A 57,111-nucleotide genomic window follows, 5' to 3' on the forward strand; every position below is an offset into this window, starting at 1 on the left:
GAATGAGCAGGCTAAGCAGCCGCACGAGATAGGCCGCATCGGCGGCGCCGAGCAGCGCCGCGATCGGTTCGGCCCACAGAAAAATGCCGAACGCCATCAGGCAGGAAATTGCCAGATTCGCCCAAAAAACGGAGTGAATCGTCTCCCTGTTTTCATCGGGTTGGATGATCAGCGCGGACGCCAGACCGGCACCACCGATCATCGCCAGAAACTGCACGACGGTGAGCGCAACCGCCACCGCGCCGAACTCTTCGGGGGTGAGGATTCGTGCCAAAATCGGCACGGTGACAAACTTCAGCCCGAATGTGCTTGTCTTGGATAGGACGCTCCAGCCGACGTTTCGCGTGACCGATTTGGCGTTGATGACGGTGGGCATATTGACATCCTAAGCGCGCTGAACAAAGCGAAAATCGTTTTAGGATCAACGCTGTAGGTAAGGCCGCACCCCATTGGGAGAAGACCAGGCACACCTCTTTTTAGGAAAACCGCAAGGGCGAAAAGATGGCGAAGCTGACTGTTGCAATCCCATACTACCAAAAGGAACCCGGCATTCTGAGGCGCGCGCTCGCCTCCGTCTTTGCCCAGACCTTCACCGATTTCGACATCGTTATCGTCGATGATCAGTCACCCTATCCGATCGACGACGAGCTTGCGCCGCTGCCTGCCGAGCAACGATCCCGCATCAGGGTTATCCGTCAGGACAATGCCGGCCCGGGCGGAGCGCGCAACACGGCGCTCGACAATGTCAGTGCAGCCACCGAGTTCGTCGCCTTCCTCGATTCCGACGACGTCTGGACCCCCGATCACCTGCGCAATGCCTTTGAAGGCATGACGCGCTTCGGCGCCGACTGCTACTGGGCCTCGATCACCGGCGGCGACGCGTTCTACTACCATTTTGGTGTCGCCGATCTCGAAAAAACGGAGCGCGTCGACCGCCTGCAGGAGACACCGCTCCTGGTCGAGATTCCCGAGCTTTCCCGCGTCATGCTGAAGAACTGGAGCTTCCTGCACCTCTCCTGCATGGTCATTGGCAGAAAGCTTTTCGAGGCAATCCGTTTTGATCCCAAGCTGCTGCTTGCGGCCGAGGACGTGCTGTTCTTTTGCGACTGCGTGCTCGCGGCTGAACGCGTCATCTTGTGCGACGCGCCAGGTGCGGTTCGCGGCGAGGGCATCAACATCTTCCACGGTATCGACAACGATTCCCCGCAATTCCTGAAGCAGCAGTTCAACACCTGGGTGGCGCTCGATACGCTGGAGGGACGTTTTGCCCGTCGCTCGCCCGAGGCGACCTCGATCCGCGCCTACAAGGGCACGGCCCGGCGGCAGGCGCTGTGGAGCCAGGCACGGCTCGTCAAGCGGCGCAAGGTGCCGCAGCTCAACCTGCTTGCCAAATGGGTCTGGCGCGATCCGGTGCTGCTGCGCAGCGCGTTCGAGCTCGCCGCCGGCAAGTTTTCCCGCTGAGCGCCGGTACCCGCTCGCGCCTTTCCCCAAGACACAGGAGACCTGAATGAAGCCCTACTATTGGGAATCGCAGCACGGCAATTTCGGCGACGACCTCAACCTCTGGCTCTGGGATTTCCTGCTACCGGGCTTTCGCGACGTTCATCCTGACACGTTGCTGGTCGGCGTGGGGACCGTGCTCAACGAGGTGCTCCTGCCGGAAGAGGGGCGCAAGTTGGTGCTGGGAAGTGGCTTCGGCTATGGAGCGCTGCCGGACATGAGCGACACTGCTACATGGGATATCCGCTGCGTCCGCGGGCCGCTGACCGCGCAAAAGATCGGCATCGATGAAAAACTCGGGATCATCGACCCGGCGGTGATGGTGGCCGATATGCCGGAGTTCCGCCATCTCCCAAAGGCACATCGAAAGAGCTTCGTGCCGCATTGGGAATCGACGATTGCCGGTTTGTGGCCGGAAGTCTGCGCCACGGTCGGTGTCAACTACATCGACCCGCGCGGGGACGCGAAGGAGGTGATCGCCGAAATCGCCCGGTCGGAGATGATTATCGCCGAGTCCATGCATGGGGCCATTCTCGCCGACGCGTTCCGTGTCCCCTGGGTCGCGGTGTCCACCTCGCCCAACATCAATAGCTTCAAATGGAACGACTGGACGGATACTGTCGGCGTCACATACCGGCCGTGCCACGTTCCCGTTTCCAGCCGGGCGGAGGCGATCATCAAGGGCACCCGTTTCTGGGGCGTCGAGTTCGAGCCGCAGCGGGGCGACGTCGACGAGCCACAGGGGGCGGCGCAAGGAGAACTCCTCGTCCGGGAGAGGTCTCCTCGCCGTAAAACGTTGCGGTCGGCCGCCAAGCAGATGCTTGCCGCACCATCGGCACTGGCGCTCTGGCAGGCAGGCCGCACCGAGCCGCAGTTGAGTGCTGACGGTGCGCTCAGCGAGCGCAAGGAGCGCTTTCTCACGACCCTCGACGGCGTTCGCCGCGATTACTTCTGATACGCGGCCTGGCCCTATCGCCCGCGCGGCGATGCGGCGAGCAGGTAGCGGATCGAGCCGATGCCACCGAGAACTTCGGGCGCCTCGACGGGGTGGCGAAAGCGTGCGGTCTTGTCGGACAGGATGCCGCCGGCGATGGCGGGAAATGCGATGGGATGCGTCACCGCGTAGGAGGCGGCCCGTGCAATGCCGAACTTCCTCTTCAGATCGAGGAAGTGCCGCAGTTCATAGCGCGCCCGGATATGGCGTTCGTGCTTGCGGATCAATGCCCGTTCCTTCGGCGGCAGTCCCGGTTCGGCAAGCATCGCACGATCGGCTTCGTAGAGCTGCTTAAGGTCCTCCGTCCGGTGGCTGCCGCTCAACGAATTACCGCGCACGACCGCCCCATAACCGCAACTGTGGATGACTTTGTAACGCGCGCCCTTCGCGAGAGCCCGGGCATAGAGATCATAGTCTTCGCCGAGCCTTAGCTGTTCCTTGTAGCGCAGTTCGTGCCGGTCAAGAAAATCGCGTCGGATCAGCGGCTTGAGAAAGCCGATCTCGCCCCGGCGAACACCAGGGCGGGAAATGTTGCCTTCGACGAATGTGCTCAGATCGATATGGTACGGCTCCGGCTCGAATTCGGGGATCTTTAGATGGACATCCGCTGCCCGGGCCTCGTCGACAAAGGCGATGTTGTCGGCGACGAAGTCCCAGCCGTCTTGTGCAAGCAGGCGCGCATATCGTCCTGGAAGCAGGAAGTCGTCGGCGTCGAGAACGCTGAGGATCGGTGACTGCGAGAGCCTGATCGCGTGGTTTCGCGCCGCGGCCGGTCCGCGATTTTCATCAAAGCGAAGGACACGCAAGCGGCTGCTGGAATCGTCCGCGGCAAGCGCCGCCCCGCGTGTGTCGTCCGTCGATCCATCGTCGACAACGACGACTTCGCTCGTTTCCGGCTCTCTCAACGCTGATGAAATGGCTCGCCCGATGGTAGAGGCGGCATTTTTGGCAGCGATGATGACACATATTCCATTACTCATCGTCCAATCGGTCTCCGTTGCAAGATGCGCGTGAAACGCGGGTATAGGTCGCGGGGCGAAGCGACACGGCTGGACCATGAAAAATGATAATGTCCCATTCGGGGCACGCAGGGGATGACCGCCACCGACAGGATCAAAAACCACGTTGAACGGTGTTAGAAGTTGGAGCCCCCGGGACCGTTCAGCCTGGTGACCGGCAGGCTGGAGGCCGGTTTTTCGTCCGCACCCATTGAGGGGGAGGCTGCATTATCGACCTTGCGTTTGCGATCGCGCGCTTCCTTCCAGACGAGAAAGAGCATGCCAGCGAAATACCCAACCTGTAACAGAACCGCGCAGATCAGCGTCTGAATGAGAGAACCGGAAAGAGAGCCTGTCAGCCCGTACGTTGCGAGCCCAAAGACCAGCAATGCGACGATCATACTCATGAAAACGCGCGGACCATACATAGCGCTAACTCGGATCCGCAAATGCAGTTGGAAATGTCATGTCGAGGCGACCTCCTCCGGAACCCCTTGGGAAAGCGTGTCGAGTATATTCGCCGGGCATCGCAGGTTCAATCTTTGGCTGCGCGCCCTTATCAGTCAGGATGGAAATGCGGGCAATTCAAGAGGTTGTGATCACCCTGGCAGACGTCGCACGCTTTCCCACGAATCGATCCTTGGGCAAATCGCTTCAGCATTCCGCCGTTTTGCAGCCACATTACATCAACAGCGCGATTGCAGGAACGCGGATGCAGCCCACGATATGTACTGACAGATGCCTCGCGATCACCTTTTGTTACAAGGTTGTGCTGCCGCGCCCTCAGTCGCATGTGCAATGCAGCGTCATGCTGCAGTGCGGAAATTCATCTCCATTCTAATCTAGATCCAAAAGTGTCAGCTCATTTCAAGTTGTGGACGGTGCGAAGTAAATAAAAAACGCTGAATATGTTCATAACAGCGAATTCAAAAAATTGGAAACGTCCAAAATTTCGAAAATTTCCCCAGAAATGAGTAAGCATAATACACGACATTACGCAGGCGCAGAGAAGAGAGTTTGGATGTTAATATATTGCAGCCTTCTTAAATGAGCGCGGTCCCCAAGCCTTTGGGAAAATTCTCGCTCGAAATCAAATTCTGACCATACGCTGCGTTATGGATAGCGCTGCGTCCCAAGCGGACACGACCAATCGCCAAACCGGAACGGAGCCCACTCTATGAAGTCCGCGACACGATCGGCCAGTTCGACGTTCCTCAATACCGGCACGACCAGTGCCCCGCCTCTTGGCGGATTTGCCAAGCGCAGCTTTGACATACTGGCCGCCGCGGTAGCGCTCGTCTTTCTGAGCCCGATCTTCCTGCTTATCGCCACGCTCGTCAAAGCGTCTGATGGCGGCACTGTGTTCTACGGACACCGCCGCATAGGCCACAACGGGCGCAGCTTCCGCTGCCTGAAATTCCGAACCATGCGAGTAGACGGCGACCGTGTCCTCCAGAAACACCTGAAGTCAAACCCCGAAGCCTACGAGGAGTGGCGCGCAACGCGCAAGCTCAAGGACGATCCGAGGGTGACTGTCGTCGGCACCGTACTGCGCAAACTCAGCCTTGATGAGTTGCCGCAACTCTACAACATTCTCCGCGGAGAGATGAGTATCGTCGGGCCGCGCCCCGTCGTAGAGGACGAGCTCGAGCTTTACGAGGCGGCCGCCGCCTACTACCTGCGAACCCGCCCGGGCCTGACCGGTCTATGGCAGGTCAGCGGACGCAACGACGTTTCCTATGCCGCCCGCATTGCATTCGACACCCAGTATGTGAGGACCTGGTCGCTCGCCAACGACGTCATCATCGTTGCCAGGACGATCCCTGCGGTCTGCCTCTCCCGCGGCAGCTACTGATTGGCTGGCCCCAAGCGGTCGGAATGCGCGCCAGTAGCCATGACAGATTGAACGGACACATTCATGAAGACTGTTATTGCGGCAGCGATGCCGCGACGAAACCGTATTCGCATCTCGGCCGCCTCTATGGCCCTCGGCCTTGCTTTGGGATTGTTGCAGGGTGGTCCAGCGCGGGCCGATGATTACCGGCTCGACGTTCTCGACAAGCTGCGCGTCCGCGTTGTCGAGTGGCAGACCGCCGAGGGCGCAGTACGCGATTGGTCTGCGCTCAGTGGCGACTATGCCGTCGGTGCGTCCGGGCAGATATCCCTCCCGCTCGTCGGGGAGCTTCCGGTCGCCGGCAAGACCACGGCGGAAGTGGCGGCGGAAATCGGCGAACGAATGCAGAAGCTCTTCGCGTTGCGCGATCTGCCGTCGGCTTCGGTCGAGTTGGCGCAGTACCGGCCGATCTATGTCGCCGGTGAGGTGCAGTCACCGGGCGAATATCCTTTTGCTCCCAGCATGACGGTACTCAAGGCCATCAGCCTCGGTGGCGGCCTGCGTCGGGGCGAGGCGGGGCAGCGCTTTGCCCGTGACTTCATTCGGGCAGACGGGGATTCGTCGGTGCTAGTGGCGGAGCGCAACCGGCTCCTGGTTCGCCGCGCAAGGCTGCAGGCCGAAATCGCTAACCGTGAGAAGATCAATCCCCCCGCCGAACTGAAGGATGCGCCAGACCTGGCTCTCCTCGTGGAGAGCGAAACGGCGCTGATGGAATCCCGCGACCGCAAGCAGAAGGTGCAACTTGCGGCGCTGGCAGATCTGAAGACGCTCCTGCAGAACGAGATTGATGCCCTCGCCAAGAAGTCGGAGACGCAGGCACGCCAGCTCTCCCTCGTCGAGGACGATCTCAAGAAGGTCGACAGTCTCGCGGAAAAGGGGCTGACGATCAGTTCGCGGAAGCTATCGCTCGAGCAGAGGGTTGCCGACGTGCAGGCATCGCTGCTCGACATCGACACGGCTTCGCTGAAAGCCAAGCAGGACGCCAGCAAGGCAAGCCAGGACGAGACCAATCTGAAGAACGATTGGGATGCCGCGCTCGCGCAGGAGCTGCAGAACACCGAGCGCGAACTGGAGGCGGTGACCCTGAAGCTTGCAACCAGCCAGAAGCTGGTTTCGGAAGCCCTGCTGCAGTCGGCGGAAGCGGCCGCGATGAAGGAAGACGGCTCCGGCGCGGACATCGCCTATGTGATCATGCGGGAGAAGGACGGCCGCGCGACCGAAGTCCCGGCTACCGAGACGACCGCGGTGCTTCCTGGCGACGTGATCAAGGTCCAGCTGAACATGGCCATGCGATGAGGGGCGTGTGAGGATCTCCAAAGCCAGCCTGGTGACGCCGGGAGAAAACCAGGCCTACGGCATCGTTGCGGTCGGACTGTCCCTGTTCGTATTCGCCTACTCGTCGCTGTTCGGCCAGGTATCCATCCTCGCCTATTACGGGCTGTGGCTACCGCTGGTATTGGTCGACTACCGCGCCGTGCTCGGCAATTACACGCGCTACCTGTGGATTTTCGCGTTCGCGATCTTCGCTTTCCTCTCGATGTTCTGGTCGGCAGCGCCCTCGCAGTCGCTGCGCACCGGCATCCAGTACCTGTCGCACGTCGTCTGCGCGCTGATCGCCATGCGTACCATCGACATTACGACGCTTGCGCGCGGTGTGTTGGTCGGAATTGGTGCCGTGCTTCTCTATTCCTTCGCCTTTGGCGTGTACCATGCCGACCCGCTCGATGGCACGGTGAGCTTCGTCGGCGCCTTCGCCTCGAAGAATCAGCTCGGCTTCTATGCCTCGCTCGGCGTCTATTTTGCGGTTGCGACGATCGCGATCCTCGGTGAGCGTCGTCTGTGGATTTCGGTGGGTGCAGCCGTCGGCCTGCTTTCGGCCTATGCTCTGGTCCTATCGCAATCGGCGACCTCCGTTCTGACGACGGTCGCGATCGTCGGCTGTTGTCTCGGCCTGAGCGTTTTGAGGTGGCTTACGCCGAAGAGCCGCAAATCGCTGTTTGTCGGTGGAGCCATCGTGCTCGCGGTCGGTGCTGCGGCCTTCATCTCGGCCGGTGGCTATGGTCTCGTGCTGGGGGCATTCGGCAAGGACGCGACACTGACCGGTAGAACCTATCTCTGGCAACAGGGCATCGAAGCGGCCGCGGCGAACCCATGGTTCGGTGTCGGCTACCAGGCCTATTGGGTTCAGGGTTTCTCGGAAGCGGAACGGTTGTGGGAGGAGTTCTACATCGGCACCCGATCCGGCTTCCACTTCCACAACACCTTCATCGAGTCCGTGGTCGAGACCGGTGTCATCGGCCTGCTGCTCTTGTGTATGGTGCTGGTCGTCTCGATCGCCGGACATCTCGGTCGCTTTCTATCGACCGACCGTCATCCGGAGGCGGCGCTGCTTCTGGGCGTGACGTTGCTGTTGGCGATGCGCGCCTTCGTCGAAATCGACATCATGACGCCGTACCATGTCGGTTCGTTCCTTCTCTATGTTGCTGCCGGCAAGCTGACCATTCGCCAGCCCCGCGAAATGGCGGGGCTCGCACCGTGGCCGGTCGTTCCGCGACTACCCGTCGCGTCTCTGATCAGCGGCACCGGCCAATGAGGACACTGTACGGCATCCAGTATCTGCGGGCGGTTGCGGCAATCGCTGTCGTGCTGTTCCACGCAGCGGAGAAAACCGGGGGCACGTTTGCGATCGGAGCGGCAGGGGTCGACGTGTTCTTCGTCATCAGCGGCTTCATCATGTGGGTGATCAGCGAGGGCAAAAATGTCAGCCCCGGCCGCTTCCTCGCCGATCGCGTGGCCCGCATCGTTCCGGTCTACTGGATTGCGACAGCTGTCATGATCTTCGGCGCGCTTGCCGGACTGTTTCCGAACCTCACGTTGTCCGCCGCCCACGTACTGGCGTCGCTGTTCTTCATCCCCGCTCCTTCGCCGAGTAGCGGGGAGATCTGGCCCGTCCTGGTCCAGGGCTGGACGCTGAATTTCGAGATGTTCTTTTACGTGGCCTTCGCGCTGGCACTCTTTCTGCCCAGAAGCCGGCAATTGCCGGTGTTGGGGGGAGTGTTTGCAATCCTGGCGGTCGCCGGGACCTGGCTGGAGACGGACGATCCGCTGCTTTCGTTCTATACGCAGCCGATCATTCTTGAATTTGTTGCGGGCATGCTTCTTGGACAGATGTGGTTGAAGGGGCGCATGCCGCGACCCGGCACCGGTATCGCGTTGGTCGTGTTAGCCGTTGTGGGTTTCGCCGCCATCGAGCTTTTCCGGCTGCCGTTCGACGAGCGGAGCTGTGGCCCGCTTGCCGTCGCTCTCGTCCTCGGTGTCCTGGCCTTGGAAGCGCACGGCTTCTTTCGGCAACTAGCCGTTCCGGCGTTTCTCGGAGATGCGTCCTATTCCATCTACTTGTGGCACACCTTTGCGATTTCAGTCGTCGCAAAAGTGGCGCTCCGTTTGGCTCTCGACCCGCTAATTGCAACGCTTCTGGCCTGTTTTGCGGGTGTGGCGGTAGGGCTGGCAGCGTACCTCATGATCGAGCGACCGGTGCTCGCAGCACGGCGATCCGTGGTAGCAAACCGGAGACTAGCGAGCAATGGCCAAACCGGTTGATCGCCTGTGGCATGTGATCACTGCGGTGCGACGTCGATTGACATTCGATTCCAGAGGTTTTTCGAACGCTTGCGCCCAGATTGATTGGGGAGAGGACGGGTGTGTTTCGCTGCTGAAGGTGAGGGGCTTTGCAACCATAATGACAACGATGAACTCCCGTCCGACTTTATTCACTCCATCCGCAATGTGAGCGAGGAGAAACCGCCTGCGGGGTAGATGGCCCGGACTGGTTCTTCTCCAGGCTTTCTGGCGATGTTCTCGATGCCCTCGAGCAGTTCTTCCAGGATGACACGCAGTTCCATTCTGGCCAGCGCTGCACCGGGGCAGACATGGATGCCAGCGCCATAAAGCAGGTTCTGCGACGGATCGCGATTGAGGCGGAATTCCGTGGCAGCGTCGAAGGCGGCCTCGTCGCGGTTGGCCGAAGCCCACATCAGCGTGATTCGATCACCCGCGGCGATCTTTCGTCCGCCGATTTCCACCGCCTTGGTGGCCATGCGACGGTTGGAAATCAGCGGCGCGTCCAGGCGCAGGATCTCGTCGATGGCCATCGGCAAGAGCGCCTTGTTGACGCGAAGTTCCTTCTGGACTTCGGGACGTTCCGCCAGGAAGTGGGCGATGATGCCTGTGCAGGCTGCGATTGTCCCGAGCTCGCCGACAGTCCAGTTGCGTAACATGCTGACGATTTCATCGTGGCCGAGCGGCCGACCGTTGATGGTTTGCCGGATCAAGCTGGTGGTGATGTCGTCCGGAGCGTGCGGACCGAGGTTCTCCCGCTCCTCCAGCTGGCGCCGGATATAGCCGTCGAACTCGAGCGCAATGGCCGCCATCGCCTCGACGTCGCGGGCAAGCGTCGCCTTCTGGTTCTTGCGAATCCACTGGCGGAGCGGATCGTGCAGCGATGCGGGCCAGCCCAGGAAGGCGCACTGGATGCGGACGGCATAGGGCTCGGCAAATTCCGTGATGAACTCTGTCGATGCGGCTTTCGGAAGGCTGGCGACCAGTTCGCGCGCGATCGAGCGACATTCCGGCTCAAAGGCGTCGACACGGGCGTCCGTGAAATAGGTCTCAATCATCCGACGGTACGCAGTGTGTTGCGGCGGATCCATACCGTTGGGTACGGAAGGATGCCTCGACACGGCATTGCTGAATGTCTCGTGATTCATCAACGCATTGAACACGTCTTCGTGCTTGAACAGCGACCAGCCGAGATAGTCGCTGTGGGCGACGGGACAGGTTTCGCGCATATGGTCGTAGGCGCGCAATTGGTCACTGAGCACCGTTCCGCTGCGGGGATCCCAATCGGCCGCGGGGCTGCTCGACAGGCCGCTGATGTCGTTTTCGTTGCCGGTCATTGATTTCATGTGTGTGTAGCCTGCTCCTGCCGATTTGATGGTATCTGTGGGTAAGTCGAACGGCCGGTTCTTTGCTGTCGCGCAAAGAGTGGGATGCAAATCGGCCACGATGATTGAATTCGGCGTGCGGCGTGTGGGCGTTGATGGTGTTTGGTCGCAGCTGTCGGGTAGCAACGCTCAATGAGGGGTAGCGGATGGTCCATTTTTTGATTGCCGAGGTGAGGATCGGAAAGAAGAAACCCTTCGGGCCTGACGGAGCGCTTTCCGCCATGGACAAGCAGCCGGTGCGGGGCCCGGTCCAGGCGACTGTGGGCGGACTGATCGGTGACGAGCAGGCCGACACCCGTCATCACGGTGGTGTCGACAAGGCCGTTCATGCCTATAGCGCCTTTCACTACGCAGCCTGGGCGGCGAGCCTGCCCGAGGCGGCAAGCCGTTTCCGGCCAGGCGGCTTCGGCGAGAATTTGGTGGTCGATGGCGCGACTGAAGCCGATCTGTGTCTGGGGGACCGTTGGCGGGCAGGGGAGGTCCTGCTGGAGGTGTCGCAAGGACGCCAACCATGCTGGAAGCTGAATGTCCGTTTCGGTGTTCCCGACATGGCGCGGCGCGTGCAGGCATCGGGATGGACCGGCTGGTATTTCCGAGTTGTGGAACCCGGCCAGATCGCAGCGGGAACCAAGTCTCTTCTTGAGGCCCGTCCGCATCCCGATTGGCCGCTCACGAGGGTGACGGATCTGCTCTACCGCAACAAGCTGGACCGGGAGGCGCTTACGGCCTTTGCGTCGCTGCCGTGTCTGCCGGAAGGTTGGCGCCGGCTCGCCGAGCGCCGGCTCGAAAGCGGCCGGGTGGAAGACTGGGGCGCCCGTCTAGGAGCGTCGGGATGAGACCTGCCAGGCGGAATGCGGCGCGCGACAATTGGCAAATCTTGCTTTGAACAGTCCAGATGGTCTTATGCCAAACGGCCACGGGCAAGGCGGCGTCGCGATGTGGCGAGCCTGCTACGTCGGAACGCTGCACAGCTTCTGTATCCAGAATGCCGACATATCGGACCGGGATGCGGCCTCCTTCGCGTTCGAGAGCCAAAAGGATGCAGGTCGAGATTCCTAAAAAAATGGGGCTATTTACTTTAAATTCATCGAGTAGATTCAAAGCATAGTAGCACTTCTCGGAAGTGCGAAAAGTCAAAAGCGGCGGCACCAATTGCGACGAACTATCAAGTTTCAAGATCGCAAATGAGCGGTACCGGTCCAATTCGCGGGGCTCGGTCTCTTCGTGGGGCTGCCGAAAGGTACTGCGGTTGGTGTTATCACCGCAATGACAAGAATAAGCAAAGCTCATGGGTCGACAGTGATTTCAAGCTCAGAAAAGAAACCCGCTCTTCTATGGGGCCTATATTCGCCGCTCTTCTGGCTGACACTCGTTCTTGCGCTTCTGTCATTGCTTTTGAGTATGCCGCTCGTCGTTCCCATCGGACCGATGTACTGGGACACGTATATCTATCTCGATGCCGCACACCGGATCTCGACCGGACAGATACCCAGCGTCGATTTTTCGACTCCCGTCGGGCCGCTGGGCTACTATCTCTTCGCTTGGGGGCTCGACCTGTTCCCGAAAGCCCAACCGCTCCTTCTGGCCCAATGGTCGATCCTTTTGGTCGCCGCTCCGCTCATGGCCATAGTTCTCACCGAGATCTCCAGTCGAAGCCGACCCCTCGCATTTGCACTGCTGGTGCCGTTTCTGATTTTTGCAGTGTCACCGGCCAATGCCCAGTTTTACCACGCCTTTGCGGGTCTGGACGGGTTCGGGATCTACAACAGGCAGGGCGTCATTCTTCTCTACCTGCTGACAAGCGGGCTCCTCTTCCTTCGCGACGGTCGCAAGTTGGCCGTCTTCTGCGCCGCCGCGATGCTGGCATTGTTCCTGACAAAGATCACCGGCTTTCTTGTGGGCGGCCTGTTCGGTCTGCTCGCGCTGCTGGCCGGGCGCATCTCGTGGACCAACCTCTTCCTCGCTGCAGCGGTATTTCTCGCATCTGTCGTGGTTATCGAGGCGGGAAGCGGATTGATTTCGGCTTATCTGGCCGACATCGTGCAGCTTGCGAGCATGAATCAAGAGGCGCTCCTGCCGCGCTTCAAGACCGTGGTTTCGGCAAAGCTAGACGTTTTATTGCCCGCCGCCATGCTGTCCGCCATCCTTTGCTGGATCGATTGGACCCGGCCGGACCGCTCTATTCGCTTCTTCGATCGGAGCTTCTCGTGGTTTTCGGTGGCTGTCGTCGGCGGGATCGTCTACGAGACACAGAACACGGGTAGTCAGGAGTTCATCTTCCTGTGGCCGGTCCTTCTCATGATTTTTGCCCGCGTCGAGTTGCTGGATAGCCGGGCCCGCCTGGCTTTCGTGACGCTGGCAGCATTCTGTGTCATTCCCACTTTCGCCACGGTGGCGCACAAGACACTGCGCGCCGTCGCCGTGTTGCCAACCCACGCGCGGATGCACCTGCCGGCCGTGAAGAACCTGCAGCAGGTGTCGCAGCGGCAGGAGATCATCGACCGTGCGACCTATCTGGAAACCCATTACCAGAATTATGCTTCCGCCTATGCGGATCTGTCCGATCACGGGCAGCTGCCGAGCTGGCAGTATTACTCGGAACTCGACTTCCAGCTCTACTGGATCATCTCGGCCAATAGTCTAGTGGAATCGCTGAAGACGTTCGAGGTGCAAAACAATGTCTGGCTTGATAGCCTGATGAACCTCGACTTCACTAATCCGTTCCCCTGGCTGCTCGATCGCGATGCGACGAAGCACATCCAGATCGGTGCAGATCCCGATCGAACTGTCCCGCCCCTGAACGAGGAAGCCATCCGGTCGATCGCGGAGACCGCAGCCGTATTGCGGCCGAAATGTCCGCTGACGACAGGACGCCGCCTCCTGTTTGCACACTACGAAGAAGCCCTCAAGGGCCGGACGCTCGTGGAGGTTCACCCCTGCTGGGACCTGCTCTTGCGCCCAGATATCCTTGCCAAAAAACAAAATAAGGCCAGGCCATGATCCTGGCCCCATTGAAGGGCTTACGTCGGCCGCTTCACTTCACCTGGGCGGCGATGAAGTCTTTCACGATCCGGATGATGCCGCGGGACATGACTTCGTCGAGGGCTTTGATGAAGTCGTCCACGTGGCTGCGTTCGCAGATCAGCGGCGGCTCGAGGCGAATGACGTTGCGGTTGTATTCGGTGAAGGCCACGAGCACCCCGTGGTCGCGCAGCAGATGGCTGCCGATAAAGCCGGGAAGCGATCCCTTCAGCTTGTCATCCAGCATGGCGATGACGGGGCGCAGCACCATTGGCATGGTCTGCGAGAAGTCGTGGAACTCCAGCCCGACCATCATGCCCTTGCCGCGAACGTCCTTCAGCAGGGACGGGTAACGAGCCTGCAACTCTCGCAGACGCTCCAGGAGGTACTCGCCCACTTCCGCAGCATTGTCGATCAGCTGCTCGTCATAAAGGACGTTGAGCGCTTCGATCGAGGTGATGCAGGCTTCACCGATGCCGCCGAAAGTCGCCATGGCATGGATCATCGCGGTTTTCGGCGTGCCGTAGGCCTTCATGTAGACGGCGCGCTTGGCAATCATGGCGCCCATGGCCGCCTTGCCGCCGCCGAGCGACTTGGCGAGCGCCGTCACATCCGGCACGACCCCATAGTGCTCGAAGGCATAGAATTTGCCGGTACGGCCGACGCCGCACTGGACTTCATCGGCGACCCACAGAATGCCATACTTGTCGCATAATTCGCGTAGGCGCTGCCAGAAGCTCGCATCGGCCTGGATGATGCCACCGCCACCCTGCACTGTTTCGAGCACGATCACGCCGATTTCGGGGTCAGTACGAAAAGCGGTCTCGACCGCCTCGATATCGCCGAACGGTACCCGCACGGTGTTGTCGACCAGCTTGAACTCGCCGCGATAGAGCGAGCCGTCGGTGATTGACAGGACACCCTTGGTCTTTCCATGGAAAGAGTTCTCGGCATAGACGATCTTCGGGCGCTTCGGACCGGCAGCCCGTTCGGCAATCTTGATCGCCGCTTCCATGGCTTCGGAGCCGGAAGAGCCGAGGAAGACCATGTCGAGCTCGCCCGGCGAGCAGGCTGCAAGATTGTAAGCCAGTGCACTGGCATATTGCGACATGAAGGCGATCGCGATTTCCTGGCGATGCTCATCCTGGAACTTGCGTCGTGCATTGAGGATGCGCGGATGGTTGTGACCCAGCGCCAACGAACCAAACCCGCCGAAGAAATCGAGGATCTTCCGATCGTTCTGGTCGTAATAATACATGCCCTCCGCCCGCTCGATCTTCACTTTGTGGAAGCCCAGGAGCTTCATGAAGTGGAGCTGGCCGGGGTTGAGGTGGCGGATAAAAAGATCCGTCATGCGCGAGACGTCGAGTGCCTTTGCTTCCTCGACAGAGAGAAGTGCCGGCTTGGGCGTCGATGCGACGGCCTGCTCTGTGGCAACGTCGTCATGGCGGTTATTCAGGTTGACTACAGTGGCCATGGTTTCCCCCTCAGGCTGCCTTGGGCTGGGTGACTTTGCTTTCCGCACCGCCGGCGAGGTCCTTGCGGTATTCGGAATAGGCGGCAATCAACATGTCTTCGTCACGGTACTGTGGAACCCAACCCAGCTCACGCTCGCCCTTGGACACGTCCAGAACGCACATCTCGTCGGCGATCAGGTACTGTTCGGGATCCATCAGCGGCATGTTGACCAGATCAAGCAGATCGAGCGTCCGCTTGACGGCCCAGGCCGGCGTAGGCAGCAGGATCGATTTCGATCCGGCATGCTTCACCAGGTCGCCCAGGAGCTTGCGGACGGGCGGGGGATTGAGCGAGCCGAGGTTGTAGACCTCGTTCGGGACGCCGGCCTTGAAGGCCGCGTGCGCCGCGGATGCGCAATCGAACACCGAGATGAACTGGTATGGGTTCTTGCCGGAGCCGATCATCGGGACTGGCAGATTGTTGTCGATCAGCTTGAAGAGTTTTGAAAGGATGCCCAGACGTCCCGGCCCGATGATCAGGCGCGGACGGAACAGCGTGATGTTCATGCCGCGCTGACGCCAATCGGCTGCCAGTTCCTCTGTCTTCAGCTTGGAGAGCCCGTATTCCCCGAGAGGTGCGCAAGGATGGTCCTCCGTCTGCGGCCAGGTGTAGGTGTGTCCATAGACCATGTCTGTGGTGAAATGGACCAGCGACGTCGCGCCTGCTTCATCCATCGCCCTGATAATGTTCTCGGTGCCGTAGTAGTTGACCGGAAAAAAGAAATCGTGGCGCTTGGCCCTGACCTGAATGGGCGAGAGCATCTTGGCCGACAGATTGTAGACCATGTCATCGGCGCGGATGCCCAGCTTGCGGATCGCCTGGGGATCGGTGACATCGGTATGCTCGAATCGGGCGTCGCGGTAGTGCGCCATTTCGCTCTTCACGATGTCGGCGACGATCACCTCGTGGCCGTCCGCCAGCAACCTCGGCGCCAGATAGCGCCCGACGAAACCGTCTCCACCAAAGATAATATGTCTCATTTTCTATTCCTGTCTCTATCGCGTCTGTCTGCAATTGCTTCGTACTTTGTGGCGTCAGGTCTTGATGTGATCGCGGGAGGCCACAGTCGTTTCTGCTTCGGTCGACGTCCCGCCGCTCTGGGCTATCAGCACCGTGCCGATGCAAATGAAGGCGATACCGGCGATCTTCAGCGCACCCAGTTCCTCCTTGAAGAGCAGCCAGGCGCAGAAAGCGACAGCCACATAAGCAAGGCTGAGGAATGGGTACGCGAAGGAAAGATCGACCTTGGACAACACATAAAGGTGCGAGGCCATTGAAATGACGAAGGTGAACAGACCTGCAAAAACCCAGGGGTTGAAGACGATCTGGAAGATCTTCGCAATCGGTGAACCCGACGAGAAGTTGATCGGGCCGAGCGTGATCATTCCGTATTTCAGCAGCAGTTGCGCGGCGGCGTTCGTCATCACGGTAAAAAGGATAAAGGGAATATACTTCATATGTTCCTCACGTCATTTCACGGGCGCGCTCATCGGAAAGGGCAGTACGTCGCCAGAAATCCGAGCAGAAGTTCTGATCCCGGAGCCCTTCCAACTGGGGCCATTCCGAAAAACCGGCCCGGAAGGCTGCGGCGCTCATCCGCTGGTCCTTGTAAGGGTTCATCCGGCCGCCAGCTTCCACGGTCATGCGGTCCAACGTCTCAAGGAGTGCCAGGGTACGGGGACCGCGATTGGGAAAATCCATCGTCAGCGTGTAACCGGGCCGCGGGAAGGAAAGCAGGCCGGGTGAACGCACAGCGCCAAACCGCTTCAGCACGGTCAGGAAGGATGCATGACCGGCCGTGCGGCTTGCCGTGAGCATGTCCGGAATGACCGAACGGGCCGCCTCGAATGGGATGACGCTCTGATGCTGGTAGAGTCCGGCCGGTCCATAGAGCTTGTTCCAATCTTTGACGCCATCCAGCGGGTAAAAGAAGGCGCCGTAGTCGGTCAGATGCGTGCCCCTATGTCGGCTCTTGGCACGGAAATAGGCGCTGTTGAACAAGGTGAGGCTCAACCGGTTCAATGCGGAAAAAGGCAGATCAAACGGAACGCCCAGCCGCGCGCGTTTGGTGCCGCTCCGGAAATTGCCGTTGTCGGCATGGTTGCCGGTAATCAGCACGCCCCGCCCGGCCGCACTGCCGGAGGCGAGTTGATCGACCCAGGCGACTGCATATTCGTTTTCGGCGTCGGCAGCCTCAGCCAGGTCGAAATAGCCATCGAGGTTGGCGAAGCGTGTTATCCGCTCTTGAATGTCGAGCGATCCGACGCGCATCAGCTTCAGTCGTGCACTCAAGATCAGGCCCGTGAGCCCCAGCCCACCAATCGTCGCGGCGAACAGTTCGCGGTTCTCTTCTGGCGTGCAGTGGTAGCGGACGCCATCGGAGCGCAGGAGTTCGAAGCTCTCGACATGGCAACCGAATGTTCCACGCAGGTGGTGGTTCTTGCCATGGACGTCATTGGCGATCGCACCACCCAAGGTCACAAAACGCGTGCCGGGCGTTACAGGCAGGAAATAACCGAATGGCGCGGCGTGCGTAACGATCTCCTCGAGGCTGGTGCCGGCTTCCGCATCGATAACACCCGTCTCCGGATCGAAAAGGCAAATGGCCTTCCTGGGGCGCATCTGAACGAGCGATCCTGCGTCGTTGTGACAGCTGTCGCCATAGGACCGGCCGTTACCAAAAGCCAGCAGGCTGGGTAAAGTCGCAGAACCTCGGAGCAAGTCGCGCATCGCCAGCTCGGCAGGCATTGCCTGCCTCTCGCGACGAACCACTCGCCCGAAATTGTCAAATGACGCGCACATCAGAGGATCGTCGCCACAAGGACAAGCAGGGCGCCGAGGCCGATGAACAGCTGGCTACGCCAGTCTGTCGCCATGAATACGACGGGGTCATCGACCATCTCGCGGCGGTGTGCGAGGATCCATACCCGCATGTTGATATAGAGGACGATAGGCACGAGTGGCCATATCAGCCATGGCTCGGAATAGAGGCCCTTGATCTCGCTCGATTGGATATAGAGTGACAGAACAAGGCTGGCAGCGAACGCCGAGGCCACACCGCTTTGCCCCACAACTTGGATATCTTCCGGACGATAGCCGCGCCCTGCAATCCGGTCACCTTCGTCGGCTGTAGAAAACTGCAGCTCGACGTAACGCTTCACAAAGGCCAGTGAGAGGAAGAAGAAGAGCGCGAAGGCCATCAACCAGAACGACAATGGCAGCGAAGCGGCCGCCTTCCCGCCGAGGAGCCTGAGACCATACAAGCCGGCAAGGCAGATGACGTCGAGCAGCAGCATACGTTTGATCACCAGCGAATAGGCCGTCGTCGTCACCAGATAGATCGCGATCACCGCGGCAAACATCGGCGGCAAGAAGAAGCAGATCGCAGCCGCGCCCAGAAGCAGAAGCGCAGAAACTGATAACCCAAAAGGAATGCTCAGCTGGCCGCTTGCGAACGGGCGATTGCGCTTGGTGGGATGCTGGCGATCAAGCGGCAAATCGATGATATCGTTGAGGATATAGATGGCCGAAGCAGAGATAGAGAAGGCCACGAACGCGATGAATGAGGCAAGGAAGGTTTGCGGGTCAAGAATGTTATGGGCAAGCACCGCGGGGGCGAAGACCAGGAGGTTCTTCAGCCACTGATGGACGCGCAACATCTTGATATACGTTTTGAGCCCGGTGGGCTTGGCATCGAACCGCTGGCAACCGTGGGTCCTTTGATAGCGGTGGGCCCTTGTGTCCGGGGCCACTACAATCGAGTTGCGTGCTGCCTCGAAGACAGCAACATCCGCATGGTCGTTGCCGGCATAGTCGAAGCCCTTCGGGCCATAGCGATTGGACAGTAGCGAAGCCTTGCGCTGTGCCGCGAGATTGTTGGACGGACTTGTGGAGTGGACGGCGCTAAAAATTCCGAGCTGCGTGGCCACCGCTTTCGCAAAAGGTTCGGCTGCCGCTGTCGCCAGGACCAACTCGCGACCAGAGGCGTGCTGACCATACAGGAAGGCCAGAAAATCCTGGCGGTAGGGCAGGTGGGCTGCGTCGAGCGTGACGCGGCGCGCGATTTCCGACTTCAGATGCGCCTTGCCGGACAAGAGCCAGATCGGCAATAGAAAGAGGAAAAGAGGGTTCTTTCTCAGAAGGAGAAACACGCTTTCCCAAAGAAGATCGGTTGACACGAGCGTCCCATCCAAGTCGACCGCCAGCGGTATTTCCTTGCTATGTTGTGCTCGCACATTCATTTCGATACTCATCCCCATAGGCGAGGGTATCGCCTGTTGTTTCGCCCATGCCGGCAACGCCGGAAAGCGGTCTGCCGCCCCTTTGCGTGGTCGCTTCTTGTGCCGGCGCGCTTCGGGCATCTCTCCCTGCCTCGAAACGGTTCACCTCACCGCGCATCGACGGCACGTCCCACGTTTGCCGACGGGAGTCCGCGCCTTGCCTCCGAACTTTGCGGGGAAATTAGACTTTCAGCTCGCAATCCCAGGTTAATGGATCGGCTTTTCAAGTTGCGTTGGATCAGTTTTCAAAGGTCTGTTTGAAAATAAGGTTTAGAAATTCTTCCGTTTCGCCCCTAACGATGAGTTACATCGGGCCGTAACGGTTGTTTCTGGTCTTCATGGGGAAGCGCGACCGCCGAACATGGCACCACAAGCCGCATGTTCTTTTTGGTGGCAGAGGCCCTTGGAGCCAAGGCGTCTGATGCACAGCAGAGCGGCACAACCGTGACGTGCCGCACGCTGTCGCAATGGGAGGAAGGTGTTGGGAACGTGACGAGCAGGTGTCAGCCATTCACAACTTGATGCCGTGGTCAGCAATGAAGTCGATCATCGCGCGGTCCTCGACCTCGGACTGCTCGATGTTGCGGACTATGATACTGATCTTTTCAGCAAACCGCTCGGCAGAGGCGGCATAGTTGGAGCCACGTGCCAACTTCGCCGCCATCTCCTCGGCAGATTTGCTGTAGTAATGATTGAGCTGAAGATAGGCGTTGGAATAGAACTGCGGGTCCTTGCGACCGTTTCGACTGGTTCGATAGCCGGCATCATTCATGGTCAGATCACCGAACTGGCGCGTCTTGAACTGATGGATCGTCACTTCCACGACTTCGCAGGGATCCACGATGCACTTGAAGTTGGTGGAGTGTTCCTGGCGACTGAGGGGTTCGGCACTTCGCTTCGTGTAATTGTGCACGACAGGTCCCACGGGTCTGGACTTGTGCCCGCTGGTCCCGAACATGTGCCAGGGTAGCGAGACGTTCGGAAAATCGCCGGTCGCGACCAACGCCTCTTCAATGGTTGTGCCTGTTCGCGGCAGAAGGAACTCATCGGCGTCTATGAATGCCATCCGGCGAAAGCGCCCGCCGAAGTTGAGGATGGCGTGTGCGAAGGCCAGCACCTGTCCGTCGATCAACTGATCAGTCTTGGTCGACAGAACCCGGCCAGCCCAGGGTACTATGGTGAGCTCCCCAGGTTCCAGAACCTCACGAAGCACGTCGCAGGAATCGTCGGTCGATCCATTGTCGTAGATGATGAAATGGCCAACGCCGACCGCCTTGTGAAATCGCGCCCACTCCCCAATGTAGCGACCTTCGTCCTTGACGCAGGCCGTAATTGCGACCCCATTCCGCGCGGGTTCGGGTTTAGGCGGAGTGATGGACAGGGTTTTGATTCCGCTCCGATGTTTGCCAAACCAGCGCATTCCGCCTCCATAGAAGCCGCAGTTCGCGGCACAGCAACACGCCCAAGCGAGGCTATATTGACAAGGCAAGGTGGCAATTTCAATATGCCTAATACCTGAATCGCCTTGTGATTGCAAAAAGATGGAAGGTGTCGGCATGCGAGATGACGTTGTGCGAATTTTTGTCGGCTTCGATTCCAAGGAGGTCGTCGCCTATCACGTTCTTTGCCAAAGCATAGTTGAGCACTCCAGCCTACCGGTGGTGTTCTCGCCAATCGTTTTGAACAATCTCGGCGATCTCTTTACCCGCGAGCGCAATCCGCTGCAGTCGACCGAATTTTCCTTTTCCCGCTTCCTCGTGCCCTATCTGAGCAACTATGAAGGCTGGAGCATCTTCATGGACTGCGACATGCTCGCGCGCGCCGACATCGCCAAACTCTGGTCACTTCGCGACGACAGATTTGCTGCGATGTGCGTGAAGCACGACTATGTCCCGAAGGTCGAGACGAAGTTTCTCGGCCAGACACAGACGAAGTACGAGAAGAAGAACTGGTCGAGCATGATCCTGTTCAACAACGCCCGGTGCAAGGCGCTTACCAGAGATTATGTCAACACGGCCACCGGGCTTCAGTTGCACCAGTTCAAGTGGCTCGAGAGCGAGCAGCAGATCGGTAATATCCCGGTGGTGTGGAACTACCTGGTCAACGAATACGACTATCGCGCGGACGCCAAGCTGGTGCATTTCACGGATGGCGGCCCCTACTTCAACGAGTATCGCAACGACGACTATGCCGAGGAATGGTTCGCGATGCGCGATCGCGTCGTCTCGGTGCAGCAGAAGTAGCCGGGCGGCTTCATGGGAACGCCCCGCAACGCCGCGGACGCTGGCTTACCTCCGCCGGGATCGACCTCGGGACTGACGCGACCGGAAGATTGGCGCCAGATTTTCTCCGCGTACTCCCATATTGTTCTTGTAGCCAACAGCACCGCGGTGGATGTCGGGGCACTCCGTGCCCTTTACCCAGCAACGACCCTGTATGTTTTCTTCAACCGGGTTATCAAGGTATTGGATCGTCCCTTCGAGGGACACGCGCTGCTTGTCTGTAGGGGACAGCCCAACGGTGCTAACATTGTCTACCGCGGCGAGGTCGGGGAGATCCTTTCCTATTTCGAGAAGGCGACATTTCTCGGCATTATGAACATCAGGCTCAATGTGGAAGAGAGGCTCAACTCTGCGGCGGACTTCAAGAATGCGCCGACCGGCCATCTCGACTTCGTGGGCCACTTCGACGATTTCTACACTGCAGGAAAAACGCCGACGAGCGGCTTTGCGATCGCCCTGTGGCTAAGCGAACTGGGGCTTCAGTCAAAGATCACCCTGGCGGGCTTTTCCGCCAGGCGGACCGAGAAGTGGCGGGTTGTGTCGGCCCACGATTGGAGCTTCGAGCAGGTTTTCATCCGTCTGTTCGCAAGGCTCGGCAAAATCGATATCCAAGGTGGCGTGGGGGCCAATGCCTATGCTGCGCTGACGAAGCGTTTTCCTGAGATACCGCCGGCAGAGATTGCACTCGCTGCCTCGGAAGTGTTGTCGGAGCGGCTTTCCAACACCGACGCCGAGGTCGACAAACTCATATCGTTGACGAACTTCATTCGTGCGGCTGACGAACTATTGAGGCGGCTCAAGCCCTCCATCCTGAAGCGGCAGCGGCCCGGTAGCAGCTAAGCTCAAATCGGGCGGCAGACGATGCCCCGTCTAGTCGACAGCCGCCGCGCGGGAGATGATCTGGCGAGTAAGCTTGACATCACCCGTTGGTGATCCCTATCCGCTGGTTGGCTTGGCGGCGCCTTCCTCGACCCTCGCCTCCCACCTTCTGATGAGTGCGCTGCATCGCCTATCAACTTGCCGCGGTCGAAGCCTCGATGATGGGGTCAGAAAATTTCAAAGTCCGAAATGACGATGAAACGCACATCTGCGCCGTCAGCATGTTCATGCCGCTTCGATATCTGTGCGTGAGAAATCATCGCCCTTGAACAACAACGGCTCGTCGCGTGTCTTGGCCAAGGCATATGAGAAGCAGTCACCGTAGTTCAGGCCTGCTGGATGGCGTCCTTTGCCGAAGTTGCGCCATGCGCGTCGCGCGATCGCTATTTGATCGGTGTCTACGGCCACGATTTCGACGCCGGCCTTGTGAAGCCACAGATCCAATTCCGCAGACCCCGCTTCACCCAGTCGCGCCTCGATCACCATGGCCAGTTCGAGGACCGAGGCCGCTGACATGAAGCGCCGTGGGGCATCGACAATCTTTGTCTCGAAAATTTCCGCTTCCGGTTCGTTGAGGGCGATCGCAACGATCGCTGATGTGTCGATGACCATCAGCCGGGAAGCCCATTTTCGTCATAGCCCACAATCTCGTCGGCCGAGCGGTTGTCGAGGATTGGCAATTTTGCCCAGCGCTTGCGGCTCGCGGCGAGTTCCTCCAGCAGCACGGTACGATTTCCGGCATTGGCGAGGCGCCGCAGTCGCTCTTCGAGCGCGCGGCGGGTGGCCATGGTGATGGTCTCGCCCGTTTTCTCAGCCAGCGCCTTTGCCAAACGTTCGGTCTCCGAATCCTTGATACTGAGTGCCATCGTTGGTTCCTTGGTTCCTGTTGTTCTATATTCTACCTAGGTGAGGGGAGGGATGGCAAGAGACTGCCCGGGCGCCGCCATCTGCGCCCGTCAATCCACCGGGTGACAAATCTGTCCCGCAGAAGTCGAGGCGGAACTTGTGCTTCTTCACCTTGTCACTATAGCGCAGCTTCCGCAATCAGACGGCGGTACCTGCTGCGAAAGGTGAAAGCAGGCCGGTAGAGCCAACGACGAATGCGACCAATGCTACGCTATCGCCCGACTGGTGGTAGTAGCCAAAAAAGGCCGACAAAGTTTTCCGACTTTGCCGACCTCTTTAGTACACGAGAGCCACATCTAGTGGTTCAAGTGCAGTGTTCTCCGCCTCTGGCGGGCGTCATGATTTCAGGCGATCGATTGTCCCCGGTATCGGCAGACAACGGATCGACTGCACTCAAGTCAGACTTTGCCTACAGCATCCAGGAACTTTCTCTCATCGATCTCGATGAGGATTCGCTTCCCGTGTTCTGCGACGTCTTTAAGTAGCGGCTTCAACGAGGTTGGGTGATCGAGAACCACGGTTTCCCATCCGTATGCCCGCGCAATCGCCTGGAAATCGGGCGTATAGATGTCGACCCCTTGAGGCTCGACGCCCAAGGCCTTCATGTGCGTCTTGATCTCGCCGTAGCCAGAATTGTTCCACAGGAGAATGGCCAGAGGCGTATCGGCATCGATTGCCGCGCCGAGTTCGGCCAAGGTGAATTGAATTCCGCCATCGCCGATGACACAGACGACCGGTCGGTCCGGTACGCCCAAGGCGGCGCCAATCGCGGCCGGAAGGGCGTAGCCGAGGGTGCCGTAGCCGGTGGAGGCGCAGAACCAGGAGCGAGGACGGGCAGCACCATATGCGAGACAGCCGGCATAGGCGGGCTGGGTGGAATCACCGACCACCACCGCATCCGGCAGGCACTCCCGTACCGTGTCAAGAAGCTGCAAACCGGCTGACATCACCGGATCCAGTCCACGCCGCACTTCCGTCCGCGCCAGATCCGCCCGCTCGGCCCCGTTGCGATTGCCGGCGGGTAGAATGACGGCGCTGAGTGCACTGAGTGCCGAGGCTGCATCGCTGATCAGCGTCAAATCTGCTCGGGCGCCACGCACCGCTTGCTCGGGGTCAATCTCGATGCGAACCAACCGACCATTTATCGCCGGCCGACCTGTTCCATACGGGTCGAAATCTGTCGGCCCCAATTCAGTGCCCACGGCCAGGACGAAGTCCGATTCGGCGATCAGTTCGGCGCAGCCCTTGAGACTCGGCGTGCAGGGAACGGCTAACGGATGGCCAGCGGGCAAAATCCCGCGACCGTTGACGGTCATGACGACAGGGGCGTCAAGCGCTTCTGCGATCGACCGCAGCTCCGAAGCAGCATCGGCTGCCCCGCCGCCAGCGAGGATGATGGGCTTGGCGCAGTCTGCGGCAAGCGTTCTTATCTGCGCGATCGCCGCGGCGTTGGGGCCGGGCTTAAAGGGAGCCGGCGCGCGCTTCTTAATGGGAAGGCGACTTGCATCTTGAGCCATCAGGTCCAGCGGAATCTCGATATGGACCGGCCGCGGTCTGGCGGATGCGAAAATCGCGAAGGCGCGGGCAAGCACGCCTTCGAGTTCTTCCAGCTTCACAATGGTGTGGCTGAACGCTGTGATTTGGCTCATGAGTTGCCGTTGATCGGGGAGCTCATGCAGAAAGCCGTCGCCGGAGTTCATAGCGCCCAGCGCGTTAACGCCGGAGATCACCAGCATGGGCACGGAATCGGCGTAGGCCTGGCCTACGGCCGTTGCGACATTGGTCAGCCCAGGTCCGGTGATGATGAAGCAGACGCCGGGCTTTCCGGATGCACGTGCGTACCCGTCCGCCATGAAGCCCGCACCCTGCTCGTGGCGTGGGGTGATGTGCCGAATGCCGCTTCCCGGAAGGCCGCGATAAAGTTCAATCGTATGAACTCCGGGAATGCCGAAAACCGTATCGACATCATATGTACGTAAGAGTTCAACCAGATAGGTTCCAAACGTCTTCATTCTTGCTCTCATTACCGAAAATTACGCTGTTCGAGGCCCATGCACTCCGATGGGCGCTTCGAGCGAGCTAGTTGCCAAAGCCGACGATGCCCTTTGTCTCCAGGAACTCCTCGATTCCGAAGGCTCCATACTCACGGCCGTTGCCTGACTGCTTGTAGCCACCAAACGGAGCATGGAGGTCCCAGTCGGGGTAATTGATGTTGATCGTGCCGGCACGCAATTGCCGGGCCACGCGGCGCGCCTGCTCGATATCTCCTGATTGCACGTAGGCGGCGAGGCCGTAGGGCGTGTCGTTGGCGATGCGGATCGCCTCCGCTTCGTCGGCATATGGGATGATAACGAGAACCGGGCCGAATATTTCTTCCCTGGAAACGGTCATGTCCGGTTTCACGCCGCCGAAAACCGTTGGCCTGACATAGTACCCGCGATTTAGGCCGGCAGGCCGACCCAGACCGCCTGCTACGAGCACCGCGCCTTCTGAGCAGCCAGCCTCGATCAACCGCTGGATCTTGTCATATTGCGCCCGGCTCACGACCGGACCGAGCACCGTGCCCGCTTCCTTCGGATCGCCGACAGTGCTTTCTTCTGCAACGGCCTTCGCGATCTCCAGAGCTTCCTCGTGGCGATCAAGCGGGACGAGCATGCGCGTGGGTGCATCGCAGGACTGGCCGGTGTTGGCAAAGCAGGAGGTGACGCCTACCCGGACGGCGTTTTCTAGGTCGGCATCCGGCAGGATAATGTTGGCTGATTTGCCGCCGAGCTCCTGCGATACGCGCTTTACGGTGTCTGCTGCCAGCTTGGCCACTTGCACGCCCGCACGCGTCGAGCCCGTGAAGGAGACCATGTCGATATCCGGATGGGAGGCAATGGCTTGTCCGACTTCCGGGCCGGTTCCGTTCACAAGGTTGAATGCGCCTTGTGGGACGCCGGCGGCATGCATCACTTCGGCAAAGATGATACCTGTCAGAGGTGCGATCTCGCTCGGCTTTAGAACCACTGTGCAGCCTGCGGCGATGGCCGGCGCCACCTTGCAGACGATCTGGTTCAACGGCCAATTCCATGGCGTGATCATGCCGACAACGCCGATCGGCTCCCGCACAACACGGGTGGTACCGCGCTGACGCTCGAACTCGAACGCCTCCATTGCCTCGATGGCCGCCTCAAGGTGAGCCTGCCCCGTGAACGCTTGCGCCTCGCGGGCAAAATCGATCGGAGCCCCCATTTCGCGGCTGACCGCCTGAGCGATGTCCTCGTAACGCGCATTGTAGGCTGCGAGTATGCGACGCAGGAGTTCGAGGCGCTCCTCCTTGCTGGTGCGAGAAAATCCGTCGAAAGCGCGGCGAGCGGCCTTCACGGCACGATCTACATCCGCCGAAGTGCCAACCGCAATTTGCGTGAATGCCTCTTCCGTGGAGGGATCTATGACCTCCAGCGTGCTGCCCCCCAAGGGGTCGACCCACGCACCATCAATGTAGAACTGGAGTTCATGCCGCATTTGTCTCTCCTCTATGCGAACTCAATCCGCTGCCGCCTTCTCAAGCGGAGCTTCGATCCCATCCCCCGTGGGCGCGCTTATAGGCCTCGAAGGCTGGGTGAATGTGGTCGACGCACAGCCGCGTCAGGGCGGCCCGATCGGCATTGATGAGTGCGTCGATCATCTCGCGATGTTCCAGGCGGGATTGCTGAAGCATCACCGGATTGCCGATGGCGTAACTGTGGATAGCCGTTGTGCGTGCCCAGTACGTTGCAATCGCTTCTGCCAGGAAGCGGTTGTTGCACGCAGCGAACACGGTGTCGTGGAATGCGTTGTTGAGCACCGCGGTCTGTTTCAGATCCATCTTATCGACACAGGCGGAATACTCGGCGTGAATGCGCTCAAGCTCTTCGATAAGCTCGAGGGGTGCGGGGAGGGGAATGCGGCGCGCCGCCTCGGCCTGGAGGATCTCGCGCACCTCACACAGCTCTTCCACTTCCTCCACCGAGAAGTCGCGCACCACGACCCCGCGATTGGGGCGGCGTGTAACAAGCCCGATCTGTTCTAGTGTCACCATGGCGGCACGGATGACGTGCCGACTTACATTGTACTGTTCGCTGAGATCCTGTTCGACAAGACGTTCGCGCGGCCGCAGCCGCCCGAAGATAATCGCCTCGCGAATTGTATCAACCAAGTCGACCTCGGATTTATGGAGAGCCTGCTCGTTCATGAATGTCTCCCTATTTGTGTTGTCGCTCGACTAGCGTCTGCCACCTAAGCGATAGCTTGGACATAGTCGGCAATCGCTAATGATGCAGTAAGTCCAGGTGACTCGATACCAAAAAGGTTGATCAGACCCGCCGCGCCAAACTGCCTGCCATCCTGAATTACGAAGTCTGCAGCAGGTGTCCCCGTCCCATGCAGCTTGGGCCTTATCCCGCTGTAGTCCGGAGCAAGGGCGCCATCCGGCAAGGCCGGCCAGTATCGCCGGATCGCGTCTTCGAACGACGGAAGGCGCTCTTCGCAAACCCGATAGTCGATCTCATCGACCCATTGTACATCCGGACCGAACCGGGCACGCCCAGCAAGGTCCAGCGTCAGGTGGATCCCCATGCCACCGTCTGACGGCATCGGGTAAATGAGATGCTTGAAAGGGGACCTGGGCATAAGCTTGAAATAGTTGCCCTTCGCAAGGAATTGGCGCGGAATTGCTTCGGAGGGGAACCCCTCAATCAAGGAGGCAAGCCGTTGGGCTGACAATCCTGCGCAATTGACGACCGTTTTACAGGAGAGGGCGGATTTCCCGTCCTGATCGACAAGAAGCGAAACGCCGCGCTCCGTGATCTTTCCGGCGATCACGTTCGCGCCCAGAATGGCAGCGCCGCCGCTGTTTTCGAGATCGCCCAGGTAGTTGAGCATCAGCTCGTGCACATCAACGATACCGGTGGACGGCGAAAGCAAGGCTGCAGAGCAATTGAGCGCAGGCTCCCGTAAGAGGGCCTCTGTCTGGTCCAGTAGAACAAGATCGTCGACGCCGTTTGCCGCCGCATTCTGCATCAGTTGGTGCAGCCTCGAGACTTCCTTGTCCGACCCGGCGACAATCAGCTTGCCGACCTGCGAATGGTGTATCTGCCGCTCCCGGCAATAGGCGTACAGCGCGGTCTTGCCTTCGACACACAACCGCGCCTTCAACGATCCCGGCACATAGTAGAGGCCCGCGTGGATGACTTCCGAGTTTCGCGAGCTGGTGCCGGAGCCGATCATCCGCTCTGCTTCCAGTAGGATTACCTCGCGCCCGGCAAGCGACAAAGCGCGCGCGACCGCCAACCCAACGACGCCGGCCCCGACGACGACCGCGTCGACATTTTCATGAGTGCTCGGTTCCCAAGTCATGCTTTTCATCCTGCTAACTTGCCTCCCTGTACACATAAAATGAATTGTCGACAAGTTGGTTGACAACATTGGCGAACATTTTGTAGTCGATATGCCAAGACATTCGGAAGGACCGGAGGACAAGCCGCATGGATCTGAAAAACTGCAACGCGCTGCTATCGCCGCTGAACATTCGCGGTGCGCGGCTCAAGAACCGGATCATGTCCACCGGTCACGATACGACGCTCCCCACGGCAGCCTTGGTCAACGACGCGCTGATCGCTTATCAGGAAGCCCGCGCTCGCGGTGGTGCCGGCCTGATCGTCGTTCAAGTCGCCGGCGTTCACGAGACGGCCCGTTACACCAATCACATCCTGATGGCCTCAAGCGACGACTGCATTCCAGGCTATCGCCGCCTGGCGGAAACGGTTCACCGCTACGGCACCACGATATTCGGCCAGATTTTCCATCCTGGACGGGAAATCACCGAGGCCCAGGGAGGCATGCTGGCAGTTGCGTACGCGCCATCGGAAGTGCCGAATGAGCGCTATCATGTCATGCCGCGGCCGATGACCGAGGCGCTTATTCGGGAGATCGTGTCCTCTTTTGGTGATGCGGCTGGTCGTCTGTATGAGGCCGGCCTTGACGGAGTCGAGCTCGTTGCAAGCCACGGCTACCTTCCGGCGCAGTTCATCAGTCCCCGGGTCAATCTGCGGACCGACATGTATGGCGGCAGCCTAGAAAACCGTCTTCGTTTCATCCGCGAAGTGCTGGCCGACGTCCGTGCAAAGACGAGCAAGGACTTCGTCGTTGGTTTGAGAATCTCCGGTGGCGAACACGATCAGCAAGGCTTGACCGGTGATGAGGCACTTGAGGCGATCTGTTCGCTGGAAAAGGACATCGACTATGTCCATGTGGTGGCCGGCAGCTCGGCCTCCAGCGGTGGCGCTGTACACATCGTGCCGCCGATGTCGATCTCAAACGGCTATATGGCGCCCTTCTCCGCCTCGGTTAAGGCCCGTGTCTCCATCCCGGTGTTCGTGACTGGTCGTATCAACCAGCCGCAGGATGCCGACGCCATCATCGCGTCCAACCAGGCCGACGTGTGCGGCATGACGCGTGCATTGATCTGCGATCCGGAAATGCCGAACAAGGCGATCGAGGGACGGCTCGACGACGTTCGTGCTTGTATTGCGTGCAACCAGGCCTGCATCGGGCACTTCCACAAAGGGGCACCGATCTCCTGTATTCAGCACCCGGTGACCGGCCGCGAAATGGTATACGGAAGCATGCCGTCCGCGCAGCAGAAGAAGAAGGTCATGGTCGTCGGTGGCGGTCCGGCTGGCATGAAGGCAGCAGTGGTGGCGGCGCAGCGCGGCCATGACGTCACGCTCTTCGAAGCGAGCGGTCGCCTTGGCGGGCAGGCTTTGCTTGCGCAGTTGCTTCCCGATCGCATGGAATTCGGCGGTCTTGTCACCAATCTGGAGCGGGAGCTGGCAAATTCCGGAGTGGCAATCCGGCGCAACACGCCCGTCGATCGCTCCGTGATCGAAGAACATGCTCCTGACTCGATCATCGTTGCGACTGGTGCCCGCCCTTACAGGCCTCCGCTGGAGGGGGACGGCACTCTCGACGTCGTAGACGCATGGGACGTGCTGACTGGCAAAGCCAAAGTCGGCGGATCGATTGTGGTGGCCGACTGGCGCTGCGACTGGATCGGCATCGGCATGGCCGTGCACTTCGCGCGCAACGGAAATCTTGTCCACCTCGCAGTCAATGGCACGATGCCGGGCGAGTCGATCCCGCTCTACATCCGCGATCAGTCAAACGCGGAGTTGCGGAGGTTGGGTGTGAAGGTGATCCCGTATGCGAGGCTGTATGGATATGACGATACGACGGTCTATCTGCAGGACACCATCAACAGCGATCCTATCCTTCTCGAAGACGTCAACGCGCTCGTTCTGTGTACGGGACACCGAGCAGTAAACGAACTGGCCAACTCACTTGAGGACTTTTCCGGTGACGTTCACGTCATCGGCGACTGTCTGGCGCCACGGACCGCCGAGGAAGCGATTTATGACGGCTTGCGCGTAGCCGCGCTCATCTAACAGCGGGTGGCGGCGGTGCTGCCGCTGCTACCCCGGAAAATACTGTTCAATCAACGTGGCTAGGTCAGAGATGCGAGATGTTTCCAAAGCCGAGAACGCTATCGGCGCTGCAGCCAACCATGGCGACAGCCTAAACGGCGAAGCGAAGGTGCTGCTCAGCGTACGCAATATCATAAAGCGTTACGGGTCCGTGGTTGCCGTCGACAACATCTGTCTGGATATTCGCGAGGGCGAGTTCCTGACGCTGTTGGGTCCCTCCGGCTCGGGGAAGACGACTCTGCTCATGATGATCGCAGGGTTTGTCGCTCCCAGCGCAGGCGAGATGCTTCTTGGAGGTGCCGACGTCGCTCCGCTGCCGCCGGAGAAGCGCAACTTCGGGATGGTTTTCCAAGGCTATGCCTTGTTCCCCCACCTTTCGGTATTCGACAACGTCGCGTTCCCGCTGCGCGTGCGCGGCGTAGAGAAGGTTGCTATTCGGGAAAAAGTGCTGTCAGCACTCAAGCTCGTGCATATGGATGCCTATGCCGAACGCATGCCGAAGGCGCTCTCGGGCGGGCAGCAACAACGCGTCGCCCTTGCGCGCGCGATGGTCTTCCATCCTGAAGTTCTGCTTCTCGATGAGCCACTGGGCGCATTGGACCGGCAGTTGCGAGCGAGCCTTCAGGACGAACTCAAAGCCTTGCATCGCCGGCTCGGTACGACGTTCGTCTGTGTAACGCACGACCAGGAAGAAGCGATGTCGATGTCGGACCGGGTCGTGGTGATGCGCGATGGCCGGATTATCCAGGTCGGTGAGCCCGCGGCTATCTACCAGCGCCCGCGTTCGCGCTTCGTTGCCAACTTTCTCGGTGAGAGCAACCTGCTGGATGCGACCGCAGTGGAAAAGGATGGGCAGTCGAGCGTGATTGAGATCGCCGGGCGCCGGCTGATAGTCGACGGCGCGGTGAGCGATCCTGGGAAGGCGTCCCTGAGCGTTCGACCGGAGCAGATCTCCATCGAACACCAGGCGCCGGCATCCGCAGATGGCGAGCTCGTAATACAGGGCAACGTTGCCGACGTGACCTTTGTGGGTGCCGACTACCGTGTGCAACTCAATACGGAAGCCGGACCTGTTATCGCGCGCTGCCGCACTTCAGAGCAAATCAGAGTACCAGGCCAGGGAGATCAAGTCTGGGCTCGATGCCACACCTCAGCCGTATGGCGAGTGGTGAACGACTGACCTGTAAACGAGGAGGAACTGTAATGCGCATGAAAACATTTCAGGCCGTAAGAGGCCGGCAGCTCGATATCGCTGGAAAGATGCTTCGCAATGAGCAAACCCGACGCGATTTTCTTCGCCTCTGTGCTGCAGCGGGCGTAGCGCCCACCCTCTTGGGCCTAGGATCCGGAATTGCAAACGCTAAGGCCCAGGAGATCGTACTTTCCAACTGGGGCGGCGACGCCACAAAGGTACATGGAAAAGTCTTTGGCCCCTATGCGGAGAAGACGGGCATCTCGGTGCAGTTCGATTCCAGCCCGCTGGAAGGCCGCATCAAAGCGATGGTCGACGCCAAGAACGTCATCTGGGATGTGATGGACATCGACAACTTCTCGGCTGTCAAGCTCGGCCGTGAAGGTTACCTGCGCCCGATCGACTACTCGATCGTCAGCCGCGACACGATCCCCGGCACATCGTTTGAACACGGCGTGGCAAACTATCTGATGTCCTATGTCATCGCATACGACAAATCCAAGTTCCCGGATGGCCCGCCGCAGACCTGGGCCGATTTCTGGGATGTCAAGCGGTTCCCCGGCAAGCGCTCGCTCTACAAGTGGCTGACCGGTGCACCTGAAGCAGCGTTGCTCGCTGACGGCGTCAGCAAAGACAAGCTCTATCCTCTCGACCTGCCGCGCGCGCTCGACAAGATCAAGCAGATCAAGGACGACCTCGTCTTCTGGGACTCTGGGGCGGAGAGCCAGCAGCTTCTGCGCAACGGCGACGTCACCATGGCCTGCATCTGGAGCAGTCGCGCGCAGATGCTGGAAAAGGAAACGGACGGACGTATCACATTCCATTGGAACGAAGCCGTCGCCTACGGCGATACATGGAGTGTGCCGAAGGACAACCCGGCCGGCGACGACGTCTGGGCCTTCATCGCCTGGATGCAGGAAGTCGACAAGCAGATTGCTATTCTTGCCGGCCTCGGAGCCGGACCGGCTACGCTGGAGGCAAGCGAGAAGACGCCGAGTGAACTGCAGCGGATCAACCCCGCTCACCCGGAGAACTTCAAGCTGCAGGTCCTGATGGACGCCCAGTGGTGGTCAGAAAATTACGACCAGGCTCTGGCCTCTTACACTGACATGATCGCCGGCTAAGGGTTTCGAGATGAATGACCAGCCTCGTTTTGCGGCCCTTGTGGCGCCAATTCTCATACTATTGGGGCTGGTCTATCTCGTCCCGCTCTTCGGTGTGTTGCTGATCAGCGTTACCGAACCGCAGGTCGGTTTCGGCAACTACACAGCCGCACTTGAGTCTTCGGCCGTTGCCAAAGTGGCCCTCACCACGCTGCGGATCTGCGGCATCACCACGATACTCAGCGTCGTGATCGGTTACATTCTCGCCTATGCGCATGTCAGCGCATCGGCGGGAATGCGCCGCATGATGATGCTCTTTGTCCTCGTGCCGCTATGGACCTCTGTCCTCATCCGCACATTCGCCTGGCTGATGATCCTTGGAGACAACGGCCCGGTGAACTCTGCCCTGACTTCGATTGGGTTCGGTCCTGCCGCGATGATGCACAACGAGTTTGGCGTGATCATCGGCATGACTCACTATCTCGTCCCCTATGCCATGCTGACGATCCTGTCGGGCATGACAGGCATTGACGAGCGCCTCATGATGGCGTCTCGGGGCCTGGGTGCCGGCCCGGTCCGCACATTCGCAAAGGTCTATTTCCCTCTCACGCTTCCTGGCGTATTCGCCGGAACTGTACTCTCGCTCGTCCTCTCGCTTGGCTTCTACATCACGCCGGTAATCCTCGGCGGCGGGCGCGTCGTGATGATCGGTGAATATATCAGCACGCAGATTCTGCTGATCTCGCGCTGGGGTACCGGCTCCGTACTTGCCACGCTCCTCTTGCTGGCAGTCATCCTAACAATAACCTTGGCGGCCCGTGTCGTCGACCTGCGGCGGATCTTTACAGCATGACGATGTCCTCTCGCTATTCCTTGCCGTTTTACGCTGTCACCTGGTGCGCACTGCTCTTTCTTATGGCGCCGATCTTCGTGGTGGTGCCCGTCTCGCTGACGCCGACGGACTTCCTTGCCTTCCCCACGGACGGTCTGTCACTGAAGCACTATGGGCAACTCTTCCTGGATCCCGCCTGGTACCGCTCCATGGGCCAGAGCATCCTGATCGGATTGGGTGCGGCAGCGCTTGCCACGATGGTGGGGACTGCCGCGGCCATTGGAGCGTCAAAGCTCCGCAGCGACCTTGCGATGGCAGTGCGCGTCCTGGCTATGCTGCCCTTGATCGTACCACCTGTCGTCTCGGCACTCGCCTTGTACCGGAGCTGGGTGATTTTGGGCCTCTTTGACAGCTGGGCCGGAACGATCCTTGCCCACGCCATCCTTGGCGTTCCCTACGTCTTCATCACGACGTCCGCAGCACTGTCGCGGCTCGACCCGAAAATCGAAATGGCGGCACGCAACCTGGGGGCCGGCTGGGCGCACACGCAACTGCGCGTCGTGCTTCCAAACATTCGCGCCGGCGTCTTGGCAGGGTCCGTCTTCGCCTTCATCGCGTCGTGGGATGAGCTGGTCGTGACCCTCTTCATCACAAGCCGGGGTATCTTCACTCTTCCCCGCCGGATGTGGGATGGGATCCGCGAAAACATCAGCCCCACCATCGCCGCGATCGCGACGATCCTCATTCTGTTCAGCTTGTTGCTGTTGCTGATCATGCGGCTCGTTGGAGGTCGCAACGAGCAATAGGGTCGCACAAGCGTCCAAGTGGGGCGGCGCTTCTCAAACGTAGCCTGGGCTGCGGGTCACAAACTGAATGAACGCTAGGGGCAGCTGCCGGGTTTGAATCGCTACGGCGGAAGGACCCTTCTGGCACACGATCAGAGTTCGGCAGGAAGTCGCCGATCCCGAACGAGAGACGGAACCGCCGTGGCGGTAAGGAGCTTGGAATGAAGCAGGAAATGAAGATCGGGCACTTTATCGGCGGCGAATGGATATCGGCAGCAGGAGGGAGTTCCATCGCTGTTGAAAATCCTGCGAATTGCGACGTCATTGCAGAGGTTCCGGCTGGCGGAAAAGCCGACGCCGAAAAGGCGCTCGATGCCGCATCGGCCGCATCGCGCGCATGGGCGCGCACGCCCGCGGTGGAACGCGCCGCCTACCTTCAAAAGGTGGCCGTGCTGCTCCGTGAGCGCCTCGACAGTTTCGCGACAACCATCATGGCCGAACAAGGAAAGCCGCTTTCGCAAGCGCGTGGTGAAGTCCTCGGGGCGGCACAGCAGCTCGAATATCACGCGCAATGGGCACGGCGTATCGAAGGCGATGCAATTGCCTCGGACAACGTCGGCGAACACATCCTTATTCTGCGCGTGCCCTACGGCGTCGTCGTCGGACTCATTCCCTGGAACTACCCCTTGTCCGTGACGGCGCGGAAGGTGGCGCCGGCGCTTGTCGCAGGAAATACGATCGTGGTGAAGCCTCATGAGGTAACACCGCTTTCCGCGATGCGGCTCGCAGCACTTTTCGAAGAAGTTGGGTTACCTCGCGGCGTTCTCAACGTGGTGACGGGTATCGGCACTGAAGTTGGTGAAGCGCTTGTCGGCAGTATCAAGACCAATCTGATCACGCTCACGGGAAGCGTTCGCGCCGGCCGCGAAGTCATGCGGCGCGCGGCGGATCACATCTCGCAGGTTTCGCTCGAATTGGGTGGCAAAGCCCCGTTCATCGTTTGCGAGGATGCCGATCTCGATCTCGCAGCCGAACGCGCGGTCTTCGCTCGTTTCCGCAACTGCGGCCAGGTTTGCACGTCAAACGAGCGCACCTACGTTCATCAATCGGTGTTTCAGCCATTCACGGATAAGTTTCTCGATCGTGTGCGGTCGCTGCGTGTGGGAGATCCGCAAAGCGATCCGGACGTCGGCCCGAAGGTGAGCCGACCGGAGCTTGAAAAAGTGGAAGCGATGGTCGCACGCGCGGTGGAGCAGGGAGCGCGTGTGCTCGCTGGCGGCGGCCGGATGACGGGTGCGCCCTTTGATCGGGGACATTGGTTTCAGCCGACGGTTCTGACGGACCTGGATCCGTCCATGGACATTGTTCGCCAGGAGGTGTTTGGGCCTGTCGCAAGCCTCCTGCCCTTCTCGGATTTCGACGATGCACTGAGGCAAGCCAACGATTCTGACTATGGCCTGTCGGCATACCTGTTCACGCGCGACTACCGCAACGTAATGCGCGCAATCAACGAGCTGGAATTCGGCGAAGTTTACGTCAATCGGGTCGGTCCGGAAGCGGTCAACGCCTATCACACGGGGTATCGCCTGAGCGGAATCGGCGGCGACGACGGACGCTACGGCTTTGAAACCTACATGCGCAAGAAGACCATCTACCTGAGTGCCAACTGATGCAAAGCGGACCTTGAACTTCGACGACGATGGACCGCAACAGCAATCTCCAACTGATCACACTGAAACGGAACTATAGAAATGCTGCACAAGAACTTGATCGCTGGCGAATGGGTCGGCACCTCCGCGTCGTTGAATGTCAATCCGTCGAACACAAACGAAGTCGTTGGCGAGTTCGCGTCGGCGACAGCTGAGGAGACCAAGGCAGCCATTGCGGCGGCCAAGGCTGCGTTTCCCAGCTGGTCGCGCTCTCCGATCCTCGAGCGCCACGCAATTCTCAAGCGGACCAGCGAAGAGCTCATGGTGCGCAAGGATGAGCTCGGTTCACTCCTCGCCCGGGAAGAGGGGAAAACCCTGCCGGAAGCCATCGGAGAGACAGTGCGGGCAGCTCAGGTTTTCGAATTCTTTGCCGGCGAGGCATTGCGCCTTTCGGGCGAAGCGCTCCCTTCCACACGTCCGGGCGTCGGTATTGAAATCACGCGCGAGCCTGTCGGCGTTGTCGGCATCATCACACCGTGGAATTTTCCGATTGCGATCCCGGCCTGGAAGGTCGCGCCTGCGCTTTGCTACGGCAACACGGTTGTCTTCAAGCCCGCCGATCTCGTTCCAGGCAGCGCCTGGTCTCTGGTCGACATCCTTCATCGCGCGGGCCTGCCGGCCGGTGTACTCAACCTAGTTATGGGGCGGGGTTCTGTTGTCGGCCAGACCATGCTTGACAGCCCGGACATCAATGCGATCACGTTCACCGGTTCGGTCGGTACCGGCAAGCGCGTCGCGCTTGCCTCGGTCGAACACAACAGGAAGTTCCAGCTTGAGATGGGCGGAAAGAACCCGTTCGTTGTTTTGGACGATGCCGATCTGGCGGTTGCCGTGGAGGCAGCAGCAAACTCGTCGTTCTTCTCGACAGGGCAGCGCTGCACGGCGTCCTCGCGCCTTATCGTGACGGAGGGCATTCATGATGCATTTGTCAGTGCGTTGACGGAACGCCTGAAGACGTTCGTCGTTGATGACGCCATGAAGCCGGGAACGCACATCGGCCCCGTCGTCGACGAGAGCCAGCTCAAGCAGGACATCGATTACATTTCGCTTGGCAAAGCAGAAGGCGCCAGATTGGCGTTCGGCGGAGACAGGTTGGAAAGGGAGACCCCTGGCTTCTTCCTTCAGCCCGCACTCTTCACCGAAGCGAACAATCAGATGCGCATATGCCGTGAAGAGATTTTCGGCCCCGTTGCCGCTGTCATCCGCGTCAAGGACTACGACGAGGCTCTTGCGGTCGCCAACGACACGAATTTCGGCCTCTCCTCAGGCATCGCAACCACCAGCCTGAAGCACGCCACCCACTTCAAGCGAAACTCTGAAGCGGGGATGGTGATGGTCAACCTGCCGACGGCGGGTGTCGATTTCCACGTACCCTTCGGCGGCAGAAAGGGCTCCTCCTACGGTCCGCGTGAGCAAGGACGCTATGCCGCTGAATTCTACACCTCGGTGAAGATCGCCTACACATCTGCATGATTGGAGACACAAACATGAAAATCTTGGTCCCCGTAAAGCGGGTCGTCGACTACAACGTGAAGATCCGGGTAAAACCGGATGGCACGGGCGTCGAGCTCGCGAATGTGAAGATGTCGATGAACCCGTTCGACGAGATCTCCGTCGAAGAGGCGCTGCGGCTGAAGGAGGCCGGCAAGGCAGACGAAGTGGTGGTCGTGTCGATCGGCCCGGCCAAGGCCGAGGAGACGCTGCGCACCGCGCTTGCCATGGGTGCCGACCGGGCGATCCTGGTCGAGACCGACGACGCGGTCGAGCCGTTGGCGGTGGCGAAGATCCTGAAAGGTGTGGCCGAGGCCGAGCAGCCCGGCCTGATCATCGTCGGCAAGCAGGCGATCGACGACGACAGCAACCAGACCGGCCAAATGCTGTCGGCGCTGTTAGGCTGGGCCCAGGGCACCTTTGCCTCGAAAATCGAAATCGGTGACGGCTCGGCCAAGGTCACCCGCGAGGTCGACGGCGGTCTGCAGACGATCGAGGTCAAGCTGCCGGCGGTCGTCACCACCGACCTGCGGCTGAACGAGCCGCGCTATGCCTCGCTGCCGAACATCATGAAGGCGAAGAAGAAGCCGCTCGACAAGAAGAGCCCGGCCGATTTTGCCGTCTCCACCACGGCCCGGCTGAAGGTGCTGACGACCGAGGAGCCGGAAGGCCGCAAGGCCGGCGTCAAGGTCAAGACGGTGGCCGAGCTGGTCGAGAAGCTGAAAATCGAAGCCGGCGTGCTTTGACACCCTCCGTCATCCCGGCCCTGAGCCGGGATCCAAACGCGCCGCGTCGGCGGCGCGATTGACACCTTGGCTCGCAAGGACTTTCGCGCGCTGGATGCCGGATCAAGTCCGGCATGACGGGATGAACAAGATTGCCGCGCGCCGGACCGAAGGGACCGTTGAGCGCAAACCGATAGGGAGATTTTCATCATGGCCATTCTTCTTCTGGCTGACCACGACAACAGCCACCTTTCCGACCAGACCGCCAAGGCGCTGACGGCGGCAACCAAGATTGGCGGCGAGGTGCACGTCCTCGTCGCCGGTTCGAACGCCAAGGCGGCGGCCGAGCGGGCTTCGAAGCTTGCCGGCGTTTCCAAGGTGCTTCTCGCCGACGACGCCTCGCTGGCCAACAACCTGGCCGAGCCGCTGGCCGCGACGATCGTCGCCCTCGCCGGTGCCTACGACACGATCCTTGCCGCCGCCACCTCGGTCGGCAAGAACGTGCTGCCGCGCGTCGCAGCCCTGCTCGACGTCGCCCAGCTCTCGGAGATCATCGAGGTCGTCAGCCCCGACACCTTCAAGCGGCCGATCTATGCCGGCAACGCCATCCAGACGGTGCAGACAAGCGACGCGAAGAAGGTGATCACCGTGCGTACCGCCTCGTTCGCCGCCGCGTCCGAAGGCGGCTCGGCTCCGGTCGAGACGGTTGCCGCCGGCGCCAATCCGGGCGTTTCCTCCTTCGTCGGCGACGCGCTGTCGTCGTCCGACCGCCCCGAGCTGACCTCGGCGAAGGTCATCATCTCCGGCGGCCGGGCACTCGGCTCGGCGGAGAAGTTCAAGGAAGTGATCCTTCCCGTTGCCGACAAGCTCGGTGCCGCCGTCGGCGCCAGCCGCGCCGCCGTCGATGCCGGCTACGCGCCGAACGACTGGCAGGTCGGCCAGACCGGCAAGGTGGTCGCCCCGCAGCTCTACATCGCCTGCGGCATCTCCGGCGCCATCCAGCACCTCGCCGGCATGAAGGATTCGAAGGTGATCGTCGCCATCAACAAGGACGAGGAGGCGCCGATCTTCCAGGTCGCCGACTACGGCCTCGTCGCCGACCTGTTCGAGGCGCTGCCGGAACTCGAAAAAGCACTCTGAATACCAGCTGGGCTCACGATCTTCTCGGTTCTATCCGAACGGATAGGATCGTGATGATCGTCGACGCCCACAAGGACAAGCTCATGACCGACATTATCCATTCACTGACAGCGCATTTCAGCGAAACCGGTAGGAAACTGGTCTCGATGGGTGTTGACGGGCTGGCGCGACGGCATCCGGGGGAACATCCGGGTAATTTCGGTGCTGGGGCAATGGCAATGCCGGAAAGCCCGGAAGATGCGGTAGAGATTGTCCGCTGGTGTGGTCGAAACGGCGTCGCGATCGTGCCGCACGGCGGTCGCACGGGGCTCGTTGGCGGTACGGTCAGCAACCCAGGGGAGTTGATCCTTTGCAGCGAACGGCTGAACCGGATCGAAAGCATCGATCCGGTTTCGCGCACTGCCACCGTCCAGGCCGGCGTGACGCTGCAGGTGCTTCAGGAGGCGACACAGGCCTATGGTCTGACGCCGGGAATTGACCTTCCTTCTCGTGGTAGCGCCACGATCGGCGGTATGGTCTCGACCAATGCCGGCGGCATTCTTGCGTTTCGCAACGGCGTCATGCGCCACCAGATCCTGGGGCTCGAAGCGGTGTTGCCGGATGGCAGTCTGTTCAGTGATCTTAGCCGCATCGTGAAGACGAGCGCGGGGCCGGACGTTAAACACCTGATGATCGGGGCGGAGGGCGCCTATGGCTTCGTCACCCGCGTCGTCCTCAAGCTGGAGCCGTTGCGGGCTGCGCGGGCAACGGCGCTGGTCGGCGTGGCAGATGCGGCTTCGGCCCTTGCTGTCGCCGGTCATTTTGCAAACCTGTCAAACGTGGCGCTTGAGGCCGCCGAGTTGATGTGGCGGGAGTACTTTCACGACAGTGCGGCCAGCCACGGGGCCGATATCGGCTTTGTCGAGGAAGGGACCGAGGCCGTCCTTCTTCTCGATATCTCGGCAGAGACGGACGAAGCCGCAGCCGCAGCGCTGGAAAATGGACTGGAAGCAGTGTGGGAAACGGCCGGCATCAAAGGTGGCATTGTCGCTCAATCGCTGGACCAATCGCGTAAGTTCTGGATGCTGCGGGAGGCGTCCGACTTCGTCTACCGGCTGCATCCGAGTGCACTGTCGTTCGACGTCTCGCTTCCGCCCGCAGAACTTGACCGCTACGTCGCCGATTTCCGTGCCCGGTTGCGCGCAGTGGATCCGGGTTTCGGCGCTTATGTCTTCGGCCACATTGCCGACGGCAATCTGCATATTTGCATCACGCATTCGGAGAACCTCGAGGAAGCAACGCAGCTTGCGATCGAGGACGCCGTTTACTGCGGTATTACCGACGTCGGCGGTATTTTTCGGCTGAGCATGGCATCGGCCTGGAAAAACAGCGCGCCTATGTGAAGTATGGCAATGCCGCCCGTAGATTGTTGGCAAAGTCGATCAAGGACAGCCTCGATCCTGCCGGTATCTTCAACTCTGGAGCATTTAAAGTTCTTCGATCGAATGAAACCGACGGCTGAAATGCCCTTTCCGACCATAGCCGATCCACTTTCGTATGCCGTCATGCCTTGGGGAAACTACCGTGAGTGAAATCCTGACGATCGCCGATCTGAAGGCGCGCGCGAAACGTCGTGTGCCGAAGATGTTCTTCGACTATGCCGATTCCGGCGCCTACACCGAAGGCACCTACCGGGCGAACGAGGAGGATTTCCAGAAGGTGAAGCTGCGCCAGCGCGTGCTGGTCGACATGTCGAACCGCTCGCTCGAAAGCGAGATGATCGGCGAGACGGTGTCGATGCCGGTGGCGCTTGCCCCGACCGGCCTGACCGGCATGCAGCATGCCGATGGCGAGATGCTGGCGGCGCAGGCGGCCGAGGCGTTCGGCGTGCCCTTCACGCTGTCCACCATGAGCATCTGCTCGATCGAGGACGTCGCCTCCGTCACGACGAAACCGTTCTGGTTCCAGCTCTATGTGATGCAGGACCGCGACTTCGTCCTCAACCTGATCGACCGTGCCAAGGCCGCCAAGTGCTCGGCGCTGGTGCTCACCCTCGACCTGCAGATCCTCGGCCAGCGTCACAAGGACGTGCGCAACGGTCTGTCCGCGCCGCCGAAGTTCACCTTCAAGCATGTCTGGCAGATGGCGACCCGGCCGCTCTGGTGCATGCAGATGCTCGGCACGCAGCGCCGCACCTTCCGCAACATCGTCGGCCACGCCAAGAGCGTCACCGACCTGTCGACGCTGAACGCCTGGACGAGCGAGCAGTTCGATCCGCAGCTGTCCTGGAACGACGTCGCCTGGATCAAGGAGCGCTGGGGCGGCAAGCTGATCCTGAAGGGCATTCTGGACGAGGAGGATGCGCGCATGGCGGTCTCGACCGGCGCGGATGCGATCATCGTCTCCAACCACGGCGGCCGCCAGCTTGACGGCGCCCCCTCCTCGATCAGCATGCTGCCGCGCATCGTCGATGCCGTCGGCGGTCAGGTCGAAGTGCATATCGACGGCGGCATCCGCTCCGGCCAGGACGTGTTGAAGGCGCTCTGCTACGGCGCCAAGGGCACCTATATCGGCCGCCCCTTCCTCTACGGCCTCGGCGCCGGCGGCCAGGCGGGCGTCACCAAGGCACTGGAGATCATCCGCAAGGAACTCGACATCACCATGGCGCTGTGCGGCGAGCGCGACGTGCGCAACCTGTCGCGCCGCAATCTGCACCAGGGAGGCGTTGGTGCACGGATCGATTAGCGGTCATGGTGCAGTCGAGTTGCTATTCAACAGCCGGTTCGTCACTCAGGCGTTGCTGCGTGCTTAGCGGCTATCGATAGAGGCCACGCATTTGATACAATCTTGGCCGCTTCTTTGTGCGGATGACGATTCGATAGTGACGTGCTTCGTAAGTCGATGGTGATATGCGTCACCCACATTTTCGTGTCCATAGCAATTTCCGCCAAGGCCCGTTGAAAACGGCGCTGCCACTCTTGGTTCCGAACCGGTGCATCTTTGGACGTTTGGAGGCCGCCGAATTGTCAACGTGATGCAGACGAACCGCGCATCGGCGCTAGTGGGGACTGTTGTCGCGCTTGTAGTCATCAGCATCTCTGCGCCGTTACTGCAGGCAGTAGAGCCCAGAACCCGGAGCAATAAAGTGGCACTACACGTTTAGCTCATTGATCGGCCACCGCACGGGGTTCAGTTATCCCCACCCACTATCCGCGATCCGTTAAGCCGAAGACAACGTGACATCGACTTCGTGATGGGACCTGGCCATATCCGAACCCTCTGGTATTGCGCCGTCAGTGACAATAACCTTGTGAAAAATCCCGTAGTAAGGCACAATTTCTGCATGCACCCTGAAGTGCGGAACTATCCCGGATCCGGCCGTCTCGCGCCGAGTGACAGTTCGCGTGGGAGGGTCGGCGTCGATGGATCAGGGGTTCTTCCTTCTGTTCGCTGCGGTGGCCGTGATCACGGCGCTGACCGTTGTTCTGGCGCGCAATCCGGTCCATAGCGCCTTGGCGTTGATGGCCTGTTTCCTGCAAGTCTCTGCAATCTTCGTGCTGCTCGAGGCGCCGCTGCTCGCGGTCATCCAGATCTTCGTCTATGTCGGCGCGATCATGGTCCTGTTCCTGTTCGTGATCATGATGGTCGACGTGCGCGAAGCGCTGTCGCAGCGCTTCCTGCCGGGCGGCAACCTGTCGGCGCTTGTTGTTCTCGTGCTGCTCGGCGCAGAGATGGTCGTGCTGGTGTTCTGGAGCGAGCGCTTCTCGGTCACCGAACCCGTCGTCGCGAGCGGCGGCGACCAGATCAGGCAGCTCAGCACGACGCTCTTCGCCGACTATCTCCTGCCGTTCGAAGCCGCATCCATAATCCTGCTGGTGGCCCTGGTCGGCGCGATCGTGCTGGCGCGGAAGGAGCCGGGCTGATGGTTCCGCTCTCATGGTACGTCCTGCTCGGTGTGGTCCTGTTCGTGATCGGCGCAGCTGGTGTGCTGCTCAGGCGCAACATCCTGGTCGTGTTGATGTCGCTGGAGCTCCTGCTCAACTCCGTCAACATCAACTTCATCGCGTTCGGCCGTCAGTACGACGATTTCCGCGGACAGATCTTCGCCATCTTCGTCATTGCCATCACCGCAGCGGAAGTTGCGGTCGCCCTCGGCATCCTCGTCGCCCTCGTGAGGAACAAGCACACCCTCAAGGTCGACGAGGTCACCATCATGAAAGGATAGCGGCTTGGACCCGGTGATCTCGATCCGGCCGCTGCTTGCCGTCGCCGTTCCCGGTTTGGCGGCGCTCGCCGTTCTGCTGCTGAACGACCGCGAGCGGCTGCGCGACGTCGTCTCGCCGCTCGCCGCGCTCGTTCTGTTTTTGATCGTCGCCTCCATGGCCCCCACCGTGCTTTCGGGCGGGACCGTCGAGTTGCGGCTGTTCGAGATCCTGCCGGGCGTCGACTTCGCCTTCCGGGCCGATGCGCTCGGCATGGTGTTCGCCACCGTCTCCTCGCTGCTGTGGATCTTGGCTGCGATCTATTCGATCGGCTACATGCGGCACCTCAACGAGCACGCGCAAACCCGGTTCTTCGCCTGCTTCGCCACCAGTCTCGCCGCGGCCGTCGGCGGCGCTTTCGCCGCCAACCTGTTCACGCTGGTGATCTTCTACGAGATACTGAGCCTCGTCACCTATCCGCTCGTCTATCACCACGAGGACGAAGAGGCGTGGAGAGGCAGCCGAAAGTACCTCGTCTATCTGATGGGCGCCTCGAAGAGCGCGCTACTCGCCGCGCTGGCCCTAACCTACCAAATCGAGGGGTCGCTCGACTTCGTGTCGGGCGGGCTTCTGGCGGGCGCCGATGCTTCGGCAGCGCTGCTGACAGTCGTCTATTTCTGTTATCTCTTCGGCTTCGCCAAGGCCGCGGTGATGCCGATGCATGCCTGGCTGCCGGCCGCGATGGTGGCGCCGACGCCCGTCAGCGCGCTGCTGCATGCCGTGGCCGTCGTCAAGATGGGCGTGTTCTGCGTGTTGCGGATGGTGTTCGATGTCTTTGGCGTCGGGCTTATCGCGACATTGGGTCTCGGCATCGCCACGGCCTATCTCGTTTCGTTCACGATCCTGATGGCGTCTATCTACGCCCTGACCCGGGACGACCTGAAGGCCAGGCTGGCCTATTCGACCGTCAGCCAGCTCTCCTATATCGTGCTCGGCGCGGTGCTGCTGTCGCCGGTCGCGATGGTGGGCGGGATCATCCACATCGCGGCGCACGCCTTCTCCAAGATCACGCTCTTCTTCTGCGCCGGCTCGATCTATTGCGCGAGCGGAAAACGCAACATCAGCGACATGGCGGGCATCGGCCGCAGGCTGCCCTGGACGATGGGCGCCTTCTTCGTTGCGTCGCTGAGCATGATCGGGATTCCCCCGACCGCCGGCTTTGTCAGCAAGTGGTATCTCGTGCAGGGGTCGGCAGACGCAGGCCAGATCGCGTTCCTTGTCGTGCTGCTCGTGAGCTCGGTCCTGAACGCCGCCTACTTCCTGCCGGTCAGCTATACCGCCTTCTTCGAGGCGGAGGCCGGGGAGGGCGAGGCGTCGGTCCGTGAAATTCCGATGGTGACGATACCACTGGTCGCGACGGCGGTCCTGTCGGTGCTGATGGGCATCTTCCCCGGCTATTTTCTCACGCTCGCGGACGGAGTGGTGCGATGATCCGGCGTATCGTCGATTTTTTCGGTGACGAACAATATGCCAGGCAGCGTCGGACGTTGTTCTATCTGGCGCTCGTCCTGATCGTCCTGGCCGACTTTGTGGTTCCCCGCGAACACGCCGAATACCTGTGGGAGCGGCTGCCGGGCTGGTCGGCCGCCTACGGCTTCTTTTCCTGCGTGGCTCTGATCTTTGTTTCCAAGTTCCTCGGCCATCAGGTCGGGCTGATGCGGCGCGAGGACTATTATGACTGACTTCGTCCATCCGGCCCTGCTCTTCATCCTCGGCGCCGTACCGATCCCGTTTCTCAAGGGGTCGATCCGCAAGGCCTACCTACTGCTGATTCCGGCACTGGCGATCCTCGCCGTGCTCACGTTGCAGCCGGGCAGCTACGGTGCGGCGAGCTTCATCGACCAGGACATCCTGATCGCCAAGGTCGACAAGCTGAGCATCGTCTTCGCCACCGTCTTCACCATCATGGCGCTGATCGGCATGGTCTATGCGCTGCACCTGACCCAGGCCGGCCAGCACGTGGCGGCGTTCGTCTATGTCGGTTGCGCGCTCGGCGTGGTGTTCGCCGGCGACTACCTGACCCTCTACCTGTTCTGGGAAGGCATGGCGTTCGCCTCCGCCTACCTGGTCTTCGCGCAGGGCGGCGGGCCGGCGATCCGGGCCGGGTTCCGCTACCTGATGGTCCATATTACCGGCGGGCTCGTGCTGTTCGGCGGCATCATCCTGCACGGGCTCAGCACCGGATCGATGCTGTTCGGTCCGATCGGGGGCGCAATGGACGCCGGAGCCTACCTGATCCTGGCCGGATTCCTGCTCAACGCGGCGGTGCCGCCGCTCAATGCCTGGCTGACCGACGCCTATCCGGAGGCGACCGTCACGGGCGCGGTGTTCATGAGCGCCTTCACCACCAAGACCGCCGTCTACGTGCTGGCGCGGGCATTTCCGGGCACCGAACTGCTGGTCTGGCTCGGCACCGTGATGGCCATTTATGGCGTCATCTATGCAGTGTTGGAAAACGACTGCCGGCGGCTGCTGGCCTATCATATCGTCAGCCAGGTGGGCTACATGGTGGCGGGCATCGGCATCGGCACCGAGATGGCGGTGAACGGCGCCGCCAGCCACGCCTTTGCGCATATCCTCTACAAGGCGCTGCTGTTCATGGGGGCGGGCGCAGTGATCTACGTCACCGGTCGCCGCAAGCTCACCGAACTCGGCGGGCTCTACAAGACCATGCCGCTGACGGTGGCGCTCTACATGGTCGGCGCCTTTGCGATCTCGGCCTTCCCGTTCTTCTCCGGCTTCGTCACCAAGTCGATGGTGATTGCCGCGGCCGGAGCCGATCATCGTGCTCTGGTGATGCTGGCGCTGACGATGGCCTCGTCGGGGACGTTCCTGCACACCGGGCTCAAGCTCCCCTACTACATGTTCTTCGGCACCGACCGGAAGCTGCAGGCCCGGGAGCCGCCGCGCAACATGCTGGTGGCAATGGGCATGGCGGCGGTGCTCTGCATCGCCATTGGCGTGTTCCCGCAGCCGCTCTATGCGCTGCTGCCCTATCCGGTCGACTTCCAGCCCTATACCGGCCAGCACGTCACGGAGAGCCTGGGACTCCTGATGTTCACGGCGCTCGGCTTCGTGCTGTTCCTCAAGGCGCTCGACCCCGAGAACACCATCAGCCTCGACACCGACTGGTTCTACCGCAAGGGGGCGCGCGCCTTCATGTGGTTGGCCGAAAAGCCGCTGGCGCGCTACGAGCAGGCGGTGAGCAACGTGTCGGAGACCGTGGCGTGGCCCGTCCTGCACGGAGCGGCCCGCGCCGGGCTGCGGGTCGATCTGGCCGGGGTCGATGGCGTCGTCAACGGCGTCGCCCGCTCGATCCTGCGCGGCGGCGGGGCAATGCGGCGGCTCCAGACCGGGGTCGTGACCCATTACGTGCTGGCGATGATCGTCGGCGTCATCGCCGCCGTCGTCGTCTTCGCCGTGGTGTGGCGGTAAGGGGGCGCGATGGGATTGCCGCTGCTCAGCCTCATCGTCTTCGTGCCCATCGCCGGGGCAACGGTCCTGATGTTTCTCCGCAACGACGATGCGGTGCGATGGGCGGCGCTCGCCGCCACGCTCCTCGATCTCGCGCTCTGCATTGCCATGCTGGCCGGCTTCGACACCACCACGCACGCGATGCAGTTCGTCGAGCGACGCCCATGGGTGCCGGCGCTCGGCATCACCTTTTCGCTCGGCGTCGACGGCATCAGCGCGCTGTTCGTATTCCTGACCGCGCTTTTGGGCGCGGTCTGCGTGCTCGCCTCCTGGGTGGCGATCGATAGCAGGGTCAAGGCATTCATGGTCAGCCTGCTCGTGATGCAGGCGCTGATGCTAGGGGTGTTCTGCGCGCTCGACCTCTTCCTGTTCTACGTCTGCTGGGAGGCGATGCTGATCCCGATGTATCTCATCATCGGCGTCTGGGGCGGCGAGGGCCGGGTCTATGCGGCGTTCAAGTTCTTCCTCTACACACTCGCCGGCAGCCTGCTGTTCCTGGTCGGCGTCATCGTGCTCTATCTCCAGGGCGGAAAGACCTTCGACATCCTCGCCCTGACGGCGCAGGATCTGCCGTTCGAGATCCAGGCGTGGCTGTTCTTCGCCTTCCTGGTCGCCTTTGCCGTCAAGGTGCCGATGGTGCCGGTGCATACCTGGCTGCCGGACGCCCATGTGCAGGCGCCGACGGCGGGCAGCATCATCCTTGCCGGCGTGCTCCTGAAGATGGGCGCCTATGGATTCTTAAGGTTCTCGCTGCCGATGCTGCCGGAGGCGTCGGTGCATTACTCGACGCTGATGCTGGCGTTGTCGGCGCTTGCGATCGTCTATGGCGGGCTGCTGGCGCTGGCGCAGGACGACCTGAAGAAGCTGGTGGCCTATTCCAGCATCAGCCACATGGGCTTCGTGACGCTCGGAATCTTTGCGCTCAACCTCCGCGGGCTGCAGGGCGGCATCCTGCAGATGTTCAATCATGGCGTGACGACCGGGGCGCTGTTTTTGTTCGTCGGCCTGATCTACGAGCGGACGCACACGCGCAGCATCGCCGACTATGGCGGGCTGATGAAGCTGGCGCCGGTCTACACCTCGTTCCTGGCGCTGTTCACTTTGTCGTCGATGGCGCTACCCGGAACGAATTCGTTCGTGGGGGAGCTGCTGGTGCTGTCCGGCGGGTTTGCTGCCAATTTGGTGCTGGGCGCTGTTGCCGTCCTCGGTGCGCTGCTGAGCGCGGCCTATCTGCTGGGCATGTACGGCCGGGTCTCGCTCGGCCCGGTCACGGCCGGGGCCCGGCACAAGATCCGCGACGTCAACGCCCGCGAGATGGCGGCGATCCTGCCGCTGGCCGTCTTCGTGCTTTGGGTCGGGCTCTATCCAAAACCCTTTCTTGCCATCATCGACGCCTCGGTGCGGCATCTGCTGGAGCAGGTGCATGGTGGAGGGGGCGGCCAATGAACGCCGCAGCGCTTTACCAGTCGGCGCTTGCGAGCCTCCCCGAGATCGTGGTGGTCACCGGCGCCTGCATCCTGCTGATCCTCGGACAGCTGGTGCGAAAGGGCCGGGAGGATTTCCTCCTCTGGGCCTCTGTCGGGGTGGTGGTGATTGCCGCCCTCTTGACACTGATGCCGACGGGCGAGGTCCGGCCGACCTATGCCGGCATGTTCATCGCCGACCGCTTCTCGGTGTTCTTCAAGCTCATCTTCTACCTGGCCACGATCCTGACGTTCCTGCTGTCGCGCAAATACGCCGACATCGAAGGGATCGGCAGCAGTGAATACTACGTGCTGCTGCTCTTCACCCTTTCAGGCATGATGATCATGGCCTCGGCGACCGACCTGCTGTCGATCTATGTCGGCCTCGAACTGACGGTGCTCTGCACCTATGTGCTGACCGGCTTCTTGCGGCGTGAGCGGCGGTCGAACGAGGCGGCGCTGAAATATGTGATCCTCGGCGCCGTCGCGACCGCGATCTTCCTCTACGGCGTCTCGCTGGTCTACGGGCTCACCGGCACCACCCAACTGGATGCCATGGCCGCGGCGGTGACCGGCGAGCCGGTCGACCCCGGATTGCTGCTGGCGGTGGTCTTCATTGTCGCCGGCCTGGTCTTCAAGGTCGGCGCGGTGCCATTCCACATGTGGCTGCCGGATGTCTACGAAGGCGCGCCGACGACGATCACCGCCTTCATGTCGGTGGGACCCAAGGCGGCCGGCTTCGCGGTGATCCTGCGGGTCTTCCTCAATCCTCTGGTCGCCGACTCGAACGCCTGGATCGTTGTCGCCGTCATTGCCGTGGTGACGATGGCGCTCGGCAGTTTCGTGGCGCTGGTGCAGGACAACTTCAAGCGCCTGCTGGCCTATTCCAGCATCGCCCATGCCGGGTTCGCGCTGTTCGGCGTCGTCGCCGGCGGCGCAGACGGGATCGCCAGCGTAATGCTCTACCTCTTGATCTACGCCTTCATGAATCTCGGCCTGTTCGGCGCCGTCATCATGATGCGCAGCGGCGATTTCTCCGGCGAGGTCATCGACGACTATGCCGGCTTCGCCCGGCCGCATCCGGTGCTGGCGCTGCTGATGCTGCTCTACCTGTTTTCGCTGGCCGGCATTCCGCCGACAGCCGGGTTCTTCGCCAAGTTCTACGTGCTGGTCGCCCTCGTCGAGCGGGGCTACGTCGCGCTGGCGGTCATCGCCGTGCTCCTCAGCGCCGTCGCCGCCTATTTCTATATCCGCATCGTCATGCTGATCTACATGCGCGAGCCGAAGAAGGCGTTCGAGCCGGCGCTGACACCGATGGTCGGCGCCACGCTCGCCGTCACCGCCGCCGGCACGATCGGCATCGGCCTGTTTCCGGCCTGGTTCCTCCGGCTCGCTCAACAATCGGTGTTCGGCGGCTGACGGGTTTGCAATGATTCGTACGACGGAATAGACTGCCAGTTCAAAGGATTACCCAAGTCGCTCCGCGGGGCGGCAGCGTTATGGCCCCGACGGCGTTCGGCTTGAGCAAGCCCCTTTTGTGGGTGGCCGATATGATTGCGATGGAGTTCCTGCCGGTTCTTTTCATGGTCGCCGGGATCGTGCTGGTGGCAGGGGCGACGATGTTCGTCTCCTCGCTGCTGCGCCCGTCCAATCCCTATCCTGAAAAGAACGCGCCCTATGAATGCGGCATGGATGCCGCGGGCGAGGCGGCCGGCGGCCGCTTCCGGGTGCCGTTCTTCATCCTCGCGATCCTGCTGGTGGTCTTCGACGTCGAGGCGATGTTCCTCTTTCCCTGGGCCGTCGTCCTGAAGGAGATCGGACTGGTCGGCTATATCGAAATGTTTGTCTTCATGCTGCTGCTGCTCGTGGGCTTCGCCTACGCCTGGCTGAAGGGAGCGCTGGAATGGGAGGAGTAGGCAACACCATCCGCGACAGCATCCTGTTCACTACGGCCGACAGCGTCATCAACTGGAGCCGGAGCTCGGCCCTGTGGCCGGAGACCTTCGGCATTGCCTGCTGCGCCATCGAGATGATCTCGGCCGGCTGCGCGCGCTACGATCTCGACCGGTTCGGCGTGGTGTTCCGCCCGTCGCCGCGACAGTCCGACGTGATGATCATCGCCGGCACCGTGACCCGGAAGTTCGCCCCCGTCGTGCGCCGGCTCTATGACCAGATGCCGGAACCGCGCTGGGTGATCGCCATGGGCACCTGCGCGATTTCCGGCGGCGTCTACAACACCTATGCCGTGGTGCAGGGCTCGGAAACCTTCGTGCCCGTCGACGTGCATGTGCCCGGCTGCCCGCCGCGCCCCGAGGCGCTGATGCACGGCTTCCTGCTGCTCCAGGAGAAGATCAAGAGGTCGCGCGCGCTGGCCGGGACACCTCTGGATCGGATGACCGCGTCATGAGAGAGGGGCCGCCCCTTGACCGCGCCCCGATCATCGAGCGCTTCGGGGAAGCAATCGAGGATCTCGGCGTCGCGCACGGCATCGATGTCTTTGCCGTTCCGCCCGAGACGATCGTCGCGTTCTGCCGGTTCCTGAAGGAGCACCCAGCGCTGCGGTTCAATTTCCTGTCGGACATCTGCGGGGTCGATCACTATCCCGAAACCCCGCGGTTCGAGGCGGTCTACCATCTCTATTCGCTGCCGAACAAATGGCGGGTCCGCATCAAGTGCCGGCTCGGCGATCCCCCGCAGGTCCCCTCGGTCACCGGCGTCTGGCGCACCGCCAACTGGCACGAGCGCGAGGCCTGGGACATGTACGGCATCCGCTTCGAGGGGCATCCCGACCTGCGCCGGATCTACATGTGGGAGGGTTTCGAGGGCTTTCCGCAGCGCAAGGATTTTCCGTTGCGCGGCTACAGGGACAAGCTCAACCCATACGGTGCCGAAGGGCCGCCGCCGACGCAGCCCGACCTCGCCACCAGGGATATTCCAAAAGGAGGCCGTTGACGCCGGAGCGATGAGATGACCGAAGTCACCGAACTCGACAGGCCGGAGGGCGAAGCGCTCAACACCAAGGAAGTGCTTCTCAACCTCGGCCCGCAGCACCCCAGCACCCATGGGGTTCTCCGGCTTGTGCTCGAACTGGACGGCGAGTATGTCGAGCGCGTCGACCCGCATATCGGCTACCTGCACCGCGGCACCGAGAAGCTGGCGGAGAGTTTCACCTATACCCAGATCTTCCCGCTGACCGACCGGCTCGACTATCTCTGCCCGCCCTCCAACAACCTGGCCTTTGCGCTGGCGGTGGAAAAGCTCCTCGGCATCGAGGCGCCGATCCGGGCGCAATATATCCGCGTGCTGATGGCCGAGCTGGCGCGGATCTCCGGCCACCTGCTGATCACCGGCGCGCTGCCGATGGACCTCGGCGCCATGACCGCGCTGCTCTATGTCATGCGCGAGCGCGAGATGATCATGGATCTCCTGGAAATGATCACCGGGGCGCGCATGCACACCTCTTTCTGCCGGGTCGGCGGGGTGCGCGAGGACCTGCCCGACGGCTTCCTGCCGAAGATCCGGGAGTTCTGCGAGATCTTCCCGAACCGGATCCGCGACTACGAGCAACTGCTCGAAACCAACCGGGTGTTCCTCAAGCGCACGCAAGGGGTCGGCATCATCTCCGGCGAGGACGCCATCGACCTCGGCCTCAGCGGCCCGAACCTGCGGGCCTCCGGGGTCGACTGGGACATCCGCCGCGACGAGCCTTACGAGATCTACGACCGGCTCGATTTCAAGGTCATCACCCGCGACGAGGGCGATTGCTATGCGCGCTGGCGCTGCCGGGTCGACGAGATGCGCGAAAGCATCCGCATCATCGAGCAATGCCTCGAGCAGATGCCCGAGGGGGCCTTCCAGATCGACATGCCGACGATCGCCTTCCCGGTGGACAAGGAGCGCGTGCACTGCTCGATGGAGGCGCTGATCCAGCATTTCGACCTGTCGGCCTATGGCTTCGACGTGCCCAAGGGCGAGGTCTACTCGGCGATCGAGGCGCCGAAGGGGGAACTGGGGTTCTACATCATCAGCGACGGCTCGCCGAAGCCGTTCCGCATGAAGGTGCGGGCCCCGTCCTTCGTCAATCTCCAGGGGCTGTTCGGGGTGAGCAATGCCCGTTACCTGGCCGACATGATCGCCGTGCTCGGCAGCCTCGACCCGGTGATGGCGGAGGTGGACAAGTAGAGGAGGTTAGGACGCTATGGGCATGCGCGAACAGATCGAGACGGCGGCGGCGCGGTATCCCGACCGGCGCTCGGCGATCATGCCCGCGCTTCTGATCGCGCAGAAGGCGCACGGCCATCTGCCCGGCCCGGTGCTGGAGGAGGTCGCCGACATCCTCGGCGTCGAGCGGATCTGGGTCTATGAGCTCGCGACCTTCTACACGCTGTTTCACACCGAGCCGATCGGCCGGTTCCACCTGCAGCTCTGCGACAATCTTTCGTGCATGCTGTGTGGGGCCGAGCGCCTGCTGGCGCACATGGAAACCGTGCTGGGGATCAGCAAGGGCGAGACCACCCCGGACGGGCTGTTCACGCTCTCCACCGTCGAGTGCCTCGGGGCCTGCGAGATGGCACCGGTGATGCAGGTCGGCGACGACTACCACGGCAATCTCGATGTCGCGCGGCTGGACGCGCTGCTGGACCGCCTGCAGGCCCCAGTGCCGCGGATCGACACCGTCGCACCCGCCGCTGAGCCATCGCCGGGAGAATAGCGCCATGTTCGAGCCGGTCCTCCTCAAGAACATCGACCTGCCGGACAGTCATCTTCTGTCGACCTACGAGGCCGGCGGCGGCTACCAAGCGCTGGCGAAGGTGCTGCGCGAGCACACGCCCGACGAGGTCGTCGAACTCGTCAAGCAGTCCAACCTGCGCGGTCGCGGCGGCGCCGGCTTCCCGACGGGCATGAAATGGAGTTTTGTGCCGAAGCGGGCCGACAAGGAAAAATATCTGTGCTGCAACGCCGATGAGGGCGAGCCCGGTACCTTCAAGGACCGGATCATCATGGAGCGCGACCCGCACCAGCTCATTGAGGGGCTGGCGGTCAGTGGCTACGCGATCGGGGCCAAGACCGCCTATGTCTATGTCCGCGGCGAATATGTGACGGCGATCCGCCGCCTCGAGCAGGCGATCGCCGAGGCGCACGCGAAGGGCTATCTAGGCACCGGCATTCTCGGCTCGGACTTCGATTTCACGATCCACATCCATTGCGGCGCCGGCGCCTATATCTGCGGCGAGGAGACCGCGATGCTGGAGTCGCTCGAGGGCAAGCGGGCGCAGCCGCGGCTGAAGCCGCCGTTTCCGGCCGTTGCCGGCCTTTATGCCAGCCCGACGGTGATCAACAATGTCGAGACGATCGCCTGCGTGCCGCATATCGTGATGCGGGGGGCGCAGTGGTTCCGGGGCATCGGCCCGGACAAGAGCCCCGGCCCGAAGCTCTACTGTGTCAGCGGCCAGGTGTGCAAACCCGGTCTCTACGAATTGCCGATGGGCATCCCCTTGCGCGAACTGGTCGAGGAGCACGCCGGTGGCCCGCTGCCGGGGCGCAAGATCAAGGCGGTGATCCCGGGCGGGGTCTCGGCGCCGGTGATCCCGGCGAGCGGGCTGGAGGTCGGGATGGACTTCGATTCGCTGGCCGCCGTCGGCTCCATGCTCGGCTCGGCCGGCGTCGTCGTGATCGACGACACGACCTGCATGGTCAAGGTTGCGACGAGGATCGTCGAGTTCTTCCACCATGAGTCCTGCGGCAAGTGCACGCCGTGCCGGGAAGGGTTGAACTGGGCCGTGAAGGTGATGCGCCGGATCGAGGCCGGGGAGGGCGCGCCCAGCGACCTGGAGCAGCTGGACATGCTCTGCAAGGGCATTTTCGGCAACACCTTCTGTGCGCTCGGCGATGGCGCTGCGATGGGTTTGCGGGCGGCGCTGAAGCATTTTCGCGAGGAATTCGTCGCCCATGTCGAGGAGCGGCGGTGCCCGTTCCACTGAAGTGCGTGTGCAGGAAACAAGACTGCGAGGAAGCATGGCTAGCATCACGATCGATGGACAGACGCTGGACGTCGCGGCCGGCTCCACGGTGCTGCAGGCGGCCGAGCGCCTGGGCATCGCCATTCCGACCTTCTGCTACATGAAGCGGCTGCCGGCGCTGGCCTCCTGCCGCATGTGCCTGGTGGAGATCGAAGGGCAGCGGCGGCTGCAGCCGTCCTGCGCGACCGCAATCACCGATGGCATGGTGGTGAGGACCAACACGCCGCTGATCGAGGAGACGCGCTCATCGATGCTCGACATGTTGCTCGCCAACCACCCGCTCGATTGCCCGATCTGCGACAAGGGCGGCGAGTGCGAGCTGCAGGACATGGTGATGGCCTACGGACCGCGCGAAAGCCGGTTCCGCGATGCCAAGCGGGTCTTTCACTCGAAGGACATCCGCCTCAGCCCAGTCATCATCATGAACGTCAACCGCTGCATCCAGTGCCAGCGCTGCGTGCGGATGTGCGAGGAGGTGGTCGGCGCGGTCGCCCTCGGCACGGTCGAGAAGGGCATGGACACCGCCGTCACCGGCTTCGAGGGCAGCCTTGCCAGCTGCGACCAGTGCGGCAACTGCGTCGAGGTCTGCCCGGTCGGTGCGCTGATGAGTTTTCCCTATCGCTACAGGGCACGGCCCTGGGACCTCGCCGAGACCGACACGATCTGCCCGCATTGCGGCACCGGCTGCCAGCTCACCGTGGGGGCGCGCAAGGGCGAGTTCATGCGGGTCCGCTCGAAAGAGGAGCACGGAGTCAACCGCGAGACGCTCTGCGTGCGCGGCCGCTTCGGCCTCGACTTCATCGAGAGCTCGGACCGCATCAAGCGGCCGATGATCCGGCGTGACGGTGCGCTGGTCCCGGTTTCCTGGGAGGAGGCAGGCGACTACCTGCGCCAGCGGCTAGCCGCCGTCGCCAACAAACCCGCCGGCGGGCTGGCCTCGCCGCGCCTGCCCAACGAAGTGCTCTATCAGTTCCAGAAGCTGATGCGGACGGTGTTCCATACCAACAACATCGACTGCTCGTCGCGCTGGCCGACGCCAGCCGACACCCTGGCGCCGCTGGTGGCGGGGTTCTACAGCCGTGCTCCGCTGCAAGATGTGATCGGCAACGACTGTGTGCTGGTCATCGGCGGCAACGTGACCGAGGAGAACCCGGTCACCGAATACTTGCTCCGCGACGCCGCACGGCGGCGGGGGACCCGGTTGCTCATGCTGTCAGCGCGGCCATCCCGCCTCGACGCCGACGCCCGGGCGGTGGTTCGCGCATCCCCCGGCGGCGAGGCGGCGAGTCTTGGCGCGGTGGTGGCCGGCCTCGCGGCGGCGGCCGGTGACGCATTGCCGGGTGATGTCCTCGCAGCGGTCGGCGCGACAGCCGCCAGTGACGAAACGGGCCGTCTAGCAGCGACGCTCAGGGACAACCTGAGTGTCACCCTCCTTGTCAGCGTCGATCTGCTGAGATCGCCCGAAGCGCGCGTGACCTTGCAGCAGCTCAACAATCTTCTGCAACTGCTGCACACACTCGGCAAGCAGCCCGCGATGCAGTTCCTCTTCGACCGTGCCAACCAGATGGGCGCCTGGGACATGGGAGTTCTGCCGGCGGTGCTGCCGGGACTGCGGCCGGTCGCCGACGAGGCAGCGCGCGCAGCCTTCAAAACGGCCTGGGGCGCCGACATCCCGTCCGGACCGGGTGCCGATTTCGGCGCGATGCTGGACCTGTGCGACAGAGGGCAAATGGGCACGCTCTACATCGTCGGAAGCGATCCCCTGATCTCCTATCCCGACCGCGAACTCATGGCGCGAGCGCTCGGTTCGGCGGAGCTACTGATCGTGCAGGATGCGTTCCTCACGGAGACGGCCGGTCTGGCCGACGTCGTGCTGCCGGCGGCGGGTTACGGCGAGGAGTCGGGTACCTTCACCAACAACGAGGGGCGGATCCAGACCGTCCGCAAGTTCCGCGAACTGCCCTTCGCGGCGCGGCACAATCTGGCGATCTTCGACTTCGTCGCAGCGGCCCGCAGTCAAACACTGCAGCCGTCCGCGCCGGGCGAAATTTTCGACGAGATTGCCCGGCTGGTTCCGTACTACGAGGGGCCGACGCTGGATGGGCTTGGTTCTGAAGGGTCATTCACCAAGATAACCCCGACACCTCCCGCCGGCG

51 protein-coding genes (2 of these 51 only partly in view) are annotated in these 57,111 nt (G+C 61.3%); 35 read left to right on the forward strand and 16 right to left on the reverse strand.

Annotation, left to right across the window (positions count from 1 at the left end):
* On the reverse strand, nucleotides 1–376 hold the 5' portion of the coding sequence (locus IB238_RS22005; protein ID WP_192252193.1) for a lipopolysaccharide biosynthesis protein. Its footprint begins 1,106 nt before the window's first position; the window shows 376 of its 1,482 coding nt (coding positions 1–376); its start codon is at nucleotides 374–376; the stop codon falls past the left edge of the window.
* A gap of 125 nt (nucleotides 377–501) precedes the next feature.
* Here IB238_RS22005 and IB238_RS22010 point away from each other — a divergent pair, with 125 nt between their 5' ends.
* Nucleotides 502–1,461, forward strand: a complete 960-nt coding sequence (locus IB238_RS22010; protein WP_192252195.1) for a glycosyltransferase family 2 protein — start codon at nucleotides 502–504, stop codon at nucleotides 1,459–1,461.
* A 46-nt stretch (nucleotides 1,462–1,507) separates the two neighbouring features.
* A complete protein-coding gene (locus IB238_RS22015) occupies nucleotides 1,508–2,455 on the forward strand; it encodes a polysaccharide pyruvyl transferase family protein (protein WP_192252198.1) in 948 nt (315 codons plus the stop codon).
* Nucleotides 2,456–2,469: 14 nt separating this feature from the next.
* Here the strand turns inward: IB238_RS22015 and IB238_RS22020 are convergent, their stop codons facing one another.
* Both IB238_RS22020 and IB238_RS22025 read right to left on the reverse strand, forming a co-directional pair.
* Nucleotides 2,470–3,474 carry a glycosyltransferase family 2 protein gene (locus IB238_RS22020; RefSeq protein WP_192252201.1) on the reverse strand — a complete coding sequence of 335 codons (1,005 nt, stop codon included), beginning with the start codon at nucleotides 3,472–3,474 and terminating at the stop codon, nucleotides 2,470–2,472.
* Between the two features lie 155 nt (nucleotides 3,475–3,629).
* A complete protein-coding gene (locus IB238_RS22025; RefSeq protein WP_192252204.1) occupies nucleotides 3,630–3,920 on the reverse strand; it encodes an exopolysaccharide production repressor protein in 291 nt (96 codons plus the stop codon).
* Nucleotides 3,921–4,669: 749 nt separating this feature from the next.
* Here IB238_RS22025 and IB238_RS22030 point away from each other — a divergent pair.
* The 4 genes from IB238_RS22030 to IB238_RS22045 all read left to right on the forward strand — a co-directional run bounded on the left by IB238_RS22030 (nucleotide 4,670) and on the right by IB238_RS22045 (nucleotide 8,986).
* Nucleotides 4,670–5,347: a sugar transferase gene (locus IB238_RS22030; protein WP_192252207.1), complete on the forward strand. Its 678-nt coding sequence runs from the start codon at nucleotides 4,670–4,672 to the stop codon at nucleotides 5,345–5,347.
* Between the two features lie 126 nt (nucleotides 5,348–5,473).
* Entirely contained in the window at nucleotides 5,474–6,682 is a 1,209-nt protein-coding gene (locus IB238_RS22035) for a polysaccharide biosynthesis/export family protein (protein WP_281414491.1), read from the forward strand.
* A gap of 7 nt (nucleotides 6,683–6,689) precedes the next feature.
* Complete coding sequence (locus IB238_RS22040; RefSeq protein ID WP_192252213.1) at nucleotides 6,690–7,979, forward strand: O-antigen ligase; 1,290 nt, start codon at nucleotides 6,690–6,692, stop codon at nucleotides 7,977–7,979.
* Nucleotides 7,976–8,986, forward strand: coding sequence for an acyltransferase (locus IB238_RS22045; RefSeq protein ID WP_192252215.1), 1,011 nt, complete (start codon nucleotides 7,976–7,978; stop codon nucleotides 8,984–8,986). The genes IB238_RS22040 and IB238_RS22045 overlap by 4 nt, the downstream gene beginning before the upstream one ends.
* A 170-nt stretch (nucleotides 8,987–9,156) precedes the next feature.
* Here IB238_RS22045 and IB238_RS22050 read toward each other — a convergent pair whose 3' ends face one another.
* Nucleotides 9,157–10,341 carry a cytochrome P450 gene (locus IB238_RS22050; protein WP_192252511.1) on the reverse strand — a complete coding sequence of 395 codons (1,185 nt, stop codon included), beginning with the start codon at nucleotides 10,339–10,341 and terminating at the stop codon, nucleotides 9,157–9,159.
* 194 nt (nucleotides 10,342–10,535) lie between these two features.
* On the opposite strand from IB238_RS22050, the gene IB238_RS22055 reads away from it, so the two are divergent.
* Together IB238_RS22055 and IB238_RS22060 are read left to right on the forward strand one after the other, a co-directional pair.
* A complete protein-coding gene (locus tag IB238_RS22055; protein WP_192252218.1) occupies nucleotides 10,536–11,225 on the forward strand; it encodes an MOSC domain-containing protein in 690 nt (229 codons plus the stop codon).
* Between the two features lie 463 nt (nucleotides 11,226–11,688).
* The gene (locus IB238_RS22060; protein WP_348648284.1) at nucleotides 11,689–13,389 is read left to right on the forward strand and encodes a hypothetical protein; all 1,701 of its coding nucleotides are present in this window, start codon (nucleotides 11,689–11,691) and stop codon (nucleotides 13,387–13,389) included.
* Between the two features lie 34 nt (nucleotides 13,390–13,423).
* Here IB238_RS22060 and IB238_RS22065 read toward each other — a convergent pair whose 3' ends face one another.
* The 6 genes from IB238_RS22065 to IB238_RS22090 all read right to left on the reverse strand — a co-directional run bounded on the left by IB238_RS22065 (nucleotide 13,424) and on the right by IB238_RS22090 (nucleotide 20,628).
* A complete protein-coding gene (locus IB238_RS22065) occupies nucleotides 13,424–14,887 on the reverse strand; it encodes an aspartate aminotransferase family protein (RefSeq protein ID WP_192252221.1) in 1,464 nt (487 codons plus the stop codon).
* A gap of 10 nt (nucleotides 14,888–14,897) precedes the next feature.
* Nucleotides 14,898–15,908: an NAD(P)-dependent oxidoreductase gene (locus tag IB238_RS22070; protein WP_192252224.1), complete on the reverse strand. Its 1,011-nt coding sequence runs from the start codon at nucleotides 15,906–15,908 to the stop codon at nucleotides 14,898–14,900.
* A gap of 54 nt (nucleotides 15,909–15,962) precedes the next feature.
* Nucleotides 15,963–16,385, reverse strand: coding sequence for an EamA family transporter (locus IB238_RS22075; RefSeq protein ID WP_192252227.1), 423 nt, complete (start codon nucleotides 16,383–16,385; stop codon nucleotides 15,963–15,965).
* 7 nt (nucleotides 16,386–16,392) lie between these two features.
* Entirely contained in the window at nucleotides 16,393–17,730 is a 1,338-nt protein-coding gene (locus tag IB238_RS22080; RefSeq protein WP_192252229.1) for an FAD-binding oxidoreductase, read from the reverse strand.
* Nucleotides 17,730–19,169: a UbiA family prenyltransferase gene (locus IB238_RS22085; protein WP_192252234.1), complete on the reverse strand. Its 1,440-nt coding sequence runs from the start codon at nucleotides 19,167–19,169 to the stop codon at nucleotides 17,730–17,732. Before IB238_RS22085 ends, IB238_RS22080 begins: the two co-directional genes overlap by 1 nt.
* Nucleotides 19,170–19,719: 550 nt before the next feature.
* Nucleotides 19,720–20,628: a glycosyltransferase family 92 protein gene (locus IB238_RS22090; RefSeq protein ID WP_192252517.1), complete on the reverse strand. Its 909-nt coding sequence runs from the start codon at nucleotides 20,626–20,628 to the stop codon at nucleotides 19,720–19,722.
* Nucleotides 20,629–20,764: 136 nt separating this feature from the next.
* Between IB238_RS22090 and IB238_RS22095 the strand changes: the two genes are divergently transcribed.
* Both IB238_RS22095 and IB238_RS22100 read left to right on the forward strand, forming a co-directional pair.
* Nucleotides 20,765–21,451 carry a glycosyltransferase gene (locus IB238_RS22095; protein ID WP_192252237.1) on the forward strand — a complete coding sequence of 229 codons (687 nt, stop codon included), beginning with the start codon at nucleotides 20,765–20,767 and terminating at the stop codon, nucleotides 21,449–21,451.
* A gap of 12 nt (nucleotides 21,452–21,463) precedes the next feature.
* Nucleotides 21,464–22,330, forward strand: coding sequence for a 3-deoxy-manno-octulosonate cytidylyltransferase (locus IB238_RS22100; protein ID WP_192252240.1), 867 nt, complete (start codon nucleotides 21,464–21,466; stop codon nucleotides 22,328–22,330).
* Nucleotides 22,331–22,594: 264 nt separating this feature from the next.
* Here the strand turns inward: IB238_RS22100 and IB238_RS22105 are convergent, their stop codons facing one another.
* The 6 genes from IB238_RS22105 to IB238_RS22130 all read right to left on the reverse strand — a co-directional run bounded on the left by IB238_RS22105 (nucleotide 22,595) and on the right by IB238_RS22130 (nucleotide 28,654).
* Entirely contained in the window at nucleotides 22,595–22,981 is a 387-nt protein-coding gene (locus IB238_RS22105; protein ID WP_192252243.1) for a type II toxin-antitoxin system VapC family toxin, read from the reverse strand.
* A complete protein-coding gene (locus tag IB238_RS22110; RefSeq protein WP_192252246.1) occupies nucleotides 22,981–23,235 on the reverse strand; it encodes a type II toxin-antitoxin system VapB family antitoxin in 255 nt (84 codons plus the stop codon). The genes IB238_RS22105 and IB238_RS22110 overlap by 1 nt, the downstream gene beginning before the upstream one ends.
* A gap of 438 nt (nucleotides 23,236–23,673) precedes the next feature.
* Nucleotides 23,674–25,287, reverse strand: a complete 1,614-nt coding sequence (locus IB238_RS22115) for a 5-guanidino-2-oxopentanoate decarboxylase (protein WP_192252249.1) — start codon at nucleotides 25,285–25,287, stop codon at nucleotides 23,674–23,676.
* A gap of 67 nt (nucleotides 25,288–25,354) precedes the next feature.
* Entirely contained in the window at nucleotides 25,355–26,782 is a 1,428-nt protein-coding gene (locus tag IB238_RS22120) for an aldehyde dehydrogenase family protein (protein WP_192252252.1), read from the reverse strand.
* Between the two features lie 40 nt (nucleotides 26,783–26,822).
* Nucleotides 26,823–27,491 carry a GntR family transcriptional regulator gene (locus tag IB238_RS22125; protein WP_192252255.1) on the reverse strand — a complete coding sequence of 223 codons (669 nt, stop codon included), beginning with the start codon at nucleotides 27,489–27,491 and terminating at the stop codon, nucleotides 26,823–26,825.
* 44 nt (nucleotides 27,492–27,535) lie between these two features.
* Nucleotides 27,536–28,654 (reverse strand): NAD(P)/FAD-dependent oxidoreductase, encoded by a 1,119-nt coding sequence (locus IB238_RS22130; RefSeq protein WP_192252520.1) that lies wholly within the window; start codon nucleotides 28,652–28,654, stop codon nucleotides 27,536–27,538.
* 128 nt (nucleotides 28,655–28,782) lie between these two features.
* Here IB238_RS22130 and IB238_RS22135 point away from each other — a divergent pair, with 128 nt between their 5' ends.
* The 25 genes from IB238_RS22135 to nuoG all read left to right on the forward strand — a co-directional run.
* Nucleotides 28,783–30,741, forward strand: a complete 1,959-nt coding sequence (locus IB238_RS22135) for an FAD-dependent oxidoreductase (RefSeq protein WP_192252257.1) — start codon at nucleotides 28,783–28,785, stop codon at nucleotides 30,739–30,741.
* A gap of 70 nt (nucleotides 30,742–30,811) precedes the next feature.
* Complete coding sequence (locus tag IB238_RS22140) at nucleotides 30,812–31,960, forward strand: ABC transporter ATP-binding protein (RefSeq protein ID WP_192252260.1); 1,149 nt, start codon at nucleotides 30,812–30,814, stop codon at nucleotides 31,958–31,960.
* Nucleotides 31,961–31,983: 23 nt separating this feature from the next.
* A complete protein-coding gene (locus tag IB238_RS22145; protein WP_192252263.1) occupies nucleotides 31,984–33,096 on the forward strand; it encodes an extracellular solute-binding protein in 1,113 nt (370 codons plus the stop codon).
* Between the two features lie 10 nt (nucleotides 33,097–33,106).
* Entirely contained in the window at nucleotides 33,107–33,928 is an 822-nt protein-coding gene (locus IB238_RS22150; RefSeq protein WP_192252266.1) for an ABC transporter permease, read from the forward strand.
* Nucleotides 33,925–34,713, forward strand: a complete 789-nt coding sequence (locus tag IB238_RS22155; RefSeq protein ID WP_210333675.1) for an ABC transporter permease — start codon at nucleotides 33,925–33,927, stop codon at nucleotides 34,711–34,713. The genes IB238_RS22150 and IB238_RS22155 overlap by 4 nt, the downstream gene beginning before the upstream one ends.
* A gap of 200 nt (nucleotides 34,714–34,913) precedes the next feature.
* Nucleotides 34,914–36,362 carry an aldehyde dehydrogenase gene (gene aldA / locus IB238_RS22160; RefSeq protein WP_192252268.1) on the forward strand — a complete coding sequence of 483 codons (1,449 nt, stop codon included), beginning with the start codon at nucleotides 34,914–34,916 and terminating at the stop codon, nucleotides 36,360–36,362.
* Nucleotides 36,363–36,443: 81 nt separating this feature from the next.
* On the forward strand, nucleotides 36,444–37,874 hold the full coding sequence (locus IB238_RS22165) for an aldehyde dehydrogenase family protein (RefSeq protein ID WP_192252271.1): 1,431 nt from the start codon (nucleotides 36,444–36,446) through the stop codon (nucleotides 37,872–37,874).
* A gap of 14 nt (nucleotides 37,875–37,888) precedes the next feature.
* Complete coding sequence (locus IB238_RS22170; RefSeq protein ID WP_192252274.1) at nucleotides 37,889–38,638, forward strand: electron transfer flavoprotein subunit beta/FixA family protein; 750 nt, start codon at nucleotides 37,889–37,891, stop codon at nucleotides 38,636–38,638.
* 189 nt (nucleotides 38,639–38,827) lie between these two features.
* A complete protein-coding gene (locus tag IB238_RS22175) occupies nucleotides 38,828–39,757 on the forward strand; it encodes an electron transfer flavoprotein subunit alpha/FixB family protein (RefSeq protein WP_192252277.1) in 930 nt (309 codons plus the stop codon).
* Nucleotides 39,758–39,810: 53 nt separating this feature from the next.
* Nucleotides 39,811–41,139, forward strand: a complete 1,329-nt coding sequence (locus IB238_RS22180; RefSeq protein WP_246723790.1) for an FAD-binding oxidoreductase — start codon at nucleotides 39,811–39,813, stop codon at nucleotides 41,137–41,139.
* A gap of 181 nt (nucleotides 41,140–41,320) precedes the next feature.
* Nucleotides 41,321–42,481 (forward strand): alpha-hydroxy acid oxidase, encoded by a 1,161-nt coding sequence (locus IB238_RS22185; RefSeq protein ID WP_348648285.1) that lies wholly within the window; start codon nucleotides 41,321–41,323, stop codon nucleotides 42,479–42,481.
* Nucleotides 42,482–43,158: 677 nt separating this feature from the next.
* A complete protein-coding gene (locus tag IB238_RS22190; protein WP_192252286.1) occupies nucleotides 43,159–43,659 on the forward strand; it encodes an NADH-quinone oxidoreductase subunit J in 501 nt (166 codons plus the stop codon).
* Complete coding sequence (gene nuoK / locus IB238_RS22195) at nucleotides 43,659–43,961, forward strand: NADH-quinone oxidoreductase subunit NuoK (RefSeq protein ID WP_192252289.1); 303 nt, start codon at nucleotides 43,659–43,661, stop codon at nucleotides 43,959–43,961. The genes IB238_RS22190 and nuoK overlap by 1 nt, the downstream gene beginning before the upstream one ends.
* A 4-nt stretch (nucleotides 43,962–43,965) precedes the next feature.
* Entirely contained in the window at nucleotides 43,966–45,429 is a 1,464-nt protein-coding gene (locus IB238_RS22200; protein WP_192252293.1) for a monovalent cation/H+ antiporter subunit D family protein, read from the forward strand.
* A complete protein-coding gene (locus IB238_RS22205; RefSeq protein ID WP_192252296.1) occupies nucleotides 45,426–45,680 on the forward strand; it encodes a hypothetical protein in 255 nt (84 codons plus the stop codon). The genes IB238_RS22200 and IB238_RS22205 overlap by 4 nt, the downstream gene beginning before the upstream one ends.
* Entirely contained in the window at nucleotides 45,673–47,433 is a 1,761-nt protein-coding gene (locus IB238_RS22210) for a Na(+)/H(+) antiporter subunit D (protein WP_192252299.1), read from the forward strand. Before IB238_RS22205 ends, IB238_RS22210 begins: the two co-directional genes overlap by 8 nt.
* 9 nt (nucleotides 47,434–47,442) lie before the next feature.
* Nucleotides 47,443–48,918, forward strand: coding sequence for an NADH-quinone oxidoreductase subunit M (locus IB238_RS22215; RefSeq protein WP_192252302.1), 1,476 nt, complete (start codon nucleotides 47,443–47,445; stop codon nucleotides 48,916–48,918).
* A complete protein-coding gene (locus tag IB238_RS22220) occupies nucleotides 48,915–50,354 on the forward strand; it encodes an NADH-quinone oxidoreductase subunit N (RefSeq protein WP_192252305.1) in 1,440 nt (479 codons plus the stop codon). Before IB238_RS22215 ends, IB238_RS22220 begins: the two co-directional genes overlap by 4 nt.
* Nucleotides 50,355–50,485: 131 nt before the next feature.
* Nucleotides 50,486–50,851, forward strand: coding sequence for an NADH-quinone oxidoreductase subunit A (locus IB238_RS22225; RefSeq protein WP_192252526.1), 366 nt, complete (start codon nucleotides 50,486–50,488; stop codon nucleotides 50,849–50,851).
* Nucleotides 50,839–51,342, forward strand: a complete 504-nt coding sequence (locus IB238_RS22230) for an NADH-quinone oxidoreductase subunit B (RefSeq protein WP_192252308.1) — start codon at nucleotides 50,839–50,841, stop codon at nucleotides 51,340–51,342. Before IB238_RS22225 ends, IB238_RS22230 begins: the two co-directional genes overlap by 13 nt.
* Nucleotides 51,339–51,887, forward strand: a complete 549-nt coding sequence (locus IB238_RS22235; protein ID WP_192252311.1) for an NADH-quinone oxidoreductase subunit C — start codon at nucleotides 51,339–51,341, stop codon at nucleotides 51,885–51,887. The genes IB238_RS22230 and IB238_RS22235 overlap by 4 nt, the downstream gene beginning before the upstream one ends.
* Before the next feature lie 15 nt (nucleotides 51,888–51,902).
* Nucleotides 51,903–53,117, forward strand: coding sequence for an NADH dehydrogenase (quinone) subunit D (gene nuoD / locus IB238_RS22240; RefSeq protein WP_192252314.1), 1,215 nt, complete (start codon nucleotides 51,903–51,905; stop codon nucleotides 53,115–53,117).
* Nucleotides 53,118–53,133: 16 nt separating this feature from the next.
* Complete coding sequence (gene nuoE / locus IB238_RS22245) at nucleotides 53,134–53,646, forward strand: NADH-quinone oxidoreductase subunit NuoE (protein WP_192252317.1); 513 nt, start codon at nucleotides 53,134–53,136, stop codon at nucleotides 53,644–53,646.
* Nucleotides 53,647–53,650: 4 nt separating this feature from the next.
* On the forward strand, nucleotides 53,651–54,916 hold the full coding sequence (nuoF, locus tag IB238_RS22250) for an NADH-quinone oxidoreductase subunit NuoF (protein ID WP_192252320.1): 1,266 nt from the start codon (nucleotides 53,651–53,653) through the stop codon (nucleotides 54,914–54,916).
* 34 nt (nucleotides 54,917–54,950) lie between these two features.
* A protein-coding gene (nuoG, locus tag IB238_RS22255) for an NADH-quinone oxidoreductase subunit NuoG (RefSeq protein WP_192252323.1) crosses the window boundary here: on the forward strand, nucleotides 54,951–57,111 show its 5' portion. The gene runs 398 nt beyond the window's last position; 2,161 of the gene's 2,559 nt are visible here — the first part of the coding sequence; the start codon lies at nucleotides 54,951–54,953; the stop codon falls past the right edge of the window.

Origin of the sequence: Rhizobium sp. ARZ01 (assembly GCF_014851675.1) — a bacterium.
GTDB lineage: Bacteria > Pseudomonadota > Alphaproteobacteria > Rhizobiales > Rhizobiaceae > Mycoplana.

Excerpts from the sequence above, each read along its gene's own strand:
- IB238_RS22175 (WP_192252277.1), top strand. The coding sequence starts at position 38,828 with ATGGCCATTCTTCTTCTGGCTGACCACGACAACAGCCACCTTTCCGAC.
- IB238_RS22140 (WP_192252260.1), top strand. The coding sequence starts at position 30,812 with ATGCGAGATGTTTCCAAAGCCGAGAACGCTATCGGCGCTGCAGCCAAC.
- IB238_RS22045 (WP_192252215.1), top strand. The coding sequence starts at position 7,976 with ATGAGGACACTGTACGGCATCCAGTATCTGCGGGCGGTTGCGGCAATC.
- IB238_RS22010 (WP_192252195.1), top strand. The coding sequence starts at position 502 with ATGGCGAAGCTGACTGTTGCAATCCCATACTACCAAAAGGAACCCGGC.
- IB238_RS22065 (WP_192252221.1), bottom strand. The coding sequence starts at position 14,887 with ATGGCCACTGTAGTCAACCTGAATAACCGCCATGACGACGTTGCCACA.
- IB238_RS22130 (WP_192252520.1), bottom strand. The coding sequence starts at position 28,654 with ATGACTTGGGAACCGAGCACTCATGAAAATGTCGACGCGGTCGTCGTC.
- IB238_RS22215 (WP_192252302.1), top strand. The coding sequence starts at position 47,443 with ATGGGATTGCCGCTGCTCAGCCTCATCGTCTTCGTGCCCATCGCCGGG.
- IB238_RS22100 (WP_192252240.1), top strand. The coding sequence starts at position 21,464 with ATGGGAACGCCCCGCAACGCCGCGGACGCTGGCTTACCTCCGCCGGGA.
- IB238_RS22090 (WP_192252517.1), bottom strand. The coding sequence starts at position 20,628 with ATGCGCTGGTTTGGCAAACATCGGAGCGGAATCAAAACCCTGTCCATC.
- aldA (WP_192252268.1), top strand. The coding sequence starts at position 34,914 with ATGAAGCAGGAAATGAAGATCGGGCACTTTATCGGCGGCGAATGGATA.
- IB238_RS22145 (WP_192252263.1), top strand. The coding sequence starts at position 31,984 with ATGCGCATGAAAACATTTCAGGCCGTAAGAGGCCGGCAGCTCGATATC.
- IB238_RS22015 (WP_192252198.1), top strand. The coding sequence starts at position 1,508 with ATGAAGCCCTACTATTGGGAATCGCAGCACGGCAATTTCGGCGACGAC.
- IB238_RS22020 (WP_192252201.1), bottom strand. The coding sequence starts at position 3,474 with ATGAGTAATGGAATATGTGTCATCATCGCTGCCAAAAATGCCGCCTCT.
- IB238_RS22220 (WP_192252305.1), top strand. The coding sequence starts at position 48,915 with ATGAACGCCGCAGCGCTTTACCAGTCGGCGCTTGCGAGCCTCCCCGAG.
- IB238_RS22225 (WP_192252526.1), top strand. The coding sequence starts at position 50,486 with ATGATTGCGATGGAGTTCCTGCCGGTTCTTTTCATGGTCGCCGGGATC.
- nuoD (WP_192252314.1), top strand. The coding sequence starts at position 51,903 with ATGACCGAAGTCACCGAACTCGACAGGCCGGAGGGCGAAGCGCTCAAC.
- IB238_RS22235 (WP_192252311.1), top strand. The coding sequence starts at position 51,339 with ATGAGAGAGGGGCCGCCCCTTGACCGCGCCCCGATCATCGAGCGCTTC.
- IB238_RS22205 (WP_192252296.1), top strand. The coding sequence starts at position 45,426 with ATGATCCGGCGTATCGTCGATTTTTTCGGTGACGAACAATATGCCAGG.
- IB238_RS22120 (WP_192252252.1), bottom strand. The coding sequence starts at position 26,782 with ATGCGGCATGAACTCCAGTTCTACATTGATGGTGCGTGGGTCGACCCC.
- IB238_RS22170 (WP_192252274.1), top strand. The coding sequence starts at position 37,889 with ATGAAAATCTTGGTCCCCGTAAAGCGGGTCGTCGACTACAACGTGAAG.
- IB238_RS22055 (WP_192252218.1), top strand. The coding sequence starts at position 10,536 with ATGGTCCATTTTTTGATTGCCGAGGTGAGGATCGGAAAGAAGAAACCC.
- IB238_RS22210 (WP_192252299.1), top strand. The coding sequence starts at position 45,673 with ATGACTGACTTCGTCCATCCGGCCCTGCTCTTCATCCTCGGCGCCGTA.
- IB238_RS22075 (WP_192252227.1), bottom strand. The coding sequence starts at position 16,385 with ATGAAGTATATTCCCTTTATCCTTTTTACCGTGATGACGAACGCCGCC.
- IB238_RS22180 (WP_246723790.1), top strand. The coding sequence starts at position 39,811 with ATGATCGTCGACGCCCACAAGGACAAGCTCATGACCGACATTATCCAT.
- IB238_RS22115 (WP_192252249.1), bottom strand. The coding sequence starts at position 25,287 with ATGAAGACGTTTGGAACCTATCTGGTTGAACTCTTACGTACATATGAT.
- IB238_RS22050 (WP_192252511.1), bottom strand. The coding sequence starts at position 10,341 with ATGACCGGCAACGAAAACGACATCAGCGGCCTGTCGAGCAGCCCCGCG.
- IB238_RS22190 (WP_192252286.1), top strand. The coding sequence starts at position 43,159 with ATGGATCAGGGGTTCTTCCTTCTGTTCGCTGCGGTGGCCGTGATCACG.
- IB238_RS22150 (WP_192252266.1), top strand. The coding sequence starts at position 33,107 with ATGAATGACCAGCCTCGTTTTGCGGCCCTTGTGGCGCCAATTCTCATA.
- IB238_RS22155 (WP_210333675.1), top strand. The coding sequence starts at position 33,925 with ATGACGATGTCCTCTCGCTATTCCTTGCCGTTTTACGCTGTCACCTGG.
- IB238_RS22105 (WP_192252243.1), bottom strand. The coding sequence starts at position 22,981 with ATGGTCATCGACACATCAGCGATCGTTGCGATCGCCCTCAACGAACCG.
- IB238_RS22035 (WP_281414491.1), top strand. The coding sequence starts at position 5,474 with ATGGCCCTCGGCCTTGCTTTGGGATTGTTGCAGGGTGGTCCAGCGCGG.
- IB238_RS22070 (WP_192252224.1), bottom strand. The coding sequence starts at position 15,908 with ATGAGACATATTATCTTTGGTGGAGACGGTTTCGTCGGGCGCTATCTG.
- IB238_RS22135 (WP_192252257.1), top strand. The coding sequence starts at position 28,783 with ATGGATCTGAAAAACTGCAACGCGCTGCTATCGCCGCTGAACATTCGC.
- IB238_RS22230 (WP_192252308.1), top strand. The coding sequence starts at position 50,839 with ATGGGAGGAGTAGGCAACACCATCCGCGACAGCATCCTGTTCACTACG.
- IB238_RS22085 (WP_192252234.1), bottom strand. The coding sequence starts at position 19,169 with ATGAATGTGCGAGCACAACATAGCAAGGAAATACCGCTGGCGGTCGAC.
- IB238_RS22030 (WP_192252207.1), top strand. The coding sequence starts at position 4,670 with ATGAAGTCCGCGACACGATCGGCCAGTTCGACGTTCCTCAATACCGGC.
- IB238_RS22025 (WP_192252204.1), bottom strand. The coding sequence starts at position 3,920 with ATGTATGGTCCGCGCGTTTTCATGAGTATGATCGTCGCATTGCTGGTC.
- nuoF (WP_192252320.1), top strand. The coding sequence starts at position 53,651 with ATGTTCGAGCCGGTCCTCCTCAAGAACATCGACCTGCCGGACAGTCAT.
- IB238_RS22080 (WP_192252229.1), bottom strand. The coding sequence starts at position 17,730 with ATGTGCGCGTCATTTGACAATTTCGGGCGAGTGGTTCGTCGCGAGAGG.
- IB238_RS22110 (WP_192252246.1), bottom strand. The coding sequence starts at position 23,235 with ATGGCACTCAGTATCAAGGATTCGGAGACCGAACGTTTGGCAAAGGCG.
- nuoK (WP_192252289.1), top strand. The coding sequence starts at position 43,659 with ATGGTTCCGCTCTCATGGTACGTCCTGCTCGGTGTGGTCCTGTTCGTG.
- IB238_RS22165 (WP_192252271.1), top strand. The coding sequence starts at position 36,444 with ATGCTGCACAAGAACTTGATCGCTGGCGAATGGGTCGGCACCTCCGCG.
- IB238_RS22125 (WP_192252255.1), bottom strand. The coding sequence starts at position 27,491 with ATGAACGAGCAGGCTCTCCATAAATCCGAGGTCGACTTGGTTGATACA.
- IB238_RS22095 (WP_192252237.1), top strand. The coding sequence starts at position 20,765 with ATGCGAGATGACGTTGTGCGAATTTTTGTCGGCTTCGATTCCAAGGAG.
- nuoE (WP_192252317.1), top strand. The coding sequence starts at position 53,134 with ATGGGCATGCGCGAACAGATCGAGACGGCGGCGGCGCGGTATCCCGAC.